The following is a 47,650-nucleotide window of genomic DNA, read 5'->3' on the forward strand; positions in this document are numbered from 1 at the left end:
TCGATACATCAATATTTGCGGATTGCCTCAGGTCAAACCCATTGCCTCTTCCAAAGATTTCTTTGTGAGTATTGAAGGGAAAAACAGTGGATTTACTTCTACTATCGTGGTAGCCGAGCTTAGTGTTGGCGCATATCTTTCACAGAGAGCAGATGCTCTGGACAAAACGCTTAGAATAATATCAGCAATCTCCATAATAGACCTAAACAAAGAAATCGCCCTCTTGGGAGGGAAAATGTACTCTGAACTGGTTAGGGATGGAAAAGAAATAGAATTGAATGACTGTTTGATTGCAGCAACCACATTATCTTCAGGAATAAAATAAATAGTAACAAGGAATATTGATCATTTTAATAAAATAAAAGGCTTAAAAGCAGTCACTCCGGAAGATTTGGGTTTTTTAATTCAAGGTACCTGCGCCCTCCTCACCCAAACCCACAGCCCGCCCCTCCACCCGACGCCCGGCACCGTCCTTCGAGATTCCCGGCATCCCTGCACCCGCTCCACAACATTCAGGCTGCAAACCCTCAAAACCGAGCGCCGAACAGTCAAAAATAATGTTGCTATCACATTCCCAGACCCCGGCGCCGCCGCAAAATGCGATGAAACGCCCCAAAAATCTTCGCGCTCTCTGCGTCCTTCGCGGTGCACTCATCGACTAAAACCGCAAAGCCGGCTATGAACCGTGGTTCATAGATCTGAATGAAAAAGCCATCTGTGACGCAAGAACACGGATTGCACGGATGACACTGATGCGTACGGATTAAAGGTATCCGTGAAAATCCGTCTAATCCGTGTCATCCGTGTTCGATGTCGTGGTATTATTCATACCAGAACGCAAAGCACAGCTTGCTAAAATCTTCAATCCGAGTTCATACGAGTTTGTAAGAGTTCGCTGTTAATCTAATGATAGATAGAATGTAGGTAGAATTTGTTATTTTTTTTCTCTTTTTTACGTCCCTCAGATACGACTTCCATCCTATCCTTATTTATATTTCGACTGCTGCTTCTTGACAAACAGCAATATTCTTATTTATCGTGGTATTGATTTCAATCTTCTCAATAGGTCTTTGATTACCCACCACTTTGAAATTATTATATAAATGTAAAGTTCTTCGATTTGATTGCCAGTGATACCTGCCTTAAATAATTTTATTCTTTCTTGTGCAGTTTCTCACATTGATTTATCTCCTATCGTATCCTATCTTAATCGAAACCATTTGTCTTTACTATTTTTATTTTATTGGTCTGTTCTTCCGTATTTTTTCTAATATCTGCAATGAATAGTCTAACCTGCCATGTTCCGTCACTGTTGTGAGTACAACATTAAGCACTATCTTCTTGCGCCACCTCAGCGGCTGCATGGGGTTTTGTGGATGGGGGTACAATATTACCCTGGGTTTCGCTCAGCATTTTTTCTATCATTTCATCTGTGCTTAACAGGAATCGTACTCTCTCGATATCTATCTCCCCCAGGCTCTTCCATGAAGGCCAGTCATGGACAAGTTTTTCCTCGGGGAAAAACTTCATTAGGATAGGTACTGCTCCCAAAGTCCTCTTGATATCTTTAAGCGTATCTTCATACGCTAACATTTCTTTTGTCACCTGATCACCCCTTTTATAAATTCATGATATAAATCATGAATATTTATATTATAATAATAATGAGATTAATAGTTTTCGATAACAAAGCTGGTAATATATATGATAATAATCTTGTGATTTTTGGAAGTCTGATATCCAAAAGTAATTTGAAATGCAATCGAGTGACAACTTTTGAAGTCTATTGGGGTCTTCAGGTATTATATGGTTCATAAATGATTCTCTTTCACTGCACAACCGAAGCAAACGCTCATAATGAAAGAAGGCTTCATGCCAGATATGAAATACAATTGGCAGGTTAAGAGCAAACCAGGCTTTGTGTATATCAGTCTCGCATACGCTCCGTTCTATGCAAACGCAGCAGACAGCAAGAGCAGGGCGTTGATAAAGGTTGAGGTTAAAGAATCGGCGCTATATCAAGATTGAATAAGGAATAATCTTTGCATGCACAGAGTTTAGGTGCAAGTGCGACTTTAAGTGAAGAGCCATTAAAATAAAAACCTTTATCATGCTGAACAATTTCTTTTCTTTAGGCATCAATTACCCAAATCTCTGGGATTGTATTTATCCAATCCTGTAACGACATCCTTAAGTTTAATCAGGATAATTCAGCCTGACCCACAATGCGGGGGTAACCAAGCGGCCAAATCAGGGTTCTCCTGAACTTTGAGGCTAAAGGTGATAGACTCAAGATCTATTCTCGCAGGAGTTCAAGGGTTCAAATCCCTTCCCCCGCATATTCATGACTCAAACAGCACGTTCTGGGATCCGCATTCACAGCATACTGCCGAGTCTATGAGCCCCCTGTTATCGCTGAACACTCCCACTGCATAGTGCTCTATATCATATTGCTCTTTCATGATCTTATCAAGCCATTCTTCTTCATCCCTGGATTCCGGGCATCTTGATAAAATAAAAAACCTTTCCGTGAATTCCTTCTCGTTTCCACATTCCTGGCATGTTCTCGGGCCAAAAAATTTCCACGAATCTTCGAGTTCCTTTGAGTCACTGAGTTCCTTAATAGATACTTCTCTTATCTCTATGGGTTTCGTGGCTTTTATCTCTTCTACCTTCTGTGCTGCCACGATAGCTTTTCTTGCCTCCTCATGGCGCTTCTCAAGCAGGCAGATCTCACCGCATGCGCGAAGCATATCCCGGGTCGGGGTCCTTTTGGCCAATGCGTAGGCTTCAAGGCCTGGAGTGGTTTGTCCCATACTGAAACACCTGTTACCGCATATTATAAGCAAGGATTCCGGTGGAGTCTTGTTCGCTAATTTGTAGGCTTCTAAACCAGGATGGAGTTGCCCTTCCTTAAAGCACAGGTTGCCGCATATAATGAGTTCTTCTTCCGGCGGCGCCTCTTCAACAAGCTTGTAGGCTTCCAGGGCAGGAACGAGTTTTCCTTTAAGCAGGCAATCCTTTCCGATCATGACGATTTTTTCCTTAGGAAGCGGCATCCCGATCAATTTAGATGCCTCTATGGCGGAGTATATCCGTCCTTCGTCAAGATATTTATTAACATAACCTTCAAGGATTTTTTTTGGAATCTCTATATCGGCAGCTTTGGAGCCTTTTAAAGCTTTGGACATCCACCCTTTCTGAAGATACCTGTAAATGCAACTTCTGAGTTCCTCATTTGAAAGCGGCATTCCAGTGACTCTGGATGTTTCTATGGCTTCAGACATCCGCCCTTCTTCAAGGCATTTTTTTATATATGCATTAACTTTTTCCTGGCTCATTTTCCATTTATTCTTAAATGTACGACTTCAAGTCAGTGCTGGTTATAATATATTATTAATCCGGCATATAGTGATAAAGTTTATGCATGGCAAACACCTCCCAGAATTATTATGCATGTAGAGAGCTGATTAAGTGACGCAAATGGAAAAAGAAAGCCTGAATTTTCTTGATTGCGGGAATTGTCGCTTGGCGGATGGCATGAATCGATTTACAAACTACTCCCGGAACAATCTAAATGGAGGTGATTTCGCATGGACGATGAACAATTCAGGATAAAAGATCTCGGGGTCATTATCAACCCTGCGGCAGGTGCTGGTAAGGCGGTCATTGAAAATGTGGCAGGCAAAGCCATTGAAATTTTCAGAGACTGTAATATTGTCCATCCAGCTCCCGGAAATGGGAGGGAAACCACGATACGCCTTGCAGGAGAGATCGCCACGAGGGTCGATGCTATTCTTGTGGTAGGAGGTGATGGAACGATGTCAGACGTGGCTTACGGTCTTTTCATTGCAGGCGCACCCGTGCCCATCATTGGCATCGGGGCGGGCAGTACCAATGTCGGCCCTCTCATCTCTGTAAGACCACATGAAATGGAAAGGCTTGATCCGTATGCACTCAAAATGCACGGGGTCGGAGGGATACAGGCAAGCCTGAATAAGGCCCGGATCGGACTTGGTTTTAATGATGTCGTTCTCGGCGATACCGTCCTTACAACTCTTGAAGGCCGCGTGATGCAGGTGAGCGCCGTAGAATTCATAAAAGGCAAAAAGAAACCTGCTGCTCCATTGAAATCGGGCAAAAAGGACTCTGAAATATGCATTGAGCGCCGGGATGAAGTTGTTGAAATTCATAAGGGGATTTTTGGTCAGATGTTCGCCGCCCCACTTGAGGAAAGGTATCTGGGTAAGGGACTTGCCGGCGGGACGTCGCTTGCAGCAGCCCTTGGTCTCCCGGCAGGTATTGCCATAACCAGCGAACCGATTATAAATTACAGCATAGGGCCCGAGGATTTCCTGGCGAAAGAGCCAATTGTTACCAAGACCGCCAGCTTCAGGAAAAGTGATGAAGTGATAGTCAAAGGTCTCAGGGAAGGCACATGCCTGATAGTTGACGGGAATCCGCTTGTTATCCTCAGAGATGACGATGAGGTAAGGCTGCGTTACCTTCCTGACGTAGCATGGGTTTTGAGACCGCATATTTCCAGGTGATCATAATATCTATTTGTTCACCGCACTATTGGCGAGGCATCATGGTCGAAAGGGTTTTTCCGCATGGCTAGAGAAAAGAGGTATGGATAATTCTTTCTCAGGTAATTCATATAATCCAGCCACTGGGACACGAGCAGAGTATAGGCACGTTGAATGTCACCTGCGAGATGAGCATAATCGGATTCCGGCAAGTTGATCAATTCATCCCTGCTATCAAGCTCTTCGGTGAGATGGAAGACGGCGCGGAGGAGTTCTGTGAATGCAGTGTGCTCAAGGAGGGAAGGGTTCTCGAGCAGACGCAAAAGAAAATCACGCTGATTCGTAAGGAATTCCCCAAGCTGCGTGAAATCCATCTTCTTGATATCCACTGTATAGTTATACCGCTTAAGCTCCACATGAACACGGCTGAATTCTTCATCCGACCAGCCATTGTTCACTATAAGTCGATTTCGAATTTTTTCGAGATTGGGATCTGCATCCGAGAAAAGTGACAGGAGCTTTGTCCCTGCCTCGCTAAAAAATGTCCCAATGACCATATTCAGCTTTTCCAGTTTCTCTTTCCTGGAACGCATGATCAGGAGCTGGTTCAGGATAATTGTAACAAGAAGTACATTGATGGGAAGAAAACCCAGAGCATTGAAGACATAGAAATAACTATTCTGCGGGTCGCCGAGAAATAAAAATTTGATTGCATAGATTGCGATTGAAAATAAAATCAATGCAACGCCCAGTTTGAATTCCCAGCTTGGCTTTTTCATAAGAAAATCGTTTCTCCGATATCAATTCCGACCTACATAAATTCATTCATCTTTTATGTTTTGGAAAATCTTCCTTTCCAGGCATCTTGATTGCACAGGTATGCTACTGCCCATTCTGAATTCTTTTCCGATATCAGCCATTCTATTTGAGACCTTTTTCAAGGGTTTTTGATAATCCTGAGAATCTTATCTCCCGTATTTGCCTATCAGTTCGCCTTTTGCCAGTATATGCCCTTTCATGGCATCCTCCACCTGTTTCTTGGAGGCACCAGGCCCCAGGCTGAGTTTTTGGTCAAGGGCGTATATTTTAAAATAATACCTGTGGGGTTTTCCGGGTGGGGGACACGGACCGCCGTATCCTGCGCGGCCGAAGTCGGTCATTCCTTGAATACTTCCATCGCTAATGGTTTCGCTTCTCGGCATTCCCTTTGCCAGTTTCTGAACTTTGGCAGGAATGTTGAAAATAACCCAGTGAACGAATGTCTTCCCCGGACAGTCAGGATCATCCATTATCAGTGCCAGGCTTTCAGATTCTGGCGGTATTCCTTTCCAGGCTAATGCTGGCGAAAGATCCTCACCCTCACATGTATATTCATCCGGGATAAAACCCCCGTCCTGAAATGCCTCTGCTGAAATTGAAATGTTCTGCATACTTACCTCCTTTGTATCTCTGCTCTCTTTATTGGCTACACATCCTGCGATAATTGCTAGAAGGAAAACCGATAGATAGAGCTTCGATCCCATACTGTTCCCGGTAAGAACCAGTTAAGTTTAAATGGTGAAACTGGGTACCACCATAATGGTGCTGACCAAAGCACTTCAGTTAATCCAAATCCAATTATCTTAGACCGGCTGAGAGCCGATGTTTACGGGGCTTGATCCGTTGAGCCGACGTTGAAACTCTTTGGCGTTCCTTAACTTATCCCGCCCATTTTTATCTTTCCTCCCTCAATGGAGAGTTTTGTGTCTTTTGAAATATTAAGCCCGACCCCGATATTGCCGTCAATATCCATACCCACTTTGATGTTTGTTTTTATTGTTCCGCCGTTTATTTTGACATTTGCTTTGGAACTTACATCCACGTCAGCTTTCTCTCTTGTTTCTAATTTAACGACAGGAGCAAAGATATAATCTCCATTTCCTGTTACATGCAATGATTCGTCTGCAATAAAGTCAAACGTTGCGGTTGATGTTGAGCTTTCGTTGACTGTTAATTCCCCAACAATTTTCAATTCTCCAGAAGGCAGTTTAGCCTCATGATCGCCTGACATATCTGTGACGACAACTTTTGAAGTCATCAGGCGAACTTGCTGGTATGTTCCCGTTTTCAGGTTGACATCTGCAAGAAGCGCCTGGCTTCCTTCTGCTTTGAGCTTGAGAAGATCATAAGTCTGCGGTGTTGACGATACAGTTACCCATCCTTCGGCTGCGCTTTGCACCTGTACGCTATCGATAGTCACTTTAACACTGCTAACAGTACCCATGTCTGGAGCGGCATCTTTTATGGTAAATACAGCTCTTCCTTGTGTTGTGGTAGGTGCTTGGACGCACCCTGCCAAGAGCACCACAGCAACAAGGGCAAAAACAGCAAGTAGTTTTGTTCGATTCATACTTTCACCATCTTAATCAATCTTTTTCTAATGTTCCCCCGAAGATACAATAGAAAACAACTGTAATTATTACATCCCTTTGTCGATATATAAATTTGTTGGTTACCAACATGATAGAGGGTGCTTACCAAAGCACATATAAAACCATTGGTAATTTTTTTCTCACCTCTTAAAATAAGCCACTGAAGAAAGATTTTCTTTTATCCCTTTCTGTAATCGTCTCAAAGCAACCGCAAGAAGTATTATACAACATTTCGTTACATGGAGGTCAAGATTTTTCAAACCTCTTCCATTTACATGCGTCTCCACTTCCAGATGGTCCTTCAGATAGCTATTGATACCGTTGCAGTTTCTCAAATGGTAAGCATCAAGAACTCCCTCGGGGCATTGTTCATTTTGCCGCATATAGGTATTTCTGAAATGCATGGCAACTGGCTCATAAATTCCTATTTTGATAAGAAATTGCATCATGTATTCGAGAGAGAGCCATCTTGAACAGACCGGAATAACCATAATTCAGAAGCGCAATCCCAAGCGATTCGAGCATGGATACGAAATAGGCAGGCCTGTATAACTAACGAGCATAAAGATTAATACTAATCACTCTATAAATGTCTTGTGGAGGAGTAAAACCTGGAAAAGGAAGAAATGGTCCAGATATTGAACGAGGATTTTGTTCTCGAGGTCGAAGCTTCATTGATTTATGTGAGAAACGCTTTCATTATGCCTAAGTGCGTTCCCAGCAGGGTCACAGAGGCAATAGCCGTTGACGAGATGAGGCACATGAACTGGCTTGCCGACCTGATCGTGAAAAGGGGTGGTAAGCCGAGCATGGATCACAGGGAACTTGATTTCGGAGGAGATGACCTGCGCGGTCAATTAGAAAGGCAAATGACTCTTGAATCCGAAGCAGTGGAGAGGTACAAGAAGCATATAGAAATGATTGACGACGCGGAAGTAGCGGGCGTCCTGAGACATATCCTTGATGAGGAAAAAAGGCACAGGAAAGAATTCAGGATGAGGCTTGAGAGTATTAAATAGTTTTTAATATTTATGCAAAAATCTGTACGTTAAATTTATATTTCAATAATAGGTAATAAACACGTTATGGGGATTGTATCTACAATAATCGTGGTTGTTGCAATAATCGTTATCGTATTGCTGATATTATATTTGATTTCTATTTATAACAGATTTCAGACCCTGAAGAATGGGTCACTCGCTACGCTTGGTCAGATAAGGGTGGCGCTGAAAAAAAGGCTTGACATGATTTCTCAACTTGTGGAATCCGTGCAGAGCTATGCAAAATTTGAAAAAGGCACATTCGAAAAAATCACTGAGATGAGGGCGAATGTGATGAAAGCCGATACAAGCGCGATTCAGAATATTGAAGCAGAGTCAAGAAAAATCCTTGGCAATATTCTTGTCTCCGTGGAAAATTACCCTAATCTGAAAACATCTGAAACAGTTAAGCCGCTCATGGATGCGGTGAAGGAAATTGAGGATGAGATCGCAAGACACAGGTACACTTACAATAACATAGTCCAGGAATTCAACACGATGACGGACGTCGTTCCATCCAATATGGTTGCATCATTTTTCAGATTCGCAAAGTTGACATACCTTGAATTCGAGGAAGAAATCGCAAAGCGCCCCGATCTCAAGTGGCAGATATGAGTGAGACAAGGCAGCTAGTAGCTTCTTTTGTTGTTGTTATTCTCATCGGGATTGCTGGATACCTTGCATCGGGTTATATCCAATATTCAGGCGATCTTGTTGTTGACAGATATGAGGCAGTCTTTTCACCTGATGGTACTTTAACCGAAACGTATGTTTACGATGTCAGCACCTCTGGAAAGTACACGATGTTGTTCAGGACCTGGAAGGTCCCTCTTATTGATCCGGAAGAGCCGGATCTGAACAGCCCATACATTCAGGCTACTGATGTAAACTGCCCTTCAGGATTTACTTCATATATCAAAAATTATGCTGGAACGGTTGTGACATCAGATGAATCGAAAAAATTCGCGATTGATTCCATGGCATACCTGAACGAAGCCGGCTGCTATCTTCCATGGTTTGATAAGGGTAAATACACCATCACCTTCAGGTACCATGTGTATCCGCCCATGGAATGCGATGAGTCGTTCTGCCATTTGAATCTCATGCTCTCGGATGAACATGTTCCCTACAGGGATGTCAGGATTGTTCTGAAAGATCCATCCAGCTATGTCCAGAAAATCTTCCAGCATCCCCCCGATTTCAGTGTTTCAAGAAGTGATAATGATTGGATCATTGCAGGCAAAAGCCCGCAGAATGGGCTCATAGAAGTGGAAATGCTAGTTAATCCGGCTGCATCGGATAAATTCATAACGAGATCGAGGAATATAGAAAATAAAACGGGATCTGTCAACTCACTATACTCAATATTTTATCTCCTCCTTTCAGGGTTCAAATATGGTTTGATCGCTGCTGTTCTGGGATTTCCTCTGATCCTCTATTTCCTATACCTCAAATACGGAAAGGAAACGGAGTTCACAGTGCCCCGGTATCTCAGCTATATCCCCGGTAAGAGAAAACCATGGTTTGTCAACATGGTATTCAAGGGGGATGCTTTTGATTTTGATGAGAACGGCTTCTTCGCAACACTGCTCGACCTGCACAGGAGGGAGTTCATAAAAATAGAACAGGATGAGAAAAAAGATGACGTAAGAATCAAGCTTTTGAAAGAACCCGGAGATGCGGAAGATCCTTACGAAAAAGATGTATTGTCATTTTTATTACATTGGTCAGATTATGGCACCTTTGACACGGATAAATTCAAAGGCAAAGTGAAATCGCTTGCAGGAAAACAGGACCAAATATCTTCCCTGAAGATGCGGATGGATCGCATAATGAAAAAGGCATACCCCGAAATCGCAGAAAATTTTGCTGTCGGCGGGAGAGGAAAATTCCTAATATTATCAGCAGTTCTCATAGGCCTGACAATTGTTCTGCTTGCAAGTCAGTCTTATACTTATCCCATACTCGGGGAGAGCGCCGTATATTCGGCGACTCTTGCCCTGCAATCCCTTTTCATAGGAGCATTTACCACTTCAACGCTCTTTGGCAGGTGGAAGGGCGAGTACTATAAGGAAAAAATGGAGTGGGATGCATTTCGCAATTTCCTTTCGGATATGGCAATGATAGAGAAATATTCAACAAGCGGAGGACATGGTGGTGGTGGAGGATTTGGTGGAGGAGGAGGGTTTGGAGGAGGTGGGGCAGGTGGAAGATGAACACACTAACACTGAATCATTCCCTTTCCTTCACTAATATCTCCACAACCGAAGGGTCAGCGAGGGTTGTGGTATCCCCAAGCTGGTCTATATCTCCAGATGCTATTTTCCTGAGTATCCGCCTCATGATTTTTCCCGATCTTGTCTTGGGAAGGGCATCGGCAAACTGCAATTTTTCAGGTTTTGCTATTGGACCTATCTCATTCCTGACATGGTTAACGAGTTCTTGCTTCAATTCCTTGTTCTTCCAGACACCTTCTTTAAGCGTGACAAAGGCATAGATCGCTTCCCCTTTTATCTCGTGAGGATATCCTACCACGGCAGCCTCTGCCACTGCAGAATGTGATACAAGAGAACTTTCTATCTCTGCCGGCCCGAGCCTGTGCCCTGAGACCTTTATTACATCATCTATCCTTCCCATGATCCAGAAATACCCGTCCTCGTCTTTTCTGGCGCTGTCACCGGTATTGTACATTCCGGGGAACTGTGTGAAATATGTCTCCTTGAATCGCGCATGGTTGCCGTAGACCGTCCGCATCATTCCCGGCCACGGTTTCCTTATCACGAGCAGACCACCTTCGTTAACGTTCGCTTCATTGCCATCCGGCCGCAGAACCACGGGCTCAATCCCCGGGAAAGGGACAGTGGCCGAGCTGGGCTTGAGAGGAATGGCACCCGGAAGAGGTGAAATCAGGATGCCGCCGGTCTCGGTCTGCCACCATGTGTCAACGATCGGGCATTTACTATTCCCGATGACATTGTAATACCACATCCAGGCTTCCGGATTTATCGGTTCACCAACAGTTCCGAGAAGACGGAGGCTTGAAAGATCTCTTCCTTTCGGCCAATTATCACCGCATCTTTCTATTGCTCTGATGGCAGTGGGAGATGTATAGAAGATCGTGACCTTGTATTTTTCCACGAGTTCCCAGTATCTGTCAGGCTGCGGATAATTCGGCACCCCCTCAAACATCAGACTCGTAGCACCCGATGCAAGTGGTCCATACACCAGATAGCTGTGACCTGTTATCCAGCCGCAATCCGCCGTGCACCAGTATAAATCCTCTTCGCGATAATCGAAAATCCATTTAAACGTCAGCATTACATACAGCAAGTAACCGCCTGTTGTATGCAGCACACCTTTTGGCTTGCCTGTGCTTCCGCTTGTGTAAAGGATAAATAGCGGGTCTTCGGCATCCATGATCTCGGGTTCGCATTCCCCGGAAGCGGTATTCATCTCCTCATGCCACCAGAAATCCCTGCCCTGTTTCATGCCGATCTCTATTCCAGCGCGGTTGTAAACAATCACGCTCTCCATAGTGTTATCAATTGCCCTATCAACGTTCTCTTTAAGAGGTATAGTCTTTCCCGACCTGAAACTCGCGTCCGCAGTGATCACCATTTTACAGGAACTATCCTGTATTCGTCCGCGAAGCGATTCAGCGCTGAATCCCGCAAAAATAACATTGTGGATGGCGCCTATTCTCGCGCATGCAAGCATCGAGATAACAAGTTGTGGTATCATAGGTAAATAAATTGCAACCCTGTCGCCTTTTTTAATACCTCTTTTTTTCAGGACATTTGCGAACCTGCATACTTCATGATATAATTTTCTGTAAGTGTACGTTTCAGTGTCTCCCGGCTCACCCTCCCAGAGAAGAGCAAGTCTATCCCCACGCGTTGAAAGATGCCTGTCGAGGCAGTTATAGGATGCATTTAACTTTCCGCCTTCGAACCACCTGCATATCACGTTCTCGTGATCCCAGAAATAGACTCTATCCCATTTTTTAAACCAGGAAAGTTCTTGCGCTTTTTGACTCCAGAAAAAAGCTGGGTCTTTAATGGAGCTGTCATATATCCGTCTATAGTCATCGATGCTATTTATATGGGCTTTTTTCCCGAATTCCGCGGGTGGATAGAATAAACGCTTTTCTTCCAGTAATGATTCGATAGTTTCATCCATTTTCAGGCTCACATAGCATAATTTCACATGGTAATTAAAATAGGTTGTGAAAAGAAAAAGTCAATCTATCAACCTAAATCAAGAGTCAATGTATGGCCCTCAAGAACATCCAGTTCACTGACTCCTATTTGTTTTGACACATTGCCTGTTGTCAATGTATATGGACCGGTAGGTTGGGTATCAAACTGAGTGTCTCCTTTATCCCCCGGGAAAAAGCAGCCAGTACATTCAAAACTTCCGGAGATCATGTCCTTTGTCGAATATGGGACTGTAAAGGCGTATGTGCCATTGGACGATGTCGTTTGTGAATATTGAATTGTTCTTCCTATATTGGTCTTTATGGTATTTGTCAGGGTAATCGTTGTATCAGGGGGTGCCCTTCCTGTGATTATCGCACCTTTGACATATTCAAATATCTTGGCATACCCTGAATTCTCTACAGGTATATTGCCCTTGTATAAGAGATTATACATGTTCTTATATTGTGCTTCCTGATTCCCTCCTGAAGAATACGGGTTGGGTGTGGATTCGTGCACCAGCCGGTAATGGCTTAAACCATTTGTATCAAATATGTGGAGTTTAGCTTCCATCGTGTTGAAATATTTCATCGAGGGGGCGTATATGGTGCCCTGGGACGATTGAACTGGTATATAGTAATCCTGATCTGTATTATCCCATTCCGCAAAAACGGTGAGGATCGCATATGCCATATAGGCATTGCTCACCACATATCTCGCTCCTGGCTCTCCGTTGATTCCCAGTTTGTCAAGGACTTCATTTGCTTTTTCTTCGGTAGGTGCAATCAAAAAAGTAGATGCTCCGGGATTGTGTGCTGATCCGCCACCGATTCCTGCCTGGAATGGGTTTGCGTTCGGGATCCTGTGTGCCCAGTACGTGATGATATGTCCATAATCCCACCAGCTCATGACCCCGTAATCGTTGCTGGAATAATTATATAGCTGGCTGTCAGGCGGTCGGGTGTAAATCGAATTATAGGGCAGATCGGGCGCTGGCGTATTATATCTCATCCAGTTAAGCGCATCATACCATTCATAATATCCGGAGGAAACGGCTCCCCACTGGGAAGTTTGCATAGTGACCTCATATGGAGAAGATCCCAGAGGCAGGAATCCGATCACTGCAATGATAATAAATAAAGATAAAATATGCTGTATCCTTATTTTTTTCAAGCCTTCTATAACGTCGTTCGTGCCGAAGTTTTTCCAGTCACCAAAGTCAAGGACTTTCGACCCTATGAAACCTAAAAGTATCGCAACATTCACCGCATAATAGTATGCAAATCTGTTCTGAGCCAGCATTATGGACAGGACGAAAATACTCCAGACAGCCAATAATGTGTGCTCGGCCCTGGAATTCCTGAATATATAATAGCAAAGGGCCAGAATTGCAAAATATGAGAGATAATAATTATAACCGAAATTTCCCTGCGCCATTTCCGGCGTCAAGGGCGAAGCTTCTGCTATAGTCAATCCCCCACCGGCTCTTCCTTGAAATATAAAATTCAGGCTGCCTATCGTAGAACCATAAAGATTCGGCAGAAATATTTTTGTAAAAATTATTAAAATTAGAATCAGGCCAATAACAAATACTAAATAATTCAGTCCGCTATATTCCCGTTTGTTCATTTCCCTGGAAACAAGACTCAAAAAGCCGAATATTAATGCACCTCCACCTGTTACTGTGAGATGCAAAAGAGAATAATGCCCTGAGTCAAATCCATTGCTCAATTCAACATACGGCAACACCATTATCATTGCGACCAAATAAGCGATAATTCCAACAATACCAAGGTATTCTGTGGACCTCCCTTTGAAATGGTCAATAATATATTGAACAATAACAAAAATGCCAAAAACAACGGCAAAAAACACACCATTTGACCAGTTGAGAAGATATGCTCCGAAGGATATGCCGGCAAGAAGAGAATATAATATGGGTGTTTTAAGAGCCGCCCAGTCCTTTTTCAGCCAGTGGTCGAAAGTAATGTTCTCTGATTTTTTGATAGCGAATACGAAAAACATCATCATCAATGATAAATAGAAAACCTCGGCCACATGGTTATCAGTAAACCCAAGAACCGATCTTGAAAGCCATTGTCCGGGCAGTATTGCTATTAAAAAAGCTCCAAGCAGTCCTGCCTTTTCATCAAGTAGTTCCTTGCCTATGAAATATACCGGGAATACCGTGAGAGCGCCCAGCACAGCAGGAAAGAATGCGCCGACCGTATCGATAGTTGATTGAGGCGGCATTCCTCCGTGCATGATGAGACCGGCCATGATGGCAAGAAAGGCTATCATTTGGTCAAATAGTGGGCCCCAGTGTAAATGAAACCCGTTTGGATAGTAAGTGAATGCATCATAAAAAATTCGATGCGGGAAGAACTGGATCGTGTTCTCCACGAGCCTCATATGGAAAACCGAATCGTCAGCGGCAAAACCCACTATCCCTCTCTGGAAAACAGTTTTTATGGGAGTTATCCCTCTTATATAAAATGAGAATAGGAATATCCCGAAGAGTATGACATAGGAAAGATGTTTTGCAGTGAACCTGCCACTCTCAATTATTTTTGTTTCGTTTCTTTTTTCAAGGGTTTTTTCCTTATACTTTTTGTTCGGTTTTGCTTTGGCCAAAGTACACCTCAGGGCTTGGTTATAAGTGGATGTCGCGATTAATAAAGATTATGGAAATTGGAATTTCAGAACATTTTCTGTTATCAGCCAAAATTGAACAAGTAACAACGGATATTTATATTTTGTAATCATTGGATTGAAAATGACACAAATGTTTGAAAAGGCAACTTAAATGATTAAACTATCAGCCCACATCGTCTCCCGGGGAAGAGCCGAAGGAGAAGCACTTGTCACTTTTCAGCCAATCTCGTTTCTGGGCAGCATCGATCCAAAAACAGGCATTGTGACAGAAAAAGGCCATGAACTTGAAGGAAAGAGCATAGAAGGTAAAGTGCTGGTATTCCCGGGGGGAAAAGGCTCAACCGTAGGGTCCTATGTGATATACCAGCTGAAAAAGAACGGCCATGCACCATCTGCCATGATAAATGTCAGGACAGAGCCTATCGTGGCCGTGGGAGCCATTATATCCGATATACCTCTTGTGGACAGGCTGGAAAAGAATCCCATCACTACTATAAAGACGGGGGATAAGGTTTTAGTGAATGCGATTGTAGGGAGTGTGGAGATACTATGAACGATGAGAAAGGTTTTATGGAAATAAAAATGAGCTCTGGCTGGTTCATGACAATATCGCTTCAGAAAAGCGACAGGTTCGAAGAAGAGAAGGAATATGTGGAAATTGCCAAGGAAAGGGGCGGTCAGAAGCAGCGAAGGTTCAATATAAACCCCAAGTATGTAAGGGCGCTGGGCGAAGCGCTTGTAAAATTCGCGGATGAGAATAAACTCTAATACATTCTGCCTCATGCCTAACATCGACTTATTCTTTATGAAGTGCGACGGCTGGGCGTGGTGATGTACCTGTGCTTTCAGTTTACACTCGCCATGACATCATAGCGGGTGATATAGAGGTACATCATAGTGGTATCTGAAGTCATTTCTGTGTAGTTCTGTAAGGCTTCATCATAGTGGATCGCCTGATTGTTCTTGAGTTTGAACTCCTTTCCGACTATTGCGCCAAATACTTCCATATCATTCTCAAGCTCTATTTTAGAATACGGTGCCCATATAAAACCCCGGTAATCCACATTATTATGGATGGTTATATCCTGGGATGATGAAGTGATGACTTGGAATAGATATGATTTGTCATTGTTGGTGGGATTTATTAATGCATTATTATTTAAATCTAATTTCTCGTTCAGGTATATTCTTACATGATAACTGCCTCTCACATTGATATTTGCATTATTTGACACTTTTAAATCGTGAGACTCAATCGCCATATTAACTGCACCTGAGGTTGTATCAAGTATCAGGACACTCTTGTCACCCAGATCAAATTTCTCGAGATAATAGTTTCCGGTGTAAATTACGCATTCAGGATTATTATCGCTATTTTTTTTCCAGTCAGAATTATTCGAGTATTTACCATCTAATGTTCTGTTCCCTGCATCCCTGAGACAAGTTGATGCAAGATTATTGTTTGTGGCTTGGTACTCATTTAACTTGCTCTGCACAAGGCTTGTTGTGCTCCCGAGACTTAATCCTTCCACAGGTCCATATTCCATTCCCAATACATCGACATAGTCAAAGCTATTGGCATAGGCATCTTTTGTTATCGTGCCTTTCCCTGTAATATCGCCGTGGGTCATAGCATTCCCTTTCACAATTGCATGGTCATCCATTTTTATTTCAGCGGTTGCACGGATGCTTCCATTTTCGGATTTGCTGGAACTGTAAGGCCCTTTGGAGGAATTATAGCTGTCTGATATTGCATTATTTTTCATTTCTATCTTCTTTGAGGCAAGTGCCCCATAGAAAAAGTTGGTGACAACCGGCTGGGTTTGAAGAGACAAAACCACTTTTTTTTCATCCGGAACCTCTTTTACTGTTGCCAAAGTTATGCTCCTGAAATAATCTGCCCATCCATCATAATACTCACTCTTCAGAGTGATAGTAACCTGCGTTACGTTCTTAGAAAGGGGATTCGGGAAAGTGGCGTTTGGACATATTATCTGTGCCTCTCCTCTCTTCTCTACATTAAGGGTTGAAGTTCCCTTGCCCCCCGAAGAATAATTCCCAGTAATATTCACAATAGGAAAAGTCAGGGTGACTCCGTTATAATTAAACTCAGGTGGGGAGAGCATAACGCTTCCTGCCGGATATTTGCTCCAGACACCGCCTCCTTCGTATGCGACTTCTCTATCTCCATTCCTGTAGACTATTTTCCCCATGGGTATTGTTACTGGGATTATTGCGCCTGTGTCCATCTTGAATTCAATTAAGACATAGCTCTGCGCAGATGATGAATTAGGTTGAATAGACACAGAACCTCCGCCCGGATTAACGTCAATGATCTGCCTCGGTGCTTCCCCCAATGCCACCCTGCTTACGCGTGAGTCCAGCATCGTATATGTCTGCTCCATATTTTGCACATTTGCCCTCTCCTCAAGTTGGTAGATCACAGGAACACCCACAAGTGTTATCATGGATATTCCTGTAACAGTTATGCCTAATATGATGACATGGCCTACAACCTCTACTGCTGCCTTTTCCGATCCGGGGAACATTATTCAATCTCCGTTACCATATCAGTATTCAGTATATAGACATCCAGATTTGGCGTGGCATTTAACCGGGCAGTATAAGGGCCTCCAATTTGAATATCCCATTTCATCGTGTTATTGAGGTAATTCCTCCATCCAGAAACATAATCTCCCGTGATAGTAATGGTAACGCTGCTCACATTGCTCCAAAAAGTGACACCGGGCTCCCCTTCTGCCCTGATCCTGCTCAAACCGTTGCCGCCAACACTGTAATTTCCGTTTATCCTGACAACAGGTATGACAAGCTTATTGTTCTGTTTATTAATCATCGGCTTGTAAGCATTCAAAACAACGCCATTGGGATATTTTATCCAGACGCCGGTGCTTTCGTACGCAACAATAGTATCTCCTATGGAATTTTGGATGTTGCCCATCTGCTCGGAATACAGGGTTGTTTCTTCATTACCGGGTTTGGTCAAATTGTACCATGTCACATTGATTTTAATAGTACTTCCCCTTCCAACGCTCAGCCGCCCCCCATATAGCTTCAGTTCCAGCATCCTGGAAGGGGCCTGTCCGAGCGCAACCTTATTTAAGTTCTCACCCACTACAACAAAACTCTGCCTGGTATTTTCAACGTAACTGCTTTCCTGGGCATTTCTCAATACGGGATATCCAGCTACACCTATAATACTCAACGAAAGCAGAATGATCCCGGTGATCGATATGTAATCCAAAACCTCAGCTACTGCATCCTCCGACTTCAGGAAATACTCGTTTTTGGATATATCTCTTGCTGATGGCATCATTCATCCAAAAATAATGGAACTCTCAGATCGTGCTTTTCCTATTGTTCCTCTATATTAATGCTATCAGTGCTACTATTGTAGTAAAGTATATAATTTTCGGCACCACTGTATATTTTTCTTCCAATAAAATTCACAGATGTATTGAAAGGAATCACTACTTTAGCCCCGTTTTCCGCTTCAATGATTATCTCATAAGAAGAATTGGTTATATTCATCGCATAGCTTTTACCTGCTATCGATTGTGATACTGGAAACTCATATTCAAGTGAATTAACACTTCCACCATAGGATTTGGTCACATTGACCATGGTATCCATGTTAGTAATCTTGATGGCAAGCCCACTTCCTATTATCCTGAAGCTCTCCGTCATGGCAGACTTTTCAGTACGCTGTGAAAGGGTGTAGAAAGAGATAATAAGTGCAGAAAATATCAAGACAGTAATTGCAAGCATAAGCATGAAACCAATTGAAATTGATACGGCATCATTATTTTTAAGAATCTTCCTAAATATCATGACTTCACCACGGCACTGAAATTGGAATCGTAATATTGGCGCGTATTTTGCTTGTGGAAAGAATTACCGTGGCATTCAGAATATAATCGCGGGCTCTGGTGAAATTTCTGCCGTAAGAGGTATTGCCTATGATTTTGAACCTGCCCCCGGCGTTCGAGCCATTCAAGAACGTGATCCTGGTAATATTGGCACCAACATTTGTAGTGAAGTTGTATGAACCATTTAGTAGACTGATATTGGAATAATTCACGCCATAGTAACGGACAAAGCCGCTTGCATTTTTTATGCTTATATTGTTGGGAGAATTCAATTTCATGGACCATAGAAATACGCTTGTTGATTGATTGCTTACATTCACCTCGAAATATGAACCTGAAACATTTCTTAATTCAAATACATATATTCCTCTGGCGCTCTCCATTATGGTCCAGTTTGTCGCGCCGCTCGCAGTCCCATTATCTGTGAAATTGGCAAGGCGACTATTATTCCAATTGCTTATATCCTGGCTTAAGTTTACGATCTCCCCGTGAAGCACATAACTCTTTTGCAGGTTTGCACTGAAATTTCGGATTTGATTACTGAAATTCATCTGGCTATCATTTCCCCCTAATTCGGTTGCATTTCTGTATGCGCTTCTTACCCCATCTTTTGAAACAATCATCAGATTTACCATATCGTTCTTTGAAAACTCATTTCCTGCTCCAATTGCCATGTTGAACTCGAATATGACACTGCCGAGCATCACCGTGGTTATAACCAGGCCAATAGCTATGATGAAAGACGCCAGAAGCATGAATTGGGCATCGCGGTTTTCTATTATCCCCATCACGTCCTCCATAGAAAAAGCCTGATATCCACTATATTTTTAAGATTGGTGGAGGGATCAATATCCTTTATCGGATTGGCAGGATTAAAAACATCACTGTTGTGCAATACGATTTTCCTGGATACTATTACAACGTTATTCGATGGGACACCTGCGTATATCCATTCTTCCGGGGCCGATGATACTGTAATGTTATCTGAAATAAAGAGAGAAGAGATCTCCACCTTGTGGGCTATGCCCTGCCTGCCTAACGTCGCGCTCAAGATCCCTGTCAGGTTATTTACAAGGCTGGTTGCATTACGTGGATCGTTGGTATTTTCCAAATACTTTGTACCATTCCACACATATTGCTCTCCAGTCCAATTTAAGATATCATTTTTGAGATTTGAATTATACCCAGGCTCTGTATAATCCAGCGTGTTCAAAATATCCTGGCCCATTACTGCAAGCTCAGTGTCCATATGCACATTTGAGGTTGACGAGGTCAGAGGCGTCATCGAGGTCGCATCTATTGCATATATAATTACCATAAGCAGGAGCGTTGTGGCAACCACTCCCTCGAGTGTATGCATCTGGGCTTTTTCATCTAACATTACCATACCCTCACTGAAATGATAGCTGATTCATTATAGCCTGTGGATGAATTTACGATTAAGACAAGCCTCTTGCTCTGGCCGATATTTATGTTTTCAGGAAGTTCTGGGCCACTCTGGTTCATTATACTGCCATCAAGACGTGTTGCCGAGATATTCACATCAAAAATGATTTCATTGCTTAACAGTCCAAGTTCACCAAGTTCATTATTGTAATAGGTCTGGTTAGAATGGTTCAACTTCATGTTATTGAAGTAATACAATTTGCCCTGGTCTATAATATTCATAGCCCCTGCTTTATCAGCAACCAGCAGTCGCTCCACCAGCACTGTGCTGACTCTGTCCGCAGCCAGTACAACTTCATCCGATCCCGACTGGAAAGGAATGAACAATCCATAAATGAACTGGAACACAAAGGCTACAGCAAGGAGAAAAATGCCCATGCCTGCGGCATAGTCAATCGTCATCTGGGCCTTATCATCTTTCACAGTGCCAATCTTGTTTTGGATTGTATTAAGATTAATGAACAACAATTGCCGCCCATAGCATGGAAATAGACCAGAGCTCATATGTGAAAAATAATCTTTTAGCACCATTATACTCATAATGATATGCTGCTATTACAAAAACCTTCTGGCCTGATATAGCCGTTATATTTATCTCACTTCGACCACCGTATCAAGCACCATGGTCTTGAAAGGATACAAAATTATTTTGACATCATACTTTTCACCCGATAACATAACCCCGGCTGTACCATCGGTATAGACCGAACGATTGGTAACGGTATAGTTTCCAGCGCCGCTGGTCAGATTGTAGGTTATTATCTGGTCTCCAGCCCTGAGGTCGCTTCCCGGATTTGAGATTTTATAAACAGGCGGCTCTCCGGCCGGAACGATGGATATCTGCCAGTCCGTTCCAACTAATCTATCCCCGGCTTTGTGCTGTATCTTGATATCGATTCCAGTAGTATCAGTATCGCTCGAAACTACAATAGCAGCCGTAGGTCCTTTCTGGTCAGGTTTTCCCATTCCAAATACGAACATTAAAACCAATGAAGCCAGCATTACGGTAACCGCCACCATCAAAATGACTCCTATGACAGGCGATACCGCCTCATCATTCCCTTTCTCCATTCTCTATATCCTTAAAAAAAAATAAAAAATGCCCCTCAAAAAAAGTAAAAGGGGCTGGTATTTCAGTTACCTTACATCTACTACTGTATCAAGCAACATGGCATTGGACGGGATGTGAACTAATTTAACATCGTATTTGCCAACCAACATGGCGGTACCACCCATTACACTTTGGTTTGTTACAATAGGGGCTGAAGCATCTGTTGTCGTGTTAGCGATGATTTGACTTCCAACTGAAAATGTGCCCAATGATGAGTTTGAAGTCACAAATACAGGGGGATTGCCAGCAACGACTACGGATAACTTCCAGTCCCCGCCTTTCAGTGTATCTCCGCCTTTGTGCTGTACCTTCAGATCAGGTGCTGTTGTATCAGGGTTGTTCGCTCCGGTTATACTTGCTGTCGGCGCGGCTACCTGCTGGCCACCTAATCCGAACACGAATGCAGCTATCACGGCTGCCAATATCACAGTTATCGCCACCATGAGGATAACACCTATGACAGGCGACACTGCATCTTCATTTCTTCTAAACATTTTCATATACATATCCTCCATTTTAAATTGCTTCTTTTTTACGTTTGACCACTTTTTCGAGCTTTTTAGCCCACATATCCTCTACCTGCGTATATTCGCAATCGAGGTAATGATGAACAGCTTTGGCGAGCGCGTCCTTAGTACTACTCTCACCCGTCTTTACTTTCAGGGCTTCGAGGTCGTCCACCACAAGAACTGTCTGCACATGCACAATCTTCGCCATCATTCATCTCCTTGAACAGGTCAAACCGCAATATATATTTGCGGGTACCATTTTTTGGTAGTGTATCATTATTATCATAATGTATTTAAATGTTACGTATAGGGGGGTTCAATGAAAAAAGTTTGTTAATCGACATGCTGAAACATATTTTTAATGATTATTTTGAAAAAACGCTCTTTTTGTGAGGGCTGGTTTTCACGGAAATATCTATCGAATAACAATATATATTATCTGCATATATATATATATTCAAAGGCGTTGCGGGTGAAAACATCGGGTTTTCACGAGAAATCTGGTAAAGAACAAGAGGAGCATGATTATATAATTCCATCGCTCCGGAGCCTTTCGTTGAAATCGAATGTATCAGAACCCATCCTTTATAATTGCCAACACCTCATGTTCATCCAGGTCATGCCATTCTTTATAGGCATCTGCCACAGCGAACATGGTTGTTTCCCTTATATTCAGGCAAATCAGTTCATCAACATGAGGGCTAACAGTCTCGATCGCATTCTTTGAAGCCGTGGGGACAGCGACTATTATTCTGGCAGGAGAGTACTTTCTGATGGAGCTTATAGCTGAAAGCATGGTATAACCTGAAGCCAGCCCATCGTCCACGATTATTACGGTCCGGTCTTTTAATTCAGGAAATGTTCTTTTACCCCTGAATTTTACTATTCTTTTATTAAGTTCGCGTTTGGCCTCAGAAATAGCAGATTCAATCTCAGCTTTCGTCAGGCCAAGCTGGCGCAATAGCATTCTGTTAATGAGCACTTCCCCATCCCAGCTTACAGAGCCAAAACCTGCCTCGGTGTTAAATGGAATTGGGATTTTCCTGACGATAACCATATCCATCGGGAGGTCAAGTTGTTTTGCAATCATCGCCCCCACGGGAACACCCCCGGATGGTATGGCCAGGACTATGGGGGATTGCGAGTATGTCTTGAGTTTTCGGGCAAGCAGTTCTCCCGCATGAGCTCTGTTCTTGAAGACGTAATTCTTGTTCCGCAGGTCAGTTTCTTCAACTATTTTTGCCATGAACTCCCCCCGGGTATGCTATTTGGCTCTAATTTCTTCTTTTCTGATTTTTTCAACAATTTTTTTTCGAAGATCGATCAATCCTTTACTGAACTCAACCGGATACACCGAAGCAGACTCAAGTTTCCTGCAACTGTCAGGCAATCTCGAAAAGTTTTCGGCTGCGGTTAGCCTTATCTCCTCAAGCGAAGGCCTACTGCAGACGATTTTCCCTTTTCTGACCGCCTGTTCCAGCAAAGGCTCCGCATTATCCACAGTTTCATCTTCCAGCGCTATAATATCTTTTAGAAATTTTCCCTTTTCAATGATGCGCCAGACAAGTTTTCTTCCGGGAAGCGTCGCCTTTACAGTCTCTTCAGAAAGTTTCATCTTGGGTATATGTTTCCCCTCCCGCATAACGTCAGATAGCTTGTATATACCGTCAAGAGCAGGGGTCGGGCGCCCTGTTATAAGTTCAGTACCTACACCGAACATATCGATACTTGCACCTTTCCTCATAAGCTCATCTATTTTCCATTCATTAAGATCGCCGCTGGCTACTATCTTAACATAATCAAGACCAGAGTCATCAAGTATTCTGCGCACCTGTTTTGAGAGTTCTGCCAGATCCCCGCTGTCAAGCCTGACCCCCAGGAGCCTCTCTCCCCTCTCCTCAAGCTCCTTTCCTACGATCACTGCTTTTTTGGCGCCTTCTATGCTATTGTAGGTGTCAATCAACAGGAAGCACCGCTTCGGGAACGCTCTGGCATAGGCGCGGTAGGAATCTATCTCATGGTCGAAGCTCGTTACGAAGGAATGCGCCATGGTACCTGAAACAGGTATACCCAGCTTCTTCCCGGCAAGCACATTGGACGTTGAGGAACATCCCCCTATGTAAGTGGCGCGTGTCGCCTCAAGATGCCCGTCGCCCTGGGCCCTGCGCAGTCCGAACTCCGCAATTGACCTGCCTCTTGCTGCATAGACCACTCGAGAGGCTTTGGTTGCGATGAGTGTCGAGAAGTTCATCTTGTTGAGTATGAATGTCTCCACAAGCTGTGCTTCGATTATTGGGGCTGTCACCCGGATGATGGGTTCGAGAGGAAAAGCGATGCTCCCCTCCGGCATCGCAAGGATGTCCCCTCCAAACCTGAAATCCCGAATGTGTTCAAGAAATTCGTCATCAAAACCCTGGGTTCTTAAGTATTCGATGTCATCTTCCTCGAAACGCAGGTTCCCGATGTAGTCAAGAACATAGCTCAACCCTGCGGTAACAAGGTATGATCCAAAGGGTATTTTCCTTACAAAATAATCAAATGTGGCTTCGGGATTATGCCCGGACTTCCAGTATGCCTGCATCATGGTGAGCTGATACAGATCGGTCCGGAGTGCTTCGCTCATATGTTTATTATTGAGACCGCTGTTAGATTAAAATTATCTGAAATGCTCTTAGAAAATAATTAATAGATTGGAAGCTCTTGTTCAACCCAATGAAAGCAAAACTCAGAGGCCATCACCTTATATGCCTGAATTTTTTTAGAGGAGAGGGCTATTCAGAAGATTTTATCAAAAATATTTATTCGGTTATATCTAAAGAAAAAGTGGACATAGTAAAAGGACCGGATGAGGTTTGCGCCAGATGCCCGTATCTGAAGGATAATAAATGTTCAAGTGGAGAATATACCGATGAAAAAATCCTGCTACAGGATAAAGAAGCGTTACGGCTCCTCGGGTTCAGACCGGGCGAGACCGTTGACTGGAAGATAATTGAGGCCAGGCTACCAAAAATTATAGAAGAATGGAAGACTGAATTCTGCCAGGACTGCGGATATCTGAAAGTCTGTTTTGGCTAGACCGTTTGCTGTGAGAACATTAAATATCCTCCAAAACCAATTGCCCATAGTAATATGGGATATGCCATCATCCTCTCCATTCCCCCGGCACCGAATCCGAGATAAATCTCAAATGCAAATAAAATAAGAGCTACCAGGCTCGTTATACCCATCAACACAGAGAAATAAGAGAACGGTGCTTTCGCCAGATTGATGGATAAGATCGTAGATAATCCTCCGAAAAGGAAAACTATCAGGGATACAACTAAATGAATCACTCCAGCAGTTTCAGGGAACAATCCGACTCCTATAGCCCCGATCCCGGTGAGAGCGAAAAATATTGAAACCATGGTGCTATGAAATTCACCCCAGATGAAATACGAACCCAGCAGGATAAGCAGTCCAAGGAGAGTTGCGGAGGTGTTAAAGATGATGGCAGAGGGTTGATGTACCGTACACGTCGTCCCGCTGCAGGTAGCCCCCAGGTCGCTTATGAAATTACTTGAAACACTATATCCGGGATACAGGAATTCCGCCACCTGCATCGCCATGATAAACTGAACCGCACCTATGAAAAATAACATCCCCGCCGCATTTTTTTTGTCCATCTGATTAACTAATCTGTCCGCCAGTATAAAGAATTTATTAACGACATCGAGATGGATTTCGGATAAGGTGCACGGGTATTGCCCCGTTGTGCACTGCCGTTGCCACAAGTGCCCCGCTCACTCCAATTTTTTCCAGAGACTCTATGTCGTGCATATCCCTGATCCCGCCTCCCACCAGAACATTGTGGTTTGATACTCCAACTATCGTTTTCAAGAATTCTGTATCAATCCCAGCGCCTGTTCCAACCCTGCTTAGCTCCAGGATGATAATATCCTCTATTTCAACCCCATTTAACGATTTTACAAGCTCCTCCGGATTCATGTCCATCTTCCTGTCTTTTGTCAAGACCATTCCATTTTTCATGTCTATGCTCACGTTAATCCTGCCTGTAGAACGTTTGCTTGCATTTTTGATCAGGTCATATGAAGCAGTCTCAGTTCCCATGATGACAATATCGGCAATCTCTGCACATTTTTCTACGTCATCCATATTTTCCACGCCAATATCCACCATTGTCCTTGTTTTTTTGGATATTTCCTTTATCAGCCCAAAATTGTCCCCTTGATGCTGTAATCGGTCAAGGTCGGCGATATAGACCTCTTTCGGCGAAAGCGCAGATATTATATCACGTGGATTGGATGAATCGCATATCTTGCTGCCCTTTATCGGCTGATACTTGGCCCTCTCCCCCCTTACGGCGTGGACTGCATTACCATTGAGTATGTCCAGCACGAAAATAATTCGAAACATTTCGTATCAATTCCCACATCCAATTTTCGACTATCTATCATAGATATTTTTCCTGTACCCAACTTTTAAAATTAATATCCTAAGTATTTTGTTATCGATATCCATTATGACCCTATAATCACCCACTCGCAGCTTATAACCCGGATCTCCCACAAGTTTAGTCACATAAGCTTCAGGTCTTACTCTAATCCTTTCCAATACTGCAATTATTCTTTCCTGGACATTTCTTTCCAGTTTCTTAAGCTGTCTGAGAGCTTTGTCCGAAAAGATGATCTCATAAGTCATAGACCAAGCTCTTTCTTGACCTCAGCTAAGGAATGGAATTTGCCTTCTTTTATCTCGGCACGAGCAAGGGCTATTTCTTTTCTTGTCTCCTCACCAAGTTCCTGGGAATCCTCCACCAAATTCCAGATTACTTCCTCATAGGTCTCTTTGTCAGAGATCTTCCTCTTAATTAACTCTTTTTGTAAGCCTTCACTTATCTGAATGGAAGTTGCCATTAATATCACTATAATCTACTATAATCTATTATAGTATTAAGTTTTTTCTTCCCCGATACCCGTGCAGTGGACAGGTCTTACAGGGTAATCACTGACCAATACTGTCGCTGTGAAGCAGACCCATAACAAATTCGAAACATAAATGTATTAGTGCATCAATCTGATTCAATGATTATGAAATTACTTGTAAGCCCGATCAACGTTGAAGAAGCAAACATCTGCAGACTCGGTGGAGCGGATATCATAGACGTGAAAAACCCCAGGGAAGGTTCCCTTGGTGCTAATTTCCCATGGATGATACGCGCTGTGAAAAAAGCCGCGGGCAAGGTGCCGGTGAGTGCAACAATTGGCGATTTTAATTATAAACCCGGTACTGCATCACTGGCAGCGCTGGGGGCAGCAGTGGCGGGGGCAGAATACATCAAAGTGGGATTGTATGATATCCAGACAAAGGAGCAGGCTCTGGACATGCTGACCAATATTGTTCGCTCGGTTAAGGACTTTGATAAGAATAAGAAAGTGGTGGCATCCGGTTATTCAGATTTCAAGCGGATCAATTCTATCTCGCCTTTTGAACTACCTGCAGTTGGGGCAAAGGCTGGTGTGGATGTAGTAATGATGGATACGGGCATCAAAGATGGACGCTCAACCTTCGAATTCCTCCAGGAACAAGAGCTTACTGAATTCGTTAAGAGCGCGCAAAAGCACGGACTTCAAACAGCCATTGCAGGAACGATCACGTTTGTGGACATCCCGGCGTTAAAACGCATTTCACCAGACATCATTGGAGTAAGGGGCTGCGTGTGCGGAGGGGACCGTAATTCAGCCATCCAGAAGGAACTTGTGGAACGATTGAAAACTGAGATTCAAGAGTAATAAAACCGCATACTCAATTATATTCCTTTATCACTTTATAATTTGTAGTCCTTTCCACCGGTATCCTGCCTGCATTCTTGATCAAATGTATAAGCCTCTCTTTAGGCATATACTCCGGCGATACGCTCCCTGCAGCATGTGTTATGCGCTCTTCCATTACGGTACCGTCGATATCATTCGCACCGTAATGCAGCGCGATTTGAGCTATCTTCTCCCCAGCCATCACCCAATAGGTTTTGATGTTATTGACATAACCGTTCAACAAAAGCCGCGAGACTGCGATTGTCTTCAAGTCGTCAAACCCTGTGGGACTGAACTTAACAATACCTCTCTTTTGAAGGTCGGTATTATCAGGGTGGAATCTTAAAGGTATGAATGCCTGGAATCCCCGGGTCTTTTTCTGAAGTTCTCTTATCCTCAGAATATGGTCCACAATATCTTCTGGTGTTTCGATGTGACCATAGAGCATAGTGGCATTGCTCCTTACGCCCAATTCATGTGCTTTCTCCATGACCTCAAGCCACCTTTCACCGCTAACCTTGTGAGGACAGACCTTTTGTCTCGTCTTTTCATTGAATATCTCTCCTCCGCCTCCAGGGAGACTGGTGAGCCCTGCGTTTTTCAGGCGCAAGAGCACCTCGCTTGCGCTCATTCCAGTCGTTTCAGCAAGATACCCTATCTCCACTGCGGTGTAAGCCTTCAATGACATATCAGGATATTTTTCATGGAGCCTGGCAAGCACTTCTTCATAGTATTCGAAAGGTAGTTTCGGGTTGAGAGAACCCACGATGTGCAATTCAGTGGCGCCCATTTGTGAGGCTTTTTCAGCTTTTTCCATTATCTCATCTATGCTGAGAGTAAAAGCGCCCTTCTGTCCCTCTTCCCTGAAATATGCGCAAAAACTGCATTTTGAGATGCAGATATTGGTGTAGTTTATGTGACAGTTAGTTACGAACATGACATTGTCACCAACAGTTTTTCTGCGCACGTGATCTGCAAGTGACCCGATAAGTGAGAGGTTCCTTGACTCCAGAAGACTCATGCCATCCCCGAAATCAAGTTCTTCCGAAGCCTGTATTTTTTCTATTATTGAAGAGAGGTCTTCCATCGGATTGTTCTTATACGCAGATAGTAAATAAGGGCATCGTTCAGCGTTGCTTCTTGAGTTCATCAAATTCTCTTTTCAAAAGCAATGCATCCTTCTCCAGATTCGGGCTCTCGCATATCACCATCCCCTTGATATCAAGATCAATAAAAGCCTGTGCAAGCTCTTTATATTTGAAATCGGATTCTGCAAATTCGAGGTGCCTTTTCTCCCCTTTATCCGAATATTCGATCCCGGAGACGTGGATATGTATATTATCAAGCCCATCACGTCCAAGTTTATCTTCAACGCGCCCCAGGATGGATGCAAACTCCCCCCTTGAATTATTTTTCCCCGTTACGGCATGCAGGTGGGAGAAATCAATGCAAGGCAGAACTCCTTCTACTTCGGTTATGTCAAGAACTTCATCCAGGCTTCCGAACTTCGAGTTCCTTCCCATAGTCTCGATACGCAGCGTTATGTTCACACCTTCGCTTTTTAGGCGCTCCAGAATCTCGATCAACTGCTTTCTTATTTTTTGATACACGTCCTTACGCGATGCTCCCTGGCCAAAACCAGCATGGATTATAACGCTTCTGGCGCCACAGATATTTCCAATTCTTGCTGAATTCAGGATTCTTTCTCTACTCTTGATGAGTGTTTCACCATCGCCATTGAGGTTTATATAATAGGGAGCATGCACACTCAATTTTATATCAAGTCGTTTTGCTATTTCGTTCACTTTGTGTGCAGTCTCTTCTCCCATCTTGACGCCGCGAACAAACTCAAGCTCCATGCAGCCAAGACCGAGTTCATGAACCCGTTCGATGCCGGAGATACTATCGTTGCCTTTTGAGCTGATCGGTGTGCCTGCTGTGCCAAAGAGCAAGCCTTCCATTCAACCCTCTATCGTTGGAGGGGAGTAACCATACCACGAGCCCTCCTGATTGAGGTAATACAGAGCATCTTCGAGCGTTCTCTTATGTTCTTCCTCAAAATGTACCAGTTTCAAAAACAGGTCCTTACTTGATTCAATCTCCGTTCTCTGAGCGCTGTTTGAATATAATTCAATAGATCTCTTTTCTGTCCTGATCCCCAGCTCGAGGACATCCTTTGTCTCTGCTATACCTAAAGGCTCGAGGGATTCTGGAAATATGCGGCGAGCTTTTTCCCTGTTCTCTTTGTCCAAAACCTTGATATCGATGGATGCTCCTGAGATTTTCTTGTATTCTTTCTCAAGCAATTCCCTGTGTTCCCCTTCATCCCGTGCCAGTCCCCTGAAAATCCCCTTTGCGCTATCACCTTCAACGAGTTCGCTAAATATCGAATAGTACTCTTTCCCAAAGACCTCGATCGATATCGACTCTTTTAAAATTTCAAGAAGTATCCTCTTTTGATCGTTCGTAGTATTCACCCAATAGAGGTTGATTTCAATAGATAATAAAGTTTGGTATGCGACATGTTTAATGGGGGCAAAACCATTTACGTTAGATAGCCAATAGATGCCACCATGACAGACCATCCAAAAGTCAAGGACTATATGACACAGGAAGTGGACACCGTTTCTCCTGAAAATACGGTCAAGGATGTCATAAATCTTATAAGAAGGACGGGCCATGATGGTTTTCCGGTCGTTGAGGATAACAGGGTCACCGGATATGTATCTGCTGCAGGATTGCTGGAAAAAGGGCTCGGTGAGAAGATCGCCAACGTTATGAGCCGGGATATACTTGCGGCAGATACCGAGATGGATATGAGCGATGTAGCAAGGGTGATATTCAGGTCAGGAAAATCCAAATTACCTGTGGTGGATCAAGGCGGGCATCTGCGGGGTATAATCACAAATTCCGATGTGATACGCTCACACATTGAAAGAACAAGCCCGCAAAAGGTATGGACGCTCAAGAAGACCCTTGAAGCCATCCATAATATCCATGTTGACGTCGTTCGCGAGACTGTCAATATAGATGAACTTGTGCCAACGCAACCTAAGGTTTATGCAGATGAACTCGACGGGAGGATATACGAATTGAAAAAAGGGTTGGCTGAGCCCATAGTTGTAATAAAAAAATCCAACAAACTCATACTTGTTGATGGTCATCATAGGGTGATAGCGGCAAAGAAACTTGGCATAAAAAGCATGGACGCTTATGTCATTCCGCTGGGTGATAATGTGCAACTGGGGATGGAAAAAACCGCCGCATCCGCAGGGCTCCATACCCTTTCGGATGTCAAGATACTCGATTATGCAAAGCATCCATTGATCGAGATTACAAAAAGATTAAAAAAGAATGATGAGAATGGTTTGACCGATATAGCTCAATAAGCAGAGAGTCGATCCAGGATATCCGTTTTTGAAATAAGCCCTACGAATTCCCCGTTGACCTTTACCAGAAGACGTCCCACTTTCTCTTTATTGAAGACTTTTACAACCTCATAAAGTGGGGTTTCACCATCTACGGATATTATTTTCTTCGTCATTATATCCTTTATCTTAAGGCTGGTTCTTCCTTCAGCAAGTGTTTTCCCGATATCTGTGAGGGTGACTATACCTACGATGACATTCTTGTCCCTTACAGGCGCACCATGGATCTTATTCTCAACAAGTATCCTCGAGGCTTCCTGAATTGTCGCTATCGACGGGATCGTGATAGGTTGTTCATTAATATAATGTTTGACAGGTTTCTTGGGAAGGGAAATCATTTCCTGTATAACGAACAATACGGTATTCTGCGTATCATCCCTTCCAATCACTTCTCCACGGATCACCAACTTATTGACAGGTGTGGGGCCTATTGTTATTGCGTCTCCTATATCGATCTTTTTAATGTCCCCGATAACATGCACTGTGGCATTGCACAGGTCGGGATGTCTTACCGTTGTAAAACTGATCTCCGCAGCAGTTGCATTAGGAATAACTTCTTCATTGCGTTTTATAGGTACTACTGTTTCCTTTTCAAGTTCATACAAGCAGAGGGCACGATAGGTTTCTCCCGTGGCTTTATATCCTCCCTTCGGTCCGGGTACCCCTTCCACCAACCCAAGTGCTTTGAGCGACTGCATTTGATTCCTGACCGTTCCCGGGTTCCTGTTTATTATTTCAGCGATATCTTCCCCTTTAATGGCCTGTTTCCTTTCCCTATATAAACTGATCAGGGCCGTTAGAATTTCTTTCTGAATGGGCGTAAGTTCCATAAAGTCTCCTTAATTGTTATTATTATCAGTTATGTATGTAATCTATAATACTTATATATGTATTTATTGACGCTGAGTCATTCATTTTACAATAAAAAATATATTTTTATATATTTAAATTCTGTTTTTTATCTTTTCTCCCATTTTTCAAGCTGTAATACCTCGGAAAGCGTCTTTCCCATCTTGATCTCATGGCGGATTCTGCTCTCGTTTTTTTCCACTTCGATCGCACGCCTTGCGATCTCGTATCCCCTTTCTTTAGGTATGACCACAACGCCGCAATCATCCCCAGCGATCAGATCACCGGGTTTAACTGTCTGTCCTCCGCATTGTATTTCGGCATTGATCTCTCCTAATCCTTTGGGTTCCCCCGCGTTCGGCACTATGGAGACCGCAAAAACAGGAAAGTTAAGGCACCTTATGTCATCCACGTCCCTGACCGCACCATCGATTACCACTCCTGCAATGCCTTTATTTATGCAGCTTAAGGTCGCCAGCTCTCCCCATGGGGCGACGTGTGGGCTGCCGTTATAGATTACGATAACGTCCCCCTCTTCTGCAATATCGATTGCCTCCACGGTCTTTGCCCAGTCCCCTTCAAAGGTCTGTACCGTGACAGCCCTTCCCACCATCTTAATGCCCGGACAAATGGAATGGATGTTTTTCATAGCACCTTTCCTGTGCATGGCATCAGATATGTTGGGCGTAGAAACTCGTTTGAGCAGCTCGATCGTTTTCTCGTGCAAGGATTTTTCAGGTTCTATAGAGATATGCGGGGCATCAATACTCTGCCGGATAGCTCTCGCTGAAGCCGTTACACTGGATGAGCGAACGATATTTCCTCCCACGATAACAATGCCAGCACCTGATAATATCGCATCAGCGGCACTTTGCGCGTCAAGACCCCCCGCCACCGCGACAGGCACACTGAGCTTGAGTTTTTTCAGTATCCTGACAGGGTCTTCTCCCATCATCTGCTGGTCAATGCCGACATGGATATTGATGTAATCGATGCCAAGCTCTACTAATTCTTTGGCCCTTTGTGCCGGGTCCTCTGAAGAGATCAGGTCGGCCATGAGCTTTACACCATATTTTCGTGCCGCTCTGGCAGCATCCTGAATTGTTGAGTTATCCGAATTTCCAAGAAGTATGATGATATCCGCACCTGCTTTTGCTGCCATCTCTATCTCCATAGCGCCTGTGTCAACGGTTTTCATGTCCGCGAGGATGACATGTCCCGGGAATGCCGCTTTGAGCTGTCTGATCGCATCCATGCCTTCGCTCTTGATCAAAGGCGTACCTGCTTCTATCCAGTCAGCTCCCCCTTCCACTGCCTCTTTAGCGATCTGGATGGCACGCTCTGTCTCTAAAACATCAAGCGCGACCTGAAGTATAGGTCTTATAAAATCACCATTGGATAAATTCGTGTATGTGATTAAAGCTTTAATGGTTAAATTTCATTAATCCGTGATACGACAAAATATTAAGAGAAAATATAAAGCTTGAATGTGTTTATTTAGTGAAAGCAGGAGAAATCGATATAATATCCATTGAGAACCTTTCAAAGACATTCGGCACCAACATTGTTCTGAGAAATATCAATCTTCGCATTGAAAGAGGTGAATTCCTGACGATCTTTGGCCCCAACGGCGCCGGAAAAACCACCCTCATCAAAATAATCTCCACCCTGGTAAATCCCACCTATGGCAGAGTCGTTATAGATGGGATCGATATCAAAGAAAATCCCATCGAGATCAGAAAAAAGATAGGGGTCATCTCTCACGATACCTTCCTGTACCATGAACTGACAGCGGCCGAGAACCTGCGCTTCTTCGGGAAGATGTACGGCACATCGGATATAGAGGCTCGAATAAACGACCTGATAAAACAGGTCGGATTGAGCTACAGGAGAAATGACAGGGTGAGGACTTTTTCAAGGGGTATGAAACAGCGCCTTTCGATCGCAAGAGCTTTGATCCACGATCCACCGGTGCTTTTGCTCGATGAACCTTACACAGGGCTGGATCAGCATGCCAGCGCCACTTTTGACAGGATACTTTCAGGGACGAACGCAAATGACAAGACACGAGTTCTTATTTCTCATGACATCGAACGAGGGATCTCATTGTGCGACAGGGCTGTCATCCTTACTGATGGTCATATTGTCCATGAAATGAGCAAGAGTGAGATCCGCGACCTCCTGCAGTGCAGGGCAATATACGAAAGATACGTGGCGGAGCGCACATGAAGTTCCTTGAGATAGCCAGAAAGGACCTTAAAGCAGAGTTCCGCACCAAGCAGATGCTCAATTCAATGATGATATTCGCGCTGCTCGTCATTGTTATATTCAGTTTCGCTTTCGGGAGCGAGGCTTCCATATATATCAAGGACATTAATAAGAAAGTAGTGGATTTACTTGCCCCGGGAATTCTCTGGATAGCATTCACTTTTGCTGGGATGCTTGGTCTTTCAAGGTCATTCGCGGGTGAAAAGGAAGAAGGGTGCCTTGATGGTCTTAAGCTGTGCCCCGTGGAAAGGAGTGAGATATATAACGGCAAAGTGATCTCCAATGCGGTCCTAATGTTTTTGATGGTGGTCATAACAATACCTGTTTTTGCAGTGCTTTTCAGTTATGATATCTTGAATATCTCAGGTCTGGTACTGGTAGTGATCCTGGGGACTCTCGGATTCATCTTCGTGGGAACGCTTCTCTCCGCACTTGCCGTCAATACAAGGACGCGGGAGATCCTGCTTCCTGTGATTCTTTTCCCGGTTCTCCTTCCTGTTATACTCTCGGCCGTGACCGCAACAGGGATCATGCTGGCAAAAGGTGAAATTTCCGAAATAACCGGCGAGTTGCAGATCCTTGCTGCGTATGATATAATTTTTTTTATTGTGGCACAGCTTGTATTTGAATATACGATCGAAGACTGAATCGGAATGACAAAGATAAATATTATTACCACACAGGTAAAGGTGGAGATAATATGCTAAAGAAAATACTTTTTTCCCTTACCGTTGTATTGATACTTGTTTCCATATATCTGGTTTTTTTTGTTGCTCCTATTCCGATCAATCCTGGACAGGCAGTCGGAGACAAGAACAACTTCAAAATATTCTATTTCCATCTCCCGATAGCAATATCCTCATATCTTGGTTTTGCGATCGTGTTCATTTCAAGCATCTTATATCTTCGCGGCAAGCAACAGAAATGGGACATAATTGCCTTGTCGGCTGCTGAAGTCGGAGTGATATTCGCTTTTTTAACTCTTGCCAGCGGATCTGTATGGGCAAAGTCCGCATGGGGAGATTACTGGGTGACATGGGATGTGAGGCTCAACACTTCACTCGTACTGTTCCTGATATACCTCTCTTACCTGACGATCCGCCAGGCTGTTGAGGAACCTGAGAAAAGGGCGAGGCTATCAGCCGTTTTTGGAATAGTTGGTTTTATTGGCGTACCTCTGAGTTTCCTGTCCATAAGATTATGGACAAGAGGCACGATGCATCCCGTTGCAGAACTGGATTATACCACGTTCGGACCTCTGATGATGACATTAATTGTGAATTTTGCGGCATTTTTCCTGCTCACTGCATCCCTCATCGTCCTCAGGGTTGACAATGAGAAGATAAAAGAAAAGGGAAATGAATTAAAAAGAGTGAAAGGTCTATAAAAAAATTATGAGGCTACAGGTTCAGCCTCTATTTCTGTCTTCCTGACCTCGACTCTTCTGAGGGGATATATCGGCTTAACGTCATGATAAATATTAGCAGAGAGCTTCCCTGTAACGATTTCCTGGACGAACTGAGCCAGATCCAGTTCTTTCGCTCTTGAGATTATGACATTATTCATTATCAAGCGGATGGCTTTTATCTGATTAGCTCGCGCCCTTTTTATGGTGAAGCATGAAGGTTTGACTCTTATGGTATAATCATCCTTGGTCTTCACTGAAATGTTTGATTCTATGCTCGATGTCTGTCTTTTTACAAGTGAGCGCAGGTAATCCTGCGTAAGCTGATGCCCTGTGAATTTTGTATATGCCGAGTCTCCGCCGACGCGGTCCACTTTCAGAAGCAGTTTGATGTTCTGCTTTGACATATCGTTGGTCAATTCCCCAAGGGTTACCTCGATGACCCTTCCCATTAATTTCTCAGGCACATCTGCTACTGTTTCTCCGATGTTTGCTTTTCCGAACATGTCGGGTGCGACCATGTTGTACCAATTTTTAGCTTTCCAGCCTTCTGTTTTTGTAACTGCCAAATAAGTTCCTCCAGATTATTGGGATCGAAAATGTGAACCATGTTCACAAATCATTTGCTTAATAAGGCATTCAATACTTAATACTTTTGGAGCGGCAAAACTGAGGCGCTTAAATCCAGAGAACGCCAATTTCATATATTATCAGACTTATTATAACGTGGAGTCTTGTTATGGCAAATATATCGATCATAGGCAGCGAGAAATCAGGGAGAACAAGTCTTGCCGCAAACCTTGGAAAGAAGGGCACCGAGTCGGATATTACGCTCTATAATTTTGTAAAAGGAGATCAGATCTATTCTTTTGTCGACGCTAATGGCTATCCAGGCTCTTTGAAATCCCTGATCAACGCAATAAATCTCTCGGATATCGCCCTTATCTGTGTTCCATCAACTGGATTAAATGCACAGGTAGGCGAATGTATCGTTGCACTTGACCTGCTTGGTAACAAACGCGGGTTGTTCTTGATCACAATGTCGGACACATCAAACCCCGTGGCGCTTTCTGGGCTGTCTGAAAAAATAAAGGCCATAACAAAAGGCACAAACCTTGAGAGCTGGGGATCAATTGCCATCTCCACAACAAGCTTTGAAGGAATGGAAGACCTCAAGGGGAAAATTTTCGCGCTGGGAGAGGAAGCAAGCAGAAGCAATTCTGCAAAGAACGACCTTCCTACTCGCGTGATAGTGGACCATTTCTTTAATGTGACAGGTATAGGATGTGTGGTGCTGGGCGTCGTGATCCAGGGGACTCTCAAGATGCATGACAACCTTAACGTTTTTCCAATAAACAGGCCGACGGAGATACGATCCATCCAGAGCAATGATGTGGATATGAAATCCGCGAATGCCGGCATAAGGGTGGGACTTGCGCTAAAAGGAGTTCAGTCAAAGGATTTCGACCGTGGATATTTAATTTCGCAGAGGGAAGAGGTATCTTCCAAATTCAGCCTGAAATGCCGACTCACGAGGTTCACATCCGGGCTCGGCGTAGGGGATACCGTTCATCTATTCGCAGGGCTCCAGGTGATGCCTGCAACGATCGGGACCATTTCAATAGCAGGCAAAGATGTCACACAGGCTCCGCCGGGTTCTGAGTGTGACGTTTCCATGACGACCCAGAGCAATATCGCATACACTAAAGGTGATCGATTCCTTATCGCACAGCTCAACAATCCCAAACAGAGGCTTGTTGCAGGCTGTGAGGTCGTGTAAAAACTGATGTCTTTCTATGAACTTTGCAATAATGCTGCCGAGGCGGTCGAAGAGGCTGTTTCAGACCTTATAGGAAAACCCGAAGCGGCGGTTATGCTTCGTATCGGGGCTGACGGCACCCCTACAGAGAAGATAGACGAAGTCGCCGAGAACGCTGCGCTTTCCACGCTTCTGGCAAGTGGCAAGTCTATGCGTTTTGTGAGCGAGGAACTGGGCGAAAAAACGATTGGCAAGAAACCTGATTTCACTTTCGTTCTTGACCCGATCGACGGCACCTTCAACGCAGTAAACAATATCCCCTTTTTCTGCGTTCCTGTTGCGATAGGTAATTCTGACCTGTCGGATATCAGGTACGGGTACGTAAAGAACCTGGTCAACGGGGATATCTATACTGCGGAGAAGGGAAAAGGTGCATACTTGAATGGAAAGAAAATACATGTTTCAGATCTTTCGAATTTATCCCAATTAAGCGTAATATCCTACAGCCACAAACCTTTTGCAATAGCGATCAATAATCACAGCGTCAGAAGAGTAAGAGTATTCGGGTGCGCTGCTCTTGAACTCTGCTATATCGCATCCGGAATATTCGACGCGTTCTTCGACATGCGCGGGATGCTCCGCGTCACAGACATAGCAGCAGGGAAACTTATTGCTGAGGAAGCGGGCGGGCTTGTGACCGATGGAACGGGGAAGTCTCTTTCCACGCCCCTTGATGTGAAACAGCGGGTGAATGTGATTGCCAGTAACGGACGCGTCCATCAAAAATTGCTTGAGCTTGTATAGGTGCATATGAAAAAAATCGGGTTGATCTCCAGATGCGACAGGGACGATGTGCTTGCTCTTGCTGACGAGATCGTAAATCACCTCAGCTCAAATGTGGAAGTGCTCATAGATATGAAGACGGCCGAGAAAATCCATCGTAAGGGTACGCCTGTTGCTGAAATGAGAAAAAAAGGAGCTGAATTCGTAATTTCCATAGGGGGTGATGGGACCGTGCTTCGCGGGATCCAGAAAATGGAGGACCCTCTCCCTGTGCTCGGGATAAACATGGGAACTTTCGGGTTCCTTGTGGATGTAGATCCGGAGGAGGCGCTCACGGTCATAGATAAGGTGCTTTCCGGTTTTGAGGTGGAAGATCGCTCCCGGCTTGCGATCATGCTCAATTATGAGCCTCTTCCTCCCGCCACCAATGAAGTTGTGATAATCACAGCAAATCCCGCAAAGATCTTGTCTTACAGGATATTCGTGGACAAGAACCAGTTAGAGGAACTGAGGGCGGATGGTGTGGTTTTTGCCACGCCCACGGGCTCCACGGCCTACGCCATGAGCGCGGGCGGGCCCATAGTGGACCCGGGCGTTGACGGCACGGTGATAGTCCCATTGGCTCCTTTCAAATTATCGTCGCGTCCTTGGGTTGTCCCGGCCAAAAGTGAGATACGGGTGGAACTCACAGTCCCGAAAAAGGAAGCTGTGATCGTGATAGACGGACAGCATACGAGAAAGATAAAAGAAGATGACACGATCTTTATCACGAAAGCGGATAAGCCCGCAAGGTTCGTGAAGACGAGGAAGGATGGGTTCTACGAAAAAGTAAAAAGCAAGCTTGCATGAATAAGATAGCCAAAAAAGGTTATGCTATTTAGGAATTATGATCATTATCGGAATTGACCCAGGACTTGCCACTGTCGGCTTTGGGGTCTTACGAAAAGAGAAAAACACGATAACACCTGTCAGCTATGGATGCATAAGAACCCCTGCTGAAAAACAGGTTCCTGAACGTCTTCTGGAAATATACTCTGAGATCTGCACATTGCTTGAAAAGTATGCCCCGTCCGCGGTCGCAGTCGAGAGACTCTTTTTCAATAAGAATGTCACAAACGCGATGAGCGTGAGTGAGGCAAGGGGTGTCATCTTTCTTGCCGTGCAGCAAAAGAGTATCCCGATCTTTGAATATACCCCGAACCAGATAAAACAGGCCATTACAGGCTCGGGGCGGGCGGATAAAAGACAGATGCAGGAAATGATAAAAAGGCTTTTGAACCTGGATGAACTGCCGCAGCCCGATGATGCGGCGGACGGGCTTTCGATTGCTTTATGCCATATAAATATAATTGAAACTGGATTATGCCATTAATAACGTTTTTTATGGCTGTGAGCGTGTGTGGTCTATTCATTCGGAATAGGCTCAAATTGAAAACTAACTCCCGCCAATCCCTAAACTTTATCTTATTTTTAGGAAGTCGAGCCCCATAAACGCAATATGAGGCATTTTTTGTCTTTAAGCGGTACCAGTCTATTTTTAATAGCAGGGCGATTGATGACGGCATGAAAGATTTTATCAGTGCATGCTCAAGGCAATATAGGCGAATTTTAACTGGAGAAATAAAGGTGTTCAGTAAGTTTTTATATTATGTGCTTTATATGTATACCTTATATAGAGAGTTTCCTCGCCTAAAGCAAAAACTATATAATACAATAATTAAAGAGTATACGGTGGTGAAAGGCTCCAAAACTTTTAACATAAAAATTCTTATAGAGGATGTACCCAATGAATGACGAAGAAATAAAATTTGAAGAAATTAATCTCGAAGAAAAAAGGATTTTATTGGACATTCTTGGTTATGAAGTTGGCGAAGCCGGTATACTTTTAGATAAAAATACTAAGAAAGAGCATATCTGTCCAATAACAGACAGCGTTGTTTTTATTGAGAATGCGTCTGTTTTGCCTGGCTCCTCCGTTGTTATTAACACTTCTGAACTTTCTTTAGCGGAATATTTTACAAAATTCGTTGAAATGCGATGTAAGTAATGATTATTCCTGCCGATATACCTCCCGACCTTCTAGATAAAACTCTTCCTGAACTTTTAAAACTTGTTGCCTTACAAAAACTAACAGGAAAAATATTAGATTGGGCTACACAAAGAATAAAGGAACTGTGGGAGAAACGAGAGTATGGATTTACTCCTGAACCTGATGTCGCCTCTGGGCTACAAAAAATTAGTAAAAGCGACGCATATAGAAGAATGAAAGAGTGTATCGGAAATCATCGTTTTTTAGGATTGGTAAAACTTGGGTTCAGAGTTGATGAACTTAACGAACAGGGAAATACAACAGCAATAGCCAAGATTAAGAGTAATGTATTTGAAAAACATGGGGTTGAAGGAATTAGAATACTTACAATGGGTACAACAGGAGTACTTACGGGAATAATCCAGTACCTTAGTGACATGAAACTCAAAAACGATTATAGCCAAGCTATTATGGCAGACCATTTTGAGAAGATTATTAAAAACTGGATGCAGATAACGATATTCCATCAGGCAGTACAAGGGCAAAGAACATTAGAAAAAGGCATTCTTACTTATATGAAGGCTAACTACGATATATTTTTTGTATTTTCGATGGGCACCGCAAGTGAACAAGCCACAAAACTTATTGCACAACTTAAAAAAGATGGAATCATTAAGAAGAATGGGTATATGTTTGACCTATATCGAAGAAGGGAAGTGGCTGGAAGAGTAATGCATACGTGGGTATTCCAAAATATAAAAGAGTGGAGACCATTTGTTTGAGACGGTCATCTTTAATTTTATTTCCATGAATATGAACAATAAACACTGAGATTAAATACAAACCTCTGACTAGTTGGGATATTAGCGAACAATTCAACGAATATCTATTTATCATAAATCATATAATTACAAACATATTTTTATATCCCAAGGAACACCTCTAAAAACGAAACTAAAAATATAAAACAAGCATGTATAGAAGATATGAATAATTACATAATTTCAAATTTCATATTAATATAATGAGATAATATATGATTTCACATATATATGGCGAGATCGCGCACGTGGGCGGAGGATTTGTTGTGATCGATGTCGGGGGCATGGGATATCAGGTCAATGTGACAAAACCTGTGTTGCAGGAGCTTGCTACAAAAAAAGAAAAAATAAAACTGTACACATACCTCCATGTCAGGGATGATGCCCTGATGCTCTATGGGTTCATGACATCTTCCGAGCTTGAGATGTTCAAACTTTTAATAAGTGTGACGAGGGTTGGCCCGCAGATAGCGCTATCCATCCTGTCCCAGATAAAGATCGAAGAACTCGCTGGAGCTATAATCTACGAGGATGAAAAGATCCTGACAAGTATTTCAGGTATCGGCCCGAAAAATGCCAAGAGATTGATACTGGAACTCAAGGATAAGATAAAAAAGAAAATGGAAAATTATCAGGGTCACATTCCTTCGAGCAATGTGAATTATGACGCAGTTAGCGCGCTTGTATCGCTTGGATTCACACAGCGTGAAGCCCAGGAAGCCGTGGATTCTGTTTCATCGGGATTGAAAGAGCCCACAGTCCAGGTATTGATCAAAGCCGCACTTACAAGATTGAAAGAGCGTTAGAGTATGGAAGAAAGAATCATCACCCCGGTCTTGCTGAATGAGGAAAAGGAAGATATAACCATCCGTCCAGGCCGGCTTGACGAATTTATCGGTCAGAATGCCCTGAAGGAATCCCTGAAGGTATTCATCGAAGCCTCAAAAAAACGCGGCGAACCTCTTGACCACATCCTCTTTTCAGGCCCGCCAGGACTCGGGAAGACAACGCTTGCCCATATAATAGCCCGTGAGATGGGCACCGGTATTAAAGCCACGTCAGGACCTGTCCTGGAAAAACCCGGGGACCTGGCGGCAATCCTGACAACACTAAAGAATGGTGATGTGCTATTCATCGATGAGATACACCGCTTGAATTCTGTTATAGAGGAAATACTCTATCCTGCAATGGAGGATTTTGAGATCGATGTAATGATAGGGGAGGGACCGAGCGCCAGGTCGATAAAGCTTGATCTTGAGCATTTTACCCTTATAGGTGCGACCACAAAAGTGGGCCTTCTGGGTTCGCCTTTCAGGGACAGGTTTGGTTTCATATCACGTCTCACCCTCTATGAAGTCGGTGAGCTTGTGCAGGTAGTAAAGAGAAGTGCCTACATACTGGGAATCCCGGTAACGCAGGACGGATCGGTGGAAATAGCCAAACGCAGCAGGGGCACGCCCAGGATCGCGAATCGGCTGCTCCGGCGTGTGAGGGATTTTGCTATGGTGAGGGCCCAAGGAGAGATTACGCAGGTGGTGGCAGATAATGCGCTTACTATGCTTGGTATAGACAAACTCGGACTGGATGACCTCGACAGGCGCATACTTTCTGTGATAGCGGATGATTTTGATGGAGGACCCGTAGGCGTGAAGACCATTGCAATCTCAGTGGGCGAAGAGGTCAGGACGATAGAAGAAGTTTATGAACCATATCTTATCCAGATCGGATTTATAAAGCGAACGCCGCAGGGAAGGGAGACAACCCCGGCTGCAAGGAAGCATATCGCAGCATCATGACGAGGCAAAACTTTCGGGCGTCACATTTAAAATAGGCACACGTAGATATACTGTCTCATGAAAAAGGGTTATATTGCTGAGCGCCTTATTTATACTGCCCTTATAGCCTGGGGCGTCATGACCGCTGCTTTTGTCATTATAAGGTTAGGCCCGAATTCTCCTGCCGACAGGTATATTGCCAATCTCGGTGCCGGTCATAACGTCACCCAGGTCGCGGCTGCCATAGAAGCGAGATACGGGTTGAATAAGCCACTCTACGAGCAGTATCTTGAATACATGAGTTCCCTTCTGCATGGGGACTGGGGCTGGTCCTTTTCTACTTCAATGCCCGTGATGGAATTGATAAAGACCCACTGGTTCTACTCTTTTCAGCTCATTCTACTCTCATCGATTTTTGCAATCTCCCTGGGTCTTCTTATTGGTATCTATTCTGCGGTCAAGAAAGGCACGAAGTTAGATCATTTGGCAACATTTTTCTCTTTTATCGGTATTTCGATCCCGAATTTCTGGCTGGGTATAATGCTTATCCTGATATTTTCAGTCAGGTTAGGCTGGTTCCAGACTTATTACGACACAGGCCTGCCCACGTTCTCTCTGGCCAACGTGAAAGCCCTGATACTTCCAGTCATAACCCTTGGCACGGGAATGGTGGCTGGATACAGCAGGTATGTGAGGTCCTCGATGCTCGAGAACTTGCGCAAGGACTTTGTAAGGACAGCCCGTGCAAAAGGACTTCCTGAATATGTGGTGATAGGAAAACACGTGTTCAGGAACGCATTATTGCCGATATTAACGATAATCATGTGGGATATGAGCGCTATCGTTTTTGGAGGAGCTTACCTGACAGAGGTAATTTTCGGGATACCAGGTCTTGGGAGGATTTCTTTTAATGCGATATTCGCGGATGATTATGCCGTGGTAATGGCGGTAACTCTGATAAGTGCTTTTGTCACCCTGCTCTTTAACCTGATTACAGATATTGCATATACACAGCTTGATCCTAGGGTGAAGTATGATTAGATTGGACATTCTGAACATTCCAGAAGGGAAAGACATCTTTTTTACCCTTCCGATTTTATATTCGAATAATGTTCATAGAGGTTAAACAGATATGATCATTGCACAGCGCCAATGGGAGAAGATAAAAAATAATAAATCCGCATTCCTGGGGCTGATATTTATAATCTTCCTGTTCGCGACCGCTATTTTTGGTCCTTTTCTGACCAGAAATCCCAATGAAATTAATTTTAACGATAAGAATCTTCCGCCCGTTGGCTTCAGCATCGAGCAGTCGGTTTACAATCTAAAGACGCAGGCGCTTGAGACAATCAGGAAGGAGGGAAACTGGGAACACCCGATGGGTACGGACGACAAGGGGAGGGACATGTTAGCCATGTTAGTTTCAGGAGCGAGGGTATCTCTGGAAGTAGGCTTTCTCGCAACAGGTATTGCAATACTGATCGGAACTATCATAGGCGTGACATCCGCATATTTCGGAGGTGCCTTTGACAATGTTCTAATGAGATTCACGGATGTGATAATGACATTTCCTTTTTTCCTGCTGCTTGTTCTGATAGTTTATATGTACGGCGCGAACATGATTTTTATAATCCTGGCAATAGGGCTCACGGGATGGACCGGGACTGCAAGATTGGTGCGCAGCGAGGTCCTCTCCCTGCGCACAGCGGATTTCATTACAGCTTCAAAAGCCCTGGGAGCAAGCGACCTGCGGATAATCTTTCATCATCTGATTCCTAACGCCATGAGTTCGATCATAGTTATCACGACGCTTTCGATCCCCGGCGTGATCCTCGCGGAGGCGGCACTCTCATTTATCGGTCTTGGGGACCCGACAGTAACGAGCTGGGGAAGAGTGCTAAATGCCGGGCAGGATAGCCTGGTAACGACCTGGTGGGTAGCTGTTGAGCCTGGAATAATGCTATTCCTTACAGTCCTTGCTTTCAATTTTCTTGGAGATGGTTTAAGAGATGCCTTTGATCCGAAAAGTGAATAATGGAAATACTGAGGCTGTCTTGAGTGTGGAGAACCTGAGGACATATTTCTTCACAAAAAAAGGCATCGTCAAGGCAGTTGATGATATTTCTTTTGATCTTAATAAAGGTGAGATTCTCTGCATCATCGGCGAATCGGGTTCAGGGAAAACAGCAACTGCCCTATCTATTTTAAGACTTATAGAAAAGCCGGGTGAAATCGTCGATGGTAGTATCTTGTTTCAAGGAAAAGATATCTTGAAATTGAAGGAGGAGGAGATGCGAAAGATAAGAGGAAATAAAATATCTATGATCTTTCAGGATGCATCATCCTCCCTGAATCCTGTACTGCGGATTGGCGATCAGATAAACGAATCTCTCATGCTGCACCTTCAATTAAAGAAGGAAAAAGCCAGGGAAAAAGCTATTGATATTTTGACATCGGTTGGAATCCCTCATGCCGGGGAACGCCTGGATGAGTATCCGCACCAGTTCTCAGGAGGCATGAAACAGAGGGTAATGATCGCAATGGCTCTATCGTGCAGCCCTCTTGCACTTATTGCAGATGAACCGACCACGGCACTCGATGTGACCATCCAGGCACAGATTCTCGACATATTCAAAGAATTGAAATCTGGTATTTCGATATTGTATATAACACACGACCTCGCGGTAGTTTCTGAAATCGCGGATAGAATCATAGTGATGTATTCAGGGAAATTCCTGGAAGAAGGAGATGCAGGTGAGCTTTTGGAGAACCCAAAACATCCTTATATGCAGGGCCTGATGGGGTGTTTGCCATCGGGGAAGGGAAGACTTGTATCCATTCCCGGAAGCATCCCGAGCCTGATCGATTTGCCTCCCGGCTGCGTGTTCAATCCGAGGTGCACTCATGCAATGGAAATCTGTAAACAAAGAATGCCTGGTGAGACAAGAATTTCAGACAGGCATTCAGTGAGGTGTTATCTCTACGGCACTGCTTGAAGTAACTGACCTGAAAAAATACTATCCTCTGACCAGCGGTTTCCTGTACTCAAGGATGACAGGGGAAGTGAAGGCGGTTGATGCTGTATCCTTTTACATAAATGAGGGGGAGACCCTTGGTCTTGTGGGTGAATCGGGCTGTGGCAAATCCACGCTCGGAAGGACAATTATCCGATTGGAAACGCCCACATCAGGTAAAATCTGTTACAAGGGAAATGATATTTCCAGTCCAAATATAGGAAACCTGAAATGGCTTCGAAAAGAAATGCAGATGATCTTCCAGGACCCTCATTCGAGCCTTGACCCCAGGATGACTGTGGGCGATTCCATAGATGAGGCATTTATTATCCATGGAATAAAAGAGGAAAGTGCTGAACTGCTGGAAAAGGTAGGGCTCACATCGGATTTTGCCTCCCGCTATCCACATGAATTGAGCGGTGGCCAGAAACAGAGAATAGGTATCGCACGGGCCCTGGCGGTCCGTCCAAAACTCATAATTGCAGATGAACCCGTGAGCGCCCTTGATATATCGGTACAGGCCCAGATCCTCAATCTCCTGATGGACCTTCAAAAAGAATATGGATTGACCTATTTATTCATAGCCCATAATCTTTCCGTGATAAGGCATATCTCTGACAGGGTGGCGGTCATGTATCTCGGCAAGATAGTGGAGCAGGGAATTAATGAAGAGATTTTCAATAATCCATTGCATCCATACACGCAGGCGCTTTTATCCGCAGTTCCCGGCATGAGAACCAGACGTCAGCCTTTGCGTGGAGAAGTCCCCTCTCCCATAAATCCTCCAAAGGGCTGCAGGTTCCATACGCGCTGCCCGAAAAAGATGAAGGTCTGTGAGGAAAAAGAGCCTGAGTTTATAGGAAAGGAGCATGGAGTGGCCTGCCATTTATTTGGTTTATGATTATGGAACAGATGATTTGATATCTATTCGACCTGCGATTTTTTAGGTGACCGTTTCAATTCGTGTTGGTAGTTAGGTCAATGTGCAACACAACACAAATATCTTCTTTGCCTAAAACTTTTAGTTGGTAGTTAATCCAAATGTTAATCACAAGTACATATATTGTTTTCTGACACAATGCAAGGAGTAGATTTAACGTCTCCCTGGAAGACAGCGGTCTACTCCCTCACGACAGCTCAATTAAGAGTCATATAAATATTCTTATCAGATATAAGAAAAAGAATATGCCAAAGTCAAGTTATTTTTGGAACAACTGAAAATCCATTGTTATTCCAGTTTGCAAAGTTATCTGCTGTATCGTTGAATACAACACCTTTGTCTGTCGTAACCGTAATATCATCTATATACAAACCGCCATTTCCACCATTAGAGTAAGGTAAATTAAAGAACAATATTTTTATCTCTTTACCAATATAACTAGACAGGTCTATTTTATGTGTAGTCCAAGGCTGTTTACCATAAAATATTGAAACACTACAAACATCTGTACTATCACAGATCTTTCGCTTAGCTTCCTGATAATATGAACTCACAGAATAATTTATTTTATATTCAAGAGTCGCTGAATTAACCCCCTTTAGATTTATGTAATTTTTTGTTTCAATATTAGACGTATATTTGCCAGACCAGAATACATTGTTTATTGAATTCGTCAACCGAATAGCATCTATATGGGGGAAACAACATGTGTTATCAGCAACAATTTTGAGCGTATGAATACCTGAGGTTGTTATAGTTAAGGTTCCTTGCTTTTCCCAGATTCCAGAACTCAGATACCAGCTTCCAGTGCTTGAAGCGATCCCATTATCAATAACTTTAACATTGTCAAGATATATATCCTCTGGACGAGACCATTCCGCAGCATATTTTATCTCAAGATTGTAAGAACCCACAGATGGAAAGTTAATATCATATTCTACAGAATTTGGACTACTGCCACCATTAAAAATATGCTTGCCACCTG

Annotated in this window: 57 protein-coding genes and 1 tRNA gene; 27 read left to right on the top strand and 31 right to left on the bottom strand. The window is 43.7% G+C overall.

Going from position 1 to position 47,650, the window contains the following annotated elements:
• The first annotated feature begins 64 nt into the window (after nucleotides 1-64).
• Entirely contained in the window at nucleotides 65-325 is a 261-nt protein-coding gene (locus tag O8C65_10915; GenBank protein MCZ7357435.1) for a type II toxin-antitoxin system VapC family toxin, read from the top strand.
• Between the two features lie 75 nt (nucleotides 326-400).
• Here O8C65_10915 and O8C65_10920 read toward each other — a convergent pair whose 3' ends face one another.
• Both O8C65_10920 and O8C65_10925 read right to left on the bottom strand, forming a co-directional pair.
• Nucleotides 401-655, bottom strand: a complete 255-nt coding sequence (locus O8C65_10920; GenBank protein MCZ7357436.1) for a hypothetical protein — start codon at nucleotides 653-655, stop codon at nucleotides 401-403.
• Nucleotides 656-1,326: 671 nt separating this feature from the next.
• Complete coding sequence (locus O8C65_10925) at nucleotides 1,327-1,593, bottom strand: hypothetical protein (GenBank protein ID MCZ7357437.1); 267 nt, start codon at nucleotides 1,591-1,593, stop codon at nucleotides 1,327-1,329.
• 279 nt (nucleotides 1,594-1,872) lie between these two features.
• On the opposite strand from O8C65_10925, the gene O8C65_10930 reads away from it, so the two are divergent.
• Nucleotides 1,873-2,028, top strand: a complete 156-nt coding sequence (locus tag O8C65_10930; GenBank protein ID MCZ7357438.1) for a hypothetical protein — start codon at nucleotides 1,873-1,875, stop codon at nucleotides 2,026-2,028.
• Nucleotides 2,029-2,227: 199 nt separating this feature from the next.
• Nucleotides 2,228-2,339 (top strand) — tRNA-Leu (locus tag O8C65_10935).
• Between the two features lie 3 nt (nucleotides 2,340-2,342).
• Here O8C65_10935 and O8C65_10940 read toward each other — a convergent pair.
• Nucleotides 2,343-3,341: a hypothetical protein gene (locus O8C65_10940; GenBank protein MCZ7357439.1), complete on the bottom strand. Its 999-nt coding sequence runs from the start codon at nucleotides 3,339-3,341 to the stop codon at nucleotides 2,343-2,345.
• Nucleotides 3,342-3,593: 252 nt separating this feature from the next.
• Between O8C65_10940 and O8C65_10945 the strand changes: the two genes are divergently transcribed.
• Nucleotides 3,594-4,550: a diacylglycerol kinase family protein gene (locus O8C65_10945; GenBank protein MCZ7357440.1), complete on the top strand. Its 957-nt coding sequence runs from the start codon at nucleotides 3,594-3,596 to the stop codon at nucleotides 4,548-4,550.
• Between the two features lie 17 nt (nucleotides 4,551-4,567).
• Here the strand turns inward: O8C65_10945 and O8C65_10950 are convergent, their stop codons facing one another.
• The 4 genes from O8C65_10950 to O8C65_10965 form a co-directional block, all read right to left on the bottom strand.
• A complete protein-coding gene (locus O8C65_10950; protein ID MCZ7357441.1) occupies nucleotides 4,568-5,308 on the bottom strand; it encodes a hypothetical protein in 741 nt (246 codons plus the stop codon).
• Nucleotides 5,309-5,494: 186 nt separating this feature from the next.
• Entirely contained in the window at nucleotides 5,495-6,052 is a 558-nt protein-coding gene (locus O8C65_10955) for a YbhB/YbcL family Raf kinase inhibitor-like protein (GenBank protein MCZ7357442.1), read from the bottom strand.
• A gap of 170 nt (nucleotides 6,053-6,222) precedes the next feature.
• A complete protein-coding gene (locus tag O8C65_10960) occupies nucleotides 6,223-6,918 on the bottom strand; it encodes a DUF4382 domain-containing protein (GenBank protein ID MCZ7357443.1) in 696 nt (231 codons plus the stop codon).
• A gap of 162 nt (nucleotides 6,919-7,080) precedes the next feature.
• Nucleotides 7,081-7,344 (bottom strand): hypothetical protein, encoded by a 264-nt coding sequence (locus tag O8C65_10965; protein ID MCZ7357444.1) that lies wholly within the window; start codon nucleotides 7,342-7,344, stop codon nucleotides 7,081-7,083.
• Between the two features lie 222 nt (nucleotides 7,345-7,566).
• Here O8C65_10965 and O8C65_10970 point away from each other — a divergent pair, with 222 nt between their 5' ends.
• From O8C65_10970 to O8C65_10980, 3 genes are all read left to right on the top strand, one after another.
• Nucleotides 7,567-7,959, top strand: a complete 393-nt coding sequence (locus O8C65_10970; GenBank protein ID MCZ7357445.1) for a ferritin-like domain-containing protein — start codon at nucleotides 7,567-7,569, stop codon at nucleotides 7,957-7,959.
• 66 nt (nucleotides 7,960-8,025) lie between these two features.
• A complete protein-coding gene (locus tag O8C65_10975) occupies nucleotides 8,026-8,595 on the top strand; it encodes a LemA family protein (protein ID MCZ7357446.1) in 570 nt (189 codons plus the stop codon).
• Entirely contained in the window at nucleotides 8,592-10,196 is a 1,605-nt protein-coding gene (locus tag O8C65_10980) for a DUF2207 domain-containing protein (protein MCZ7357447.1), read from the top strand. The genes O8C65_10975 and O8C65_10980 overlap by 4 nt, the downstream gene beginning before the upstream one ends.
• A gap of 16 nt (nucleotides 10,197-10,212) precedes the next feature.
• On the opposite strand, the gene acs is transcribed toward O8C65_10980, so the two are convergent.
• Nucleotides 10,213-12,186, bottom strand: coding sequence for an acetate--CoA ligase (gene acs / locus O8C65_10985; protein ID MCZ7357448.1), 1,974 nt, complete (start codon nucleotides 12,184-12,186; stop codon nucleotides 10,213-10,215).
• A 41-nt stretch (nucleotides 12,187-12,227) separates the two neighbouring features.
• The gene (locus O8C65_10990; protein ID MCZ7357449.1) at nucleotides 12,228-14,810 is read right to left on the bottom strand and encodes an oligosaccharyl transferase, archaeosortase A system-associated; all 2,583 of its coding nucleotides are present in this window, start codon (nucleotides 14,808-14,810) and stop codon (nucleotides 12,228-12,230) included.
• 172 nt (nucleotides 14,811-14,982) lie between these two features.
• Between O8C65_10990 and O8C65_10995 the strand changes: the two genes are divergently transcribed.
• Nucleotides 14,983-15,384 carry a DUF126 domain-containing protein gene (locus O8C65_10995; protein MCZ7357450.1) on the top strand — a complete coding sequence of 134 codons (402 nt, stop codon included), beginning with the start codon at nucleotides 14,983-14,985 and terminating at the stop codon, nucleotides 15,382-15,384.
• The gene (locus O8C65_11000; GenBank protein ID MCZ7357451.1) at nucleotides 15,381-15,599 is read left to right on the top strand and encodes a hypothetical protein; all 219 of its coding nucleotides are present in this window, start codon (nucleotides 15,381-15,383) and stop codon (nucleotides 15,597-15,599) included. The genes O8C65_10995 and O8C65_11000 overlap by 4 nt, the downstream gene beginning before the upstream one ends.
• 77 nt (nucleotides 15,600-15,676) lie before the next feature.
• Here the strand turns inward: O8C65_11000 and O8C65_11005 are convergent, their stop codons facing one another.
• The 11 genes from O8C65_11005 to O8C65_11055 all read right to left on the bottom strand — a co-directional run bounded on the left by O8C65_11005 (nucleotide 15,677) and on the right by O8C65_11055 (nucleotide 24,407).
• Nucleotides 15,677-17,380, bottom strand: coding sequence for a hypothetical protein (locus tag O8C65_11005; GenBank protein MCZ7357452.1), 1,704 nt, complete (start codon nucleotides 17,378-17,380; stop codon nucleotides 15,677-15,679).
• The gene (locus O8C65_11010) at nucleotides 17,380-18,165 is read right to left on the bottom strand and encodes a hypothetical protein (protein MCZ7357453.1); all 786 of its coding nucleotides are present in this window, start codon (nucleotides 18,163-18,165) and stop codon (nucleotides 17,380-17,382) included. The genes O8C65_11005 and O8C65_11010 overlap by 1 nt, the downstream gene beginning before the upstream one ends.
• 38 nt (nucleotides 18,166-18,203) lie before the next feature.
• The gene (locus O8C65_11015) at nucleotides 18,204-18,680 is read right to left on the bottom strand and encodes a hypothetical protein (GenBank protein ID MCZ7357454.1); all 477 of its coding nucleotides are present in this window, start codon (nucleotides 18,678-18,680) and stop codon (nucleotides 18,204-18,206) included.
• A 4-nt stretch (nucleotides 18,681-18,684) separates the two neighbouring features.
• Nucleotides 18,685-19,506, bottom strand: a complete 822-nt coding sequence (locus O8C65_11020; GenBank protein ID MCZ7357455.1) for a hypothetical protein — start codon at nucleotides 19,504-19,506, stop codon at nucleotides 18,685-18,687.
• Nucleotides 19,506-20,099, bottom strand: a complete 594-nt coding sequence (locus O8C65_11025; protein ID MCZ7357456.1) for a hypothetical protein — start codon at nucleotides 20,097-20,099, stop codon at nucleotides 19,506-19,508. Before O8C65_11025 ends, O8C65_11020 begins: the two co-directional genes overlap by 1 nt.
• The gene (locus O8C65_11030; protein ID MCZ7357457.1) at nucleotides 20,099-20,587 is read right to left on the bottom strand and encodes a hypothetical protein; all 489 of its coding nucleotides are present in this window, start codon (nucleotides 20,585-20,587) and stop codon (nucleotides 20,099-20,101) included. Before O8C65_11030 ends, O8C65_11025 begins: the two co-directional genes overlap by 1 nt.
• 168 nt (nucleotides 20,588-20,755) lie before the next feature.
• Entirely contained in the window at nucleotides 20,756-21,235 is a 480-nt protein-coding gene (locus O8C65_11035) for a type IV pilin N-terminal domain-containing protein (GenBank protein ID MCZ7357458.1), read from the bottom strand.
• A gap of 66 nt (nucleotides 21,236-21,301) precedes the next feature.
• Nucleotides 21,302-21,775 carry a type IV pilin N-terminal domain-containing protein gene (locus O8C65_11040; GenBank protein MCZ7357459.1) on the bottom strand — a complete coding sequence of 158 codons (474 nt, stop codon included), beginning with the start codon at nucleotides 21,773-21,775 and terminating at the stop codon, nucleotides 21,302-21,304.
• A gap of 16 nt (nucleotides 21,776-21,791) precedes the next feature.
• Nucleotides 21,792-21,992 carry a DUF5371 family protein gene (locus O8C65_11045; GenBank protein ID MCZ7357460.1) on the bottom strand — a complete coding sequence of 67 codons (201 nt, stop codon included), beginning with the start codon at nucleotides 21,990-21,992 and terminating at the stop codon, nucleotides 21,792-21,794.
• Nucleotides 21,993-22,355: 363 nt separating this feature from the next.
• Complete coding sequence (locus O8C65_11050) at nucleotides 22,356-23,030, bottom strand: phosphoribosyltransferase family protein (protein MCZ7357461.1); 675 nt, start codon at nucleotides 23,028-23,030, stop codon at nucleotides 22,356-22,358.
• Between the two features lie 18 nt (nucleotides 23,031-23,048).
• Nucleotides 23,049-24,407, bottom strand: a complete 1,359-nt coding sequence (locus O8C65_11055; GenBank protein MCZ7357462.1) for a nicotinate phosphoribosyltransferase — start codon at nucleotides 24,405-24,407, stop codon at nucleotides 23,049-23,051.
• A gap of 89 nt (nucleotides 24,408-24,496) precedes the next feature.
• On the opposite strand from O8C65_11055, the gene O8C65_11060 reads away from it, so the two are divergent.
• On the top strand, nucleotides 24,497-24,859 hold the full coding sequence (locus O8C65_11060) for a DUF1284 domain-containing protein (GenBank protein ID MCZ7357463.1): 363 nt from the start codon (nucleotides 24,497-24,499) through the stop codon (nucleotides 24,857-24,859).
• On the opposite strand, the gene O8C65_11065 is transcribed toward O8C65_11060, so the two are convergent.
• The 4 genes from O8C65_11065 to O8C65_11080 are packed head-to-tail and all read right to left on the bottom strand — an operon-like array spanning nucleotide 24,856 to nucleotide 26,697.
• Complete coding sequence (locus tag O8C65_11065) at nucleotides 24,856-25,446, bottom strand: DUF998 domain-containing protein (protein MCZ7357464.1); 591 nt, start codon at nucleotides 25,444-25,446, stop codon at nucleotides 24,856-24,858. The genes O8C65_11060 and O8C65_11065 overlap by 4 nt on opposite strands.
• A gap of 37 nt (nucleotides 25,447-25,483) precedes the next feature.
• On the bottom strand, nucleotides 25,484-26,197 hold the full coding sequence (locus tag O8C65_11070) for a HisA/HisF-related TIM barrel protein (GenBank protein MCZ7357465.1): 714 nt from the start codon (nucleotides 26,195-26,197) through the stop codon (nucleotides 25,484-25,486).
• Between the two features lie 30 nt (nucleotides 26,198-26,227).
• On the bottom strand, nucleotides 26,228-26,482 hold the full coding sequence (locus O8C65_11075; protein MCZ7357466.1) for a type II toxin-antitoxin system RelE/ParE family toxin: 255 nt from the start codon (nucleotides 26,480-26,482) through the stop codon (nucleotides 26,228-26,230).
• On the bottom strand, nucleotides 26,479-26,697 hold the full coding sequence (locus O8C65_11080) for a hypothetical protein (protein ID MCZ7357467.1): 219 nt from the start codon (nucleotides 26,695-26,697) through the stop codon (nucleotides 26,479-26,481). The genes O8C65_11075 and O8C65_11080 overlap by 4 nt, the downstream gene beginning before the upstream one ends.
• A 174-nt stretch (nucleotides 26,698-26,871) precedes the next feature.
• On the opposite strand from O8C65_11080, the gene O8C65_11085 reads away from it, so the two are divergent.
• The gene (locus tag O8C65_11085; protein MCZ7357468.1) at nucleotides 26,872-27,573 is read left to right on the top strand and encodes a (5-formylfuran-3-yl)methyl phosphate synthase; all 702 of its coding nucleotides are present in this window, start codon (nucleotides 26,872-26,874) and stop codon (nucleotides 27,571-27,573) included.
• A 13-nt stretch (nucleotides 27,574-27,586) separates the two neighbouring features.
• Here the strand turns inward: O8C65_11085 and mqnE are convergent, their stop codons facing one another.
• From mqnE to O8C65_11100, 3 genes are read right to left on the bottom strand one after another with little or no spacing between them, the layout of a single operon-like run.
• Nucleotides 27,587-28,744 carry an aminofutalosine synthase MqnE gene (mqnE, locus tag O8C65_11090; GenBank protein ID MCZ7357469.1) on the bottom strand — a complete coding sequence of 386 codons (1,158 nt, stop codon included), beginning with the start codon at nucleotides 28,742-28,744 and terminating at the stop codon, nucleotides 27,587-27,589.
• Entirely contained in the window at nucleotides 28,722-29,555 is an 834-nt protein-coding gene (locus O8C65_11095; GenBank protein ID MCZ7357470.1) for a TIM barrel protein, read from the bottom strand. Before O8C65_11095 ends, mqnE begins: the two co-directional genes overlap by 23 nt.
• On the bottom strand, nucleotides 29,556-30,071 hold the full coding sequence (locus O8C65_11100) for a ferritin family protein (GenBank protein ID MCZ7357471.1): 516 nt from the start codon (nucleotides 30,069-30,071) through the stop codon (nucleotides 29,556-29,558). It lies immediately after the preceding gene.
• 96 nt (nucleotides 30,072-30,167) lie between these two features.
• On the opposite strand from O8C65_11100, the gene O8C65_11105 reads away from it, so the two are divergent.
• Nucleotides 30,168-30,983, top strand: coding sequence for a CBS domain-containing protein (locus O8C65_11105; GenBank protein MCZ7357472.1), 816 nt, complete (start codon nucleotides 30,168-30,170; stop codon nucleotides 30,981-30,983).
• Here the strand turns inward: O8C65_11105 and O8C65_11110 are convergent.
• On the bottom strand, nucleotides 30,977-31,852 hold the full coding sequence (locus O8C65_11110; GenBank protein ID MCZ7357473.1) for a CBS domain-containing protein: 876 nt from the start codon (nucleotides 31,850-31,852) through the stop codon (nucleotides 30,977-30,979). The two genes, O8C65_11105 and O8C65_11110, sit on opposite strands and share 7 nt — an antisense overlap.
• A gap of 128 nt (nucleotides 31,853-31,980) precedes the next feature.
• Nucleotides 31,981-33,255 carry a bifunctional hexulose-6-phosphate synthase/ribonuclease regulator gene (locus O8C65_11115; protein ID MCZ7357474.1) on the bottom strand — a complete coding sequence of 425 codons (1,275 nt, stop codon included), beginning with the start codon at nucleotides 33,253-33,255 and terminating at the stop codon, nucleotides 31,981-31,983.
• Nucleotides 33,256-33,371: 116 nt separating this feature from the next.
• On the opposite strand from O8C65_11115, the gene O8C65_11120 reads away from it, so the two are divergent.
• From O8C65_11120 to O8C65_11130, 3 genes are read left to right on the top strand one after another with little or no spacing between them, the layout of a single operon-like run.
• On the top strand, nucleotides 33,372-34,100 hold the full coding sequence (locus O8C65_11120; protein MCZ7357475.1) for an ABC transporter ATP-binding protein: 729 nt from the start codon (nucleotides 33,372-33,374) through the stop codon (nucleotides 34,098-34,100).
• The gene (locus O8C65_11125) at nucleotides 34,097-34,786 is read left to right on the top strand and encodes a heme exporter protein CcmB (GenBank protein ID MCZ7357476.1); all 690 of its coding nucleotides are present in this window, start codon (nucleotides 34,097-34,099) and stop codon (nucleotides 34,784-34,786) included. The genes O8C65_11120 and O8C65_11125 overlap by 4 nt, the downstream gene beginning before the upstream one ends.
• 53 nt (nucleotides 34,787-34,839) lie before the next feature.
• The gene (locus tag O8C65_11130) at nucleotides 34,840-35,526 is read left to right on the top strand and encodes a cytochrome c biogenesis protein (protein ID MCZ7357477.1); all 687 of its coding nucleotides are present in this window, start codon (nucleotides 34,840-34,842) and stop codon (nucleotides 35,524-35,526) included.
• 5 nt (nucleotides 35,527-35,531) lie between these two features.
• Here O8C65_11130 and O8C65_11135 read toward each other — a convergent pair whose 3' ends face one another.
• The gene (locus tag O8C65_11135) at nucleotides 35,532-36,113 is read right to left on the bottom strand and encodes a 30S ribosomal protein S3ae (protein MCZ7357478.1); all 582 of its coding nucleotides are present in this window, start codon (nucleotides 36,111-36,113) and stop codon (nucleotides 35,532-35,534) included.
• A 170-nt stretch (nucleotides 36,114-36,283) separates the two neighbouring features.
• Here O8C65_11135 and O8C65_11140 point away from each other — a divergent pair, with 170 nt between their 5' ends.
• The 12 genes from O8C65_11140 (at nucleotide 36,284) to O8C65_11195 (ending at nucleotide 46,626) form a co-directional block, all read left to right on the top strand.
• Nucleotides 36,284-37,324, top strand: a complete 1,041-nt coding sequence (locus O8C65_11140; protein MCZ7357479.1) for an elongation factor Tu — start codon at nucleotides 36,284-36,286, stop codon at nucleotides 37,322-37,324.
• Between the two features lie 6 nt (nucleotides 37,325-37,330).
• On the top strand, nucleotides 37,331-38,107 hold the full coding sequence (locus tag O8C65_11145; protein ID MCZ7357480.1) for a bifunctional fructose-bisphosphatase/inositol-phosphate phosphatase: 777 nt from the start codon (nucleotides 37,331-37,333) through the stop codon (nucleotides 38,105-38,107).
• Nucleotides 38,108-38,935, top strand: coding sequence for an NAD(+)/NADH kinase (locus O8C65_11150; GenBank protein ID MCZ7357481.1), 828 nt, complete (start codon nucleotides 38,108-38,110; stop codon nucleotides 38,933-38,935).
• A gap of 37 nt (nucleotides 38,936-38,972) precedes the next feature.
• The gene (gene ruvC, locus O8C65_11155; protein MCZ7357482.1) at nucleotides 38,973-39,458 is read left to right on the top strand and encodes a crossover junction endodeoxyribonuclease RuvC; all 486 of its coding nucleotides are present in this window, start codon (nucleotides 38,973-38,975) and stop codon (nucleotides 39,456-39,458) included.
• 414 nt (nucleotides 39,459-39,872) lie between these two features.
• Nucleotides 39,873-40,133, top strand: coding sequence for a hypothetical protein (locus tag O8C65_11160; GenBank protein ID MCZ7357483.1), 261 nt, complete (start codon nucleotides 39,873-39,875; stop codon nucleotides 40,131-40,133).
• Entirely contained in the window at nucleotides 40,133-40,897 is a 765-nt protein-coding gene (locus O8C65_11165) for a hypothetical protein (protein MCZ7357484.1), read from the top strand. Before O8C65_11160 ends, O8C65_11165 begins: the two co-directional genes overlap by 1 nt.
• A gap of 254 nt (nucleotides 40,898-41,151) precedes the next feature.
• Nucleotides 41,152-41,742, top strand: coding sequence for a Holliday junction branch migration protein RuvA (ruvA, locus tag O8C65_11170; GenBank protein ID MCZ7357485.1), 591 nt, complete (start codon nucleotides 41,152-41,154; stop codon nucleotides 41,740-41,742).
• A gap of 3 nt (nucleotides 41,743-41,745) precedes the next feature.
• The gene (ruvB, locus tag O8C65_11175; GenBank protein ID MCZ7357486.1) at nucleotides 41,746-42,732 is read left to right on the top strand and encodes a Holliday junction branch migration DNA helicase RuvB; all 987 of its coding nucleotides are present in this window, start codon (nucleotides 41,746-41,748) and stop codon (nucleotides 42,730-42,732) included.
• A gap of 57 nt (nucleotides 42,733-42,789) precedes the next feature.
• Nucleotides 42,790-43,752: an ABC transporter permease gene (locus O8C65_11180; GenBank protein ID MCZ7357487.1), complete on the top strand. Its 963-nt coding sequence runs from the start codon at nucleotides 42,790-42,792 to the stop codon at nucleotides 43,750-43,752.
• 91 nt (nucleotides 43,753-43,843) lie between these two features.
• A complete protein-coding gene (locus tag O8C65_11185; GenBank protein MCZ7357488.1) occupies nucleotides 43,844-44,746 on the top strand; it encodes an ABC transporter permease in 903 nt (300 codons plus the stop codon).
• Nucleotides 44,721-45,707 (top strand): ABC transporter ATP-binding protein, encoded by a 987-nt coding sequence (locus tag O8C65_11190; GenBank protein ID MCZ7357489.1) that lies wholly within the window; start codon nucleotides 44,721-44,723, stop codon nucleotides 45,705-45,707. Before O8C65_11185 ends, O8C65_11190 begins: the two co-directional genes overlap by 26 nt.
• A gap of 55 nt (nucleotides 45,708-45,762) precedes the next feature.
• On the top strand, nucleotides 45,763-46,626 hold the full coding sequence (locus O8C65_11195) for an ATP-binding cassette domain-containing protein (GenBank protein ID MCZ7357490.1): 864 nt from the start codon (nucleotides 45,763-45,765) through the stop codon (nucleotides 46,624-46,626).
• Nucleotides 46,627-46,919: 293 nt separating this feature from the next.
• Here the strand turns inward: O8C65_11195 and O8C65_11200 are convergent.
• A partial coding sequence (locus O8C65_11200) for a hypothetical protein (GenBank protein MCZ7357491.1) occupies nucleotides 46,920-47,650 on the bottom strand: 731 nt, incomplete at its 5' end.

Origin of the sequence: Candidatus Methanoperedens sp. (assembly GCA_027460535.1) — an archaeon.
Taxonomy (GTDB): domain Archaea; phylum Halobacteriota; class Methanosarcinia; order Methanosarcinales; family Methanoperedenaceae; genus Methanoperedens.

Bases quoted from the DNA above. Each gene is read 5' to 3' on its own strand.
- O8C65_11145 (MCZ7357480.1), top strand. From the start codon at position 37,331: ATGTCTTTCTATGAACTTTGCAATAATGCTGCCGAGGCGGTCGAAGAG.
- O8C65_11060 (MCZ7357463.1), top strand. From the start codon at position 24,497: ATGAAAGCAAAACTCAGAGGCCATCACCTTATATGCCTGAATTTTTTT.
- ruvC (MCZ7357482.1), top strand. From the start codon at position 38,973: ATGATCATTATCGGAATTGACCCAGGACTTGCCACTGTCGGCTTTGGG.
- O8C65_11080 (MCZ7357467.1), bottom strand. From the start codon at position 26,697: ATGGCAACTTCCATTCAGATAAGTGAAGGCTTACAAAAAGAGTTAATT.
- O8C65_11165 (MCZ7357484.1), top strand. From the start codon at position 40,133: ATGATTATTCCTGCCGATATACCTCCCGACCTTCTAGATAAAACTCTT.
- O8C65_10930 (MCZ7357438.1), top strand. From the start codon at position 1,873: ATGCCAGATATGAAATACAATTGGCAGGTTAAGAGCAAACCAGGCTTT.
- ruvB (MCZ7357486.1), top strand. From the start codon at position 41,746: ATGGAAGAAAGAATCATCACCCCGGTCTTGCTGAATGAGGAAAAGGAA.
- O8C65_10960 (MCZ7357443.1), bottom strand. From the start codon at position 6,918: ATGAATCGAACAAAACTACTTGCTGTTTTTGCCCTTGTTGCTGTGGTG.
- O8C65_11190 (MCZ7357489.1), top strand. From the start codon at position 44,721: ATGCCTTTGATCCGAAAAGTGAATAATGGAAATACTGAGGCTGTCTTG.
- mqnE (MCZ7357469.1), bottom strand. From the start codon at position 28,744: ATGAACTCAAGAAGCAACGCTGAACGATGCCCTTATTTACTATCTGCG.
- O8C65_11055 (MCZ7357462.1), bottom strand. From the start codon at position 24,407: ATGAGCGAAGCACTCCGGACCGATCTGTATCAGCTCACCATGATGCAG.
- O8C65_10980 (MCZ7357447.1), top strand. From the start codon at position 8,592: ATGAGTGAGACAAGGCAGCTAGTAGCTTCTTTTGTTGTTGTTATTCTC.
- O8C65_11045 (MCZ7357460.1), bottom strand. From the start codon at position 21,992: ATGGCGAAGATTGTGCATGTGCAGACAGTTCTTGTGGTGGACGACCTC.
- O8C65_10995 (MCZ7357450.1), top strand. From the start codon at position 14,983: ATGATTAAACTATCAGCCCACATCGTCTCCCGGGGAAGAGCCGAAGGA.
- O8C65_11005 (MCZ7357452.1), bottom strand. From the start codon at position 17,380: ATGTTCCCCGGATCGGAAAAGGCAGCAGTAGAGGTTGTAGGCCATGTC.
- O8C65_11035 (MCZ7357458.1), bottom strand. From the start codon at position 21,235: ATGGAGAAAGGGAATGATGAGGCGGTATCGCCTGTCATAGGAGTCATT.
- O8C65_10955 (MCZ7357442.1), bottom strand. From the start codon at position 6,052: ATGGGATCGAAGCTCTATCTATCGGTTTTCCTTCTAGCAATTATCGCA.
- O8C65_10940 (MCZ7357439.1), bottom strand. From the start codon at position 3,341: ATGAGCCAGGAAAAAGTTAATGCATATATAAAAAAATGCCTTGAAGAA.
- O8C65_11185 (MCZ7357488.1), top strand. From the start codon at position 43,844: ATGATCATTGCACAGCGCCAATGGGAGAAGATAAAAAATAATAAATCC.
- O8C65_11180 (MCZ7357487.1), top strand. From the start codon at position 42,790: ATGAAAAAGGGTTATATTGCTGAGCGCCTTATTTATACTGCCCTTATA.
- O8C65_10920 (MCZ7357436.1), bottom strand. From the start codon at position 655: ATGAGTGCACCGCGAAGGACGCAGAGAGCGCGAAGATTTTTGGGGCGT.
- O8C65_10965 (MCZ7357444.1), bottom strand. From the start codon at position 7,344: ATGCATTTCAGAAATACCTATATGCGGCAAAATGAACAATGCCCCGAG.
- O8C65_11110 (MCZ7357473.1), bottom strand. From the start codon at position 31,852: ATGGAACTTACGCCCATTCAGAAAGAAATTCTAACGGCCCTGATCAGT.
- O8C65_11015 (MCZ7357454.1), bottom strand. From the start codon at position 18,680: ATGATATTTAGGAAGATTCTTAAAAATAATGATGCCGTATCAATTTCA.
- O8C65_10975 (MCZ7357446.1), top strand. From the start codon at position 8,026: ATGGGGATTGTATCTACAATAATCGTGGTTGTTGCAATAATCGTTATC.
- O8C65_10950 (MCZ7357441.1), bottom strand. From the start codon at position 5,308: ATGAAAAAGCCAAGCTGGGAATTCAAACTGGGCGTTGCATTGATTTTA.
- O8C65_10925 (MCZ7357437.1), bottom strand. From the start codon at position 1,593: ATGTTAGCGTATGAAGATACGCTTAAAGATATCAAGAGGACTTTGGGA.
- O8C65_11070 (MCZ7357465.1), bottom strand. From the start codon at position 26,197: ATGTTTCGAATTATTTTCGTGCTGGACATACTCAATGGTAATGCAGTC.
- O8C65_11075 (MCZ7357466.1), bottom strand. From the start codon at position 26,482: ATGACTTATGAGATCATCTTTTCGGACAAAGCTCTCAGACAGCTTAAG.
- O8C65_11065 (MCZ7357464.1), bottom strand. From the start codon at position 25,446: ATGGACAAAAAAAATGCGGCGGGGATGTTATTTTTCATAGGTGCGGTT.
- O8C65_11025 (MCZ7357456.1), bottom strand. From the start codon at position 20,099: ATGTTAGATGAAAAAGCCCAGATGCATACACTCGAGGGAGTGGTTGCC.
- O8C65_11140 (MCZ7357479.1), top strand. From the start codon at position 36,284: ATGGCAAATATATCGATCATAGGCAGCGAGAAATCAGGGAGAACAAGT.
- O8C65_11000 (MCZ7357451.1), top strand. From the start codon at position 15,381: ATGAACGATGAGAAAGGTTTTATGGAAATAAAAATGAGCTCTGGCTGG.
- O8C65_11125 (MCZ7357476.1), top strand. From the start codon at position 34,097: ATGAAGTTCCTTGAGATAGCCAGAAAGGACCTTAAAGCAGAGTTCCGC.
- O8C65_11095 (MCZ7357470.1), bottom strand. From the start codon at position 29,555: ATGGAAGGCTTGCTCTTTGGCACAGCAGGCACACCGATCAGCTCAAAA.
- O8C65_11160 (MCZ7357483.1), top strand. From the start codon at position 39,873: ATGAATGACGAAGAAATAAAATTTGAAGAAATTAATCTCGAAGAAAAA.
- O8C65_11105 (MCZ7357472.1), top strand. From the start codon at position 30,168: ATGACAGACCATCCAAAAGTCAAGGACTATATGACACAGGAAGTGGAC.
- O8C65_11130 (MCZ7357477.1), top strand. From the start codon at position 34,840: ATGCTAAAGAAAATACTTTTTTCCCTTACCGTTGTATTGATACTTGTT.
- O8C65_10945 (MCZ7357440.1), top strand. From the start codon at position 3,594: ATGGACGATGAACAATTCAGGATAAAAGATCTCGGGGTCATTATCAAC.
- O8C65_11050 (MCZ7357461.1), bottom strand. From the start codon at position 23,030: ATGGCAAAAATAGTTGAAGAAACTGACCTGCGGAACAAGAATTACGTC.
- O8C65_11195 (MCZ7357490.1), top strand. From the start codon at position 45,763: ATGACAGGGGAAGTGAAGGCGGTTGATGCTGTATCCTTTTACATAAAT.
- ruvA (MCZ7357485.1), top strand. From the start codon at position 41,152: ATGATTTCACATATATATGGCGAGATCGCGCACGTGGGCGGAGGATTT.
- O8C65_11020 (MCZ7357455.1), bottom strand. From the start codon at position 19,506: ATGGGGATAATAGAAAACCGCGATGCCCAATTCATGCTTCTGGCGTCT.
- O8C65_11010 (MCZ7357453.1), bottom strand. From the start codon at position 18,165: ATGATGCCATCAGCAAGAGATATATCCAAAAACGAGTATTTCCTGAAG.
- O8C65_11085 (MCZ7357468.1), top strand. From the start codon at position 26,872: ATGAAATTACTTGTAAGCCCGATCAACGTTGAAGAAGCAAACATCTGC.
- O8C65_11040 (MCZ7357459.1), bottom strand. From the start codon at position 21,775: ATGAAAATGTTTAGAAGAAATGAAGATGCAGTGTCGCCTGTCATAGGT.
- O8C65_10970 (MCZ7357445.1), top strand. From the start codon at position 7,567: ATGGTCCAGATATTGAACGAGGATTTTGTTCTCGAGGTCGAAGCTTCA.